The sequence below is a fragment of the Treponema sp. R80B11-R83G3 genome (assembly GCF_054786115.1).
Genome location: NZ_BDHF01000006.1, coordinates 1 through 44,463, shown reverse-complemented (window position 1 = coordinate 44,463; position 44,463 = coordinate 1). Strand labels below are relative to the sequence as shown.

Sequence of the window (44,463 nt, the reverse complement as noted above, 5' to 3'; positions counted from 1 at the left end):
ATGCGACATTTTGCGAGATACAGGCTTTAATGATTTGAAAAAAAAAGTAGTGGAGCGAAGCGGAACTACTTTTTTTGACCTTATTAAAGATACTGATAAATTACCCCCTCAATTTTTCGCATACGGGCGGGTGGGTCGCTTTTTATCAGGCTTTCATGAGCTATGATAGGTGGGTAGTATGCGAAAAATTGAGGGGGTATTAGCGAACTAATTTATTTAGTCGGGTGTTCTTACTTTCGTTTTATCTTAGGGCGCAGCCCTACCGCCGTAGGCGGTTCTATTTCTTGTGGGAAATTAGTTTAGCGTTATGCGACATTTATTAAATATAAGAGGTTTTAAGAGGGTAAAGGTTAAAAAAAAGTAAAAAATGGTTTGTAACGGCACTAATGGCTTAATTATGCTATATTTAGGGGTGTTTTTTGGCAGGGCGCAAATATTATAAAATGTCGATTTGATGAAAGCGTTAAGTGAAATCATTAAATATGTTATCAATTATGACATCAATTTTTAATAGTAACAGGGGGTAATAGGGAGTAATAGGGAGTAATAAGTATTGACATAATTTCTTATCTGGTATAGAATTAGAGCAATAGGGAGTACTACAGGGTAATAGGGAGTAATGGGGTACGAACTCTGGTAACGCTGTTTCCTATAGTTACGCTTGTAAGGTCAGTGCAGTTGTAAAAAGTGTATTGTCCAATGGCGATAACGCTGTTGGGTATGTTTATGCTGGTAAGATTGGTGTTGGCAAAAGCCCCAACCAAAATGCTAGTAATGCTGTTAGGCAGCGTAATCGACACAATCATATCCTTACCTGTCGCCACATTGACATCAGGATTAAACTCCGTCCCCGCCATCGTACAAGCTGAAAGGTCAAGATCAACATATCTGCTCGATAACGCTATGGCGTTTAATAACTGCCGCCAGCCGCTTCCGGTTTGGGTCATCGTTCCCAGATTTATCTGCACGGGCAAATAGACAGGTTCTTCAGGGGCAAAGCCGCCCTGCTGAGAGGCGAGGTAGGCGCTTATGTCGGCCATGCCTGTAAAGAAACTGTTCCACTTCGCAAACAGCGTAATTGTTCCAGTAACTGTATACTGGGAGCCGCCGTTGTAATTGCTTCCCGTTCCTGCGCCGTCGGTGTTCCAGCCGCCGAAAATAAAGCCGTCTTTGGACAGACCGCTTCCCGCAGGCAGCGTGATAACGGCATTGGCGCTTACAGTCTGCGCTGAAGGAACCGCGCCGCTTCCGCCGTTGAGGTTAAAGGTAACGGTGAAGGAATTGGTACTTTCGTACCACTGGGCGTACAAAATTAGGCTGCCGCTTACGGTATATAATGAATTCGCTCCCAACAATATTCCCGACCCGTCAGCTTCCGTATTCCAGCCGCCGAACATTTTGCCGGCGTAGACAAGTGATCCATGATCGGGGATGATGATATTAAGCCCGCCGTACACTGTTTTTGACGCAGGAGGAGCGCCGGCAGATCCATTTGCGTTAAATGAAATCGTATGCCGCTGCGTTGAGCTGGAAATCCACTGCGCGTAGAAAACCATATCCCGCGTAATGGTGATTGAGTCCCCTACAAAATAAGTAGTCCCTACTCCGATTGTGGCGCTTTCACTCCAGCCTACAAAAGTATTCCCAGTGCTGGCCATGCCACCGATATTTGGAAGGGTTATCGTCGTGCCTTCAATCACCGTTTGCTCGGACGGCGGCATTCCGGTCGCACCGTTTGCGTCATAAGCCACCGTGTAAGTAACCGGCGGCTCTTCCGGTTTCTCTCCGTGAAACAGCGTGGCGACCATTTCACAGGAAAAAAAAGAAACGCAAAAAATAATTAATAAAAAACTTGCAGTTTGTTTTTGCATGATATTACCTCATTAAAACTTTATTGTATAACTAAACCTGTAACTCGCGCGGTTTCCGGCATATCCCTCTGACGTTTGAACAATTTTGATTTGGGCGTTGTCCATTACTGTTGCAATACGCGGCGCGTGGTTGTATATGAAAGGGCGCGCGAAACCGTAAACCAGTGTTAATCCCGCAACGCCGAAGCCGACACTACCCGGGATACCAACCGCCGGGCTGTCCCAGTTGAGTACAAGAGCCTCTACTGTGAAAAGTCCCGCAGTAACCGCGTAACCTCCGGTAAGCGTAAGCCCGCCTGAAATGTCGCCTTCAATATACGAACCAAGGCCGAGCAAAAGATTTAACGCGCCCGTCCCAAACTTTTCACCGGCTGTGGGAGGCCGTTTTGAAAAAGCCTTTATCCTCCTGTCGTTCTTATTTACTGTAATTGAATCCGAGGCAAACGCTTCCCTGGTTTCAACGCCAATCGCTTTAATAAAAAAATTGTAGTCAAGGCGGGTATCTTCCAAAGAACCCGTTATAATCGCCTGAGCGCCGATTATTTTGGTAAGGCTCGCCAGACTGTCGTCGCTTATCATCCCTATTTTTTCCTGAAACTGAAATTTGAGTTCCGCGTCTATAACTTCGGGACTCGCCCTGTCAAGCACGGTAAATTTCTTGGTGTTCACCAAATAGTTGTACAATTTTTTCAGAACATAATTTGATATGTCGTTATTAGGCGATTGAAACTGATAGACGACAATTTTTGATCCAGCCCTAAGCTCGTCACGGATTTTATTGCCGGCGATTTGTATGGCCCTATCCAGCGAAACCGCCTTTTCAGCCTGCCCAAAAATTGATAATGCCACAAGAAAAAGCACAATGACCGCGATACATTTTTTCATTTTTCATACCTCATGTAATGACAGATAAATGACAAATTACGAAATAATGTCATAATAAAGTTATCCATCAGATTTCATTATTGTAATATTATATTTCTTTGAAATATCAATAACTATTACAATAATATGTCTGATATATCATATATTGTCAATAAATAATTAATGACATTTCATTATAATTTTCCATTAAATGAGCTATAACTTCAGGGAAAATTTGAGAAACGAACTCAATTATAAAGGGGTAACTGTAAAAGAATTAAGTGCCCGAACCGGCATTCCCATAGCATCGCTTGATTGTTATCTAGGGACACGGGCAACTATCCCCTCCGTAGAGAACGCCGTCAAAATTGCCCGTGAATTAAAAGTCTCAGTTGAATACCTTGTTATTGGCGAAGATGCCGCGTTAGGAAGCAAAAAATCAAATTATAGCCGTGAAGCGCAGGAAATAATCCGCTTGGTAGGAAATCTAAATCAAGAACAATGTAAAGCGATACTCAAACTAGCGCAAGCTTTCAAGAAAGAAGTGTTATAGGCCAGAAGAATTCACACAAAGATCACTAAGAAGTTCAATTCTCTTCTTTGTGATCTTTGTACCTTTGTGCTCTGCGCACTGACGGCTGCCTAAAGTCAGCCTTGCTTTTATTTTAAACAGCGGCGTTTATTGGTGCTACGTTGTGCGGCATTATTCATCCACACGGTTATACCGTGCGTTTAATTAACGTGTGTGAAATCTTAACGAATGTTTAAACAAGACCCTTCAGAACTGCCTTAAAAAGTTCGCCTTTAGTATCTTTTCCCATAACCGAATCCAGCGCTTTAAGCGCCGTTCCGCCGCCGCTTAATGAAACCCCAAACGCGCTGCTCAAAGTTTTTCCTAAATCGGAAGCCATGCCGGTTACTTCTTTTTCGTTTTTAGCGGATTTTGCAAGCCCTGAAGCCATAGTAGCAATTGAAGCAAGAGATCCCCCGCCTGAATTGCCGATAATCGCCGACGCTAAACCCGCGATGCCGCCTGTGGCTTTTTTTGCCGTGTCAGCTTTTCCAAAAGAAAACAAAGAACCGGCAAGTTCTGCCAAATTGCCCAATTTGGAATTGTTAAGCAGGCCCGTTTTTGCCACGGCAGCAAGAGCGCCTCCCGCAATTCCGGCAATCCCTCCCGATTTACCCAACATGGCAGGGATAATCGCCGCTAAATCCAACCCGGGAATAGCTCCGTCTTTAGATACTTTTTCCCCCGCCAACCCGGCCGTAGCCGCCGCAATACCCGATAAAACATTTAATGCCGATAATGCCATAGTTACCTCCTAAGTCAATATAATCAATATAAGTAAATTAGTAACATTTATCAATATAGACGTAATCAAGTAAAAGTGCTATTCTTAAATAATGTCAGATAAACCAGAAATTAACCAAAAATTAGCGACAATCCGTCACTCCGTAAGCCACGTCATGGCTCAGGCCGTAATTAAACTTTTTCCCGGAACAAAAACTGCCATTGGTCCCGCGATTGAGAACGGCTTTTATTATGATTTTCTCCTGCCTCGGCAAATAACAGCAGATGATCTTTCCGCCGTCGAAGCGGAGATGAAAAAAATCATCGACAGCCGACAGGATTTTGTTAAGGTTACCGTAAGCAGAAAAGACGCGCTTGAGCGTTTTGCAGACGAAGAATTTAAAACGGAAATAATTAATGACTTGCCGGAAGGCGAAGATATTTCGATTTACGAAAACCGCGATGCGGACGGCAAAGTCCAATGGAGCGATTTATGCCGGGGCCCCCATGTCGCCAATACAAGGGAGATAAATTCCGCAGCTTTCAAACTGCAAAGCATTGCGGGCGCTTACTGGCGCGGCGATGAAAATCGCACCATGCTTACCCGCATTTATGGAACAGCGTGGGAAAATCCTAAGGATTTAAAAGCGCATCTCGCGTTTCTTGAAGAAGTTGAAAAGAGGGATCACCGCCGCTTAGGAAAAGAGATGGATCTTTTTTCTATTCATGAAGAAGCCGGCGCCGGCCTTATCTATTGGCATCCGCACGGCGGCAGAATGAGAGTCGCACTTGAGGATTTTTGGCGGCGGAACATTACCGCAACGGTTATGAGATACTCTATACGCCCCACATCGGAAAAAGCTGGCTTTGGGAAACTTCGGGGCATCTTGGTTTTTACAAGGGAAATATGTACAGCCCCATGGAAATTGACAAACAGGATTATTTTATAAAACCGATGAACTGCCCGTTCCACATTTTAATTTACAACAACAAGGGACACTCCTACCGCGACCTGCCCCTGCGCTGGGCTGAGCTTGGAACAGTTTACCGTTATGAACGCTCAGGCGTTCTGCACGGGCTTCTTCGCGTGAGAGGTTTCACACAGGACGACGCACACATCATCTGTACGCCGCAGCAAATGGAAAGCGAGATACGCGAAGTACTGCGTTTCAGTTTGATGATTTGGAATGTTTTTGGCTTTAAAGAAATTAAGGCGTACCTTGCAACCAAGCCCGCAGAATCAGTCGGCGAACAGGACAAATGGGACGCGGCTTTGGAAAGTTTGCGTAACGCGATAAACGCAGAAGGCCTTCCCTACGAGATTGACGAAGGCGGCGGCGCGTTTTACGGCCCCAAGATCGACATTAAAATTAAAGACGCCCTTGGCCGCGAATGGCAGATGTCCACTATTCAATTTGATTTTAACGAACCGGAACGCTTTAACATGACCTTTGTTGATACTGACGGCCAGCACAAACGCCCGTACATGATACACCGCGCCCTATTTGGCAGCATAGAAAGATTTTTCGGCGTGCTTATTGAGCACTTTGGCGGAGCTTTCCCCGTTTGGATCGCGCCTGAGCAGGCCGCTGTTATTCCCGTATCGGAAGTGTTTAACGATTACGCTAAAATTACAGCCGCTTCCCTAAAATCGCGCGATTTGCGCATAACGGCAGAGTTAGGCGATGAGCGCATGAACGCGAAAATCCGCAGTTGTCAAACGCGAAAAATTCCTTATATGCTTGTCGTAGGACAGCGCGAAATGGACGAAGGTACGGTATCGATTCGTTTGCGTGACGGGAAACAGCTTGCGGCGATGGAGATTGAAGAATTTGCCAAATATGTTCATGTAAAGATAGAAAGCAAATCTTTGGAATTATAGTTATGGCAATCTCTAAAAATTTCAGTTTTTAGAAGTTCCAAAAAGGGATTAATAATGGACAGGACTGTTAAGATACTGGATTTTTTAGCAGCTAACAAGACTGTAAAGATTTCCCTGCTTGCCGAATTGCTTGACGTATCTAATGTAACTCTGCGTAAAGATTTGGATAACCTTGAAAAACGCGGCATTATTCGCAAGACCCACGGCTACGCCAGTCTGGAAGGCGCGGACGATACCAGCAAACGGATGGCGTTTAACCATTCAATCAAGCGAAGAATTGCCAAAGCCGCTGCGGAAATAGTAGATGAAAGCGAAACAATTTTGCTTGAATCAGGCTCTTGTTGCGCGTTATTTGCCGAAGAGCTTGCCCTTGCCAGAAAAAACGTTACAATCGTTACAAATTCTATTTTCATTGCCAACTATGTTTGTAAAATGCAAAATATTAAACTAATCCTTCTTGGCGGATATTTTCAACCGGAATCGCAAGTTTTAGTTGGAAAGCTAACAACAAACAGTTGCGAAACTTTTTTCATAGACAAATTTTTTTTGGGCGCCGACGGTTTTATTTCAGGTCAGGGATTCACGGGAAGGGATCATCTTCGCGTTGAAACGGCCCAAAAACTAGCCGAGCGCCCAAAGAATATTTATATGCTTACTGAATCTGCGAAATTTAACCGCCGCGGCGCGTATAACCTTATTACCCTTGATAAAGTAACAGGAGTTTTCACCGATGACGGCATCCCCAAAGAAGCCGAAGCCGATTTGCTTAAAAACAACGTAAAAATTTACAAAGTGCCGTCAGTAGAAGAAGTTATCAAATGGCGGCAATACCCGGGACAACCGCCAATTATGTACAAAGAGAAAGACCAATGAAGATTCTCACAAAGAGCACAAAGTAAGAGAAAATACAAGCCTATCTTAAAAATTGTGTAAATGGCCATAAAATAGTAGAAATACCAGAGGAGAAAGCGGACTAAAGTCCGAATGTATTTGGACGCCCTGCGGGTAAAAAGCCGCGAGGACGGGAAAAGCTGCAATAAGAGCGTTTATGTAACTTTAGGGGTCAATTTTGAAGGGAAAAAGGAAGTTTTAGGGCTTTGGATAGCGGAAAACGAAGGGCTACAGATTAAAAACCATGGAATGACAAATACCCGATGATTTACCAGTCATGGCTGCGGCACTGGAATGACCTGAGCGAGTTTTTCAAATACCCGCCTGATAATCCGTCGAACCTTCGATTCGCAGGCAATTTATACGACTAACGCGGTTGAGTCGCTAAATTTTTTTTTACGCAAAGTCATTAAAAACAAGTAGCCTTCCCCTGTCGATTCCTCTTCTTCAGGTTATATCATATTCCCCTTGTTTTCTTTTTATCATTCCTTGGTGTGAAATCTTTCGAATAAATGTCTTCAAAAACAAATGATTATATGTTATCATCTACAAAAGGAGAAATATATGATAGAAGCGAAAATATACGCCAAATACAATCAGGCTGCTAACAAGACTATTTTTGGACTTATGGACGAAATGGACAATGAAGAGCGTGAAAAAGACAGGGGAAGTTTTTATGGGAGCCTTTCTGGGCTATTACGCCATATTATTGGCGGAACGCAGTTTTTTCTGGGAATGTATAAAGCCTCTTTAACTGGCAACGCGGCTGCGTTAAAGGCAATTTCCGCGATAGAAGCGCTTCCAAAACCGCCGGAAGGGGCGTTAAGCGCCACGCAGTGGAAAGAACTGGGCTCCGTACTCAATACAATTGACTCTGCTTATGTTGGTATGACCGAAGCATTAAGCGAATCTGATCTTAACCTGCCCGTTAAAATTGAATGGTACGGGGGAAATCCCGCGTCAGTGCCGTTGTCATTCATGCTGAGCCAGCTTGTCGTTCACAACACCCATCATCGCGGGCAAATTTCTCAAGTTTTTGATTCTCTTACTATAGCTAACGACTATTCGGGAATAGATGTTTCGTTTCTATTATAGAAGAATATTACCACGAACCACACGAACAAGAAGCGGACTAAGAGAGCGATGAGATTTACTACAGAAATGCGCGTAGTAGATAGCTGAATGGATCAGGGGTTCTTGTACGAAAGATATGCGTGGACATTACGATAAGATACGGACAAAAACCCCTAAATTTTCTGCTCTCTTCTTACCCGCTTATCAGTGCTAAACTCAAATCCTTCTTGGTTCGTGGTAAAAAAAATTATTTGATCAATTCATAATTATCAAGCGCCTCATCAATTAGCTCTTCAAGTTCCAGCTTTTCGTATAACGCATTCGCCTCCGTAACATCGCCGTGCAGCACCGGGTGCGGGGGGCTGAATAGGGTACAGCAGTCCTGATAGGGCTGTATTGAAATTTCAAAGGTGCCGATTTGTCTTGCTTTTTTTATAATCTCTTCCTTGCTGAAACCAATCAAAGGGCGAATAACGGGAAGTTTTATCCTGCTTTGAGTGCATGTTAAATTTTCTATCGTCTGACTCGCGACCTGTGACAAACTTTCGCCCGTAATAAGGCATTTGCATTTTGTTTTTTGCGCGGCTTTTTGCGCGGCTTCCATCATCGCCATGCGTAACAAAATAGTAGTCCATTGAACGGGGGCGCGTTCTTTTATTCTCATCTGCGCTTTGGTAAAATTTAAAATATAGAGATTGATCCCCATGCAATACGCGCCTGTTATTTTTGCGAGATCGATAACTTTTTGTTTTGCTTCCAGAGAAGTGTAAGGGTATGAGTGAAAATGAATCGCGTCTATAGTCATTCCACGCGCAGACATCATAAAACCGGCGACAGGGGAATCAATTCCACCCGATAACAATAACATTCCCCTTCCTGCGGTTCCTACAGGCAGGCCGCCCAATCCTTTTTTGCCGCCTGAGTAAATTAACGCTTTTTCGCGGATTTCAATTTTTATAATGTCATCGGGCGCGTGAATATCAACTTTCATATCGTTAAACGCGTTTGTAACCGCAGCGCCCGCGTTACAGCATAACTCGTAAGAAGTAAAAGGAAAACTTTTATCCGTCCTTCGCGCGTCAATCTTAAAAGTTTTTACCCCTCTCTGAAAGAGTTTTTTTCCCTCTTCAACGCAGGCGGCAAGAACGGCGGCGGGAGTTTTTTCGCAAGTGGTAATTTTTGCCCAGCCTGAAATTCCAATTAAATGGGAAAGAACGTTTTCTATCTCCTGTGATTTTTCTTCCGGCGCTTGAATGTAATAACGGCCGGCAGTGAATCTTAATTTTATGCCGCCCGCTTCGGATAGCAGTTGTTTTATGTTGTGTTTTAACGCTCCTTCAAAACTTTTTTTGTTATCGCCTTTACGGGAACGTTCCGCCGGTTTTAAAAGCCAATTGCTTACAGAAATTTTAACACCTCCGCAACAGCTTCAAGAAAAAGATCGATCTCTTCGTCCGTAGTGGCGTACCCCTGTGAGACGCGTATTCCTTCGATCCTCAGATTTTCTTCAACGCCCATTGCGGCAAGGACGGGGCGTTCGGGAGATGATGACGAGCAGGCCGATCCTGTTGAAACCGCGAAACCTAAATCGTCAAGGGCGCGGGCCATAACTTCGCCGGGTATGTCTTTGAAAGCGGTTTGTAATATGTAGGGAGAAAATCTGTCGTCTTCAGGGGAGCGGCAGGAGGGGATGAAGGTACAGCGTTCCATTGCAGAAAGAGATGTCATCAGTTTTTTCCATCGGGCTTTTGCCCGCACATATTCAATCTGCATACTCTGCGCGTCCGCGTACCGCGCAAGGCAATCCGCCAGTTCAATCGCTCCCTGAGTATTTTCAGTTCCGCCTCTTATCCCTTTTTCCTGGCCGCCTCCCGTGTAAAACGCATCCAAAGGTTTTTTCAGATATAAAAGTCCAATCCCGCGTGGCCCTGAAATTTTATGGGCGCTTATTGAAGCGGAATCAATTTCCCAATTTGAAATGTCAACCGGTATTTTTCCAATCGCCTGCACAAGATCGCAGTGAAAATGTATGGGCGCGGATTCTTTTCTTTTTTGAAGCGCTTCCCTTAAAGAAGCAAAATCTGTTACTGTCCCCGTCTCATTGTTTACCGACATAATAGCCGCGAAACGAACGTCGCCGTATTTATCTAGCGCTTTTGTAAAAGTTTCCGCCGTCACCATTCCCGTAGAATCAACGCTAATAGAGCCTGTCATTTTTCCTATCCTGTCCAAAGTTTCCATTCCCTCCCTTACGGAAGAATGTTCCGCAAGGGATGAAATCACCCTTCCTTTTCCCTGACGAGTCAAATTGGAAAAAAGCGCGATGCTGTTGGACTCGGTTCCGCCGGACGTAAAGTACAGAGTTTCAGGCGGCACGTTTAAAACAGCCGCGCACCGCTTTCTTGCGTCTTCAAGAGCTTGCTTCGCGTATCGGCCTTCGCGGTGATGGGACGAAGGGTTTCCAAACGGAACGGAAATATCGCTCTTTGAATAAGGGGATGAGGCCGCCCAATCAAGATAAACTCTTTTTAAACCTGATTCAACTTTTGCCATGACTGCTATTGTAAAAATATAAAAAAATTTAGTATTATTCAATGGGAGTAAAATTATGTTGGTGTTAAAATTTGGAGGCTCGTCCGTTGGAAGCCCAAAGGGGATTGAGCAAATTATCGGAATCTTAAATGACAAAGAATACGCGGGAAACGTGAGCGCGGTGATAGTTTCCGCGTTTTCTGGCGTGACAGACGCGCTTATTAAAATGGCAAATGCAGCTGTTAGCGGAGAGTCGTGCAAGAAGCAGTTGGATGACCTCTGCGCTCGCCATAAAGACTGCGCCGCGCATTTTTTAAAGGCAGCGGAGCGCAAGAACGCGGTTAAAGTTATAGAAGATAATATAACCCTGCTGTCGCAGATTCTTGACGGAATTACGCTGTTGGGAGAGTTATCTTTGCGCAGTCAGGATTTAATTATGAGTTTTGGAGAGAGGCTCAGCGCGAATCTTATCGCGTCTATTTTTACGGCGAATAATATTAAAGCGTCGTTTTTAGACGCGCGTGACCTTGTAAAAACAAACTCTAATTACGGCAAAGCGGAAGTTTTAAAAAAGGAAACTGAAGAAAATATCAAGGCTTATTTTAAAGATGTAAAGAAAACGTTGCAGGTTGTAACCGGGTTCATCGGTTCTACGGCGGACGGATATACGACTACAGTCGGGCGTGACGGTTCCGATTTAAGCGCCGCCGTTTTTGCCGCCGCTCTAGGAGCAAAAAAATTAGAAATATGGACCGACGTTGACGGAATGTTAACAGCCGATCCTGAGCAAGTTAAGAACGCGTTCCTCATAGATGAAATTTCATATAACGAAGCGATAGAAATTTCCCACTTTGGCGCTAGGGTAATTTTTCCGCCGTCTGTCAAACCGGCGCTTGAAAAAAACATTCCCATTTATATTCGCAACACTTTTAATCCAAAGGGAAGCGGCACAAAAATAACCGCAAAAGCCGCCCCCGGAAAATACTCTATTCGCGGGATTAGCTCTATAAATCAAGTCGCGCTTATAAGAATTCAAGGCACCGGCATGGTTGGCGTTGCGGGTTTTTCCGCCCGCCTATTCGGCTCTCTCGCAAGAAAGGGAATCAACGTTATGCTGATCACGCAGAGTTCCAGCGAATACTCAATTTGTTTTGCGGTTTTGCCGGAAGACATACAGAAGGCAGACGCTGCGTTAAAAGAAGAGTTCGTTAATGAAATCCGTAGTTTTTCCATTGAAAACCCGATTATAGAAAAATACCTTTCAATAATCGCCGTTGTAGGTTCGGCAATGAAGAACACTTCGGGTATCTCTGGGAAATTCTTCCACGCGCTTGGCAGAAACGGAATTAATATTGTAGCAATAGCGCAAGGATCATCGGAGTTAAATATTTCTGCGGTCATATCAGCGGCTGACGAAGGCAAGGCGCTTAACGCCATTCACAACGCTTTCTTTTTCGCCCATCAGCGCTCGGTCAATTTGTTCCTGATTGGCACCGGCCTTATTGGCGGCACATTATTGGAGCAGATCGCCGACAACCGCGAAAAGTTAGCTGACAATATGCTCAAAATTAATTTAATTGGAGCCGCCGATTACGACAAAATGATCTTTTCCCTTGACGGGCTTGATCCAAAACAAACAAGGAAAATGCTCACTACCAAAGGCAAAGTGGAAGGCACTCAAACAATTGAGCCGAATATAAAGGGCGCGACTGAATTTATCGAAAAAATGGCGTCTTTCAATCTTCCCAATTCGTGCTTCTGCGATTGCACCGCAAGCGAAGACATCGCCTCTTTGTACGAAAAAATTCTTCACTATTCCATACCCATTGTTACGCCAAATAAAAAAGCCAACTCCGGTTCCCTGGACTATTACAAGCGGCTTACTTCGTATTCAAGGGAAAGGGGAATTCCCTACCTTTATGAATGTACGGTAGGGGCGGGACTCCCTGTTATTTCTCCATTACGCGATCTTTTCCTAGCCGGTGATAAGGTAATAAAAATTGAAGCGGTGTTATCGGGAACGTTAAGCTACATTTTCAATAATTTTGACGGTTCAAAGCCTTTTTCCGCCCTTGTGCGTGAGGCGAAAGAGAAAGGCTACACTGAGCCGGATCCAAGAGACGACCTTAACGCGATGGACGCGGCGCGAAAAGTTTTAATCCTCGCCAGGGAATGCGGCCTTAACATTGAGTTTAAGAACGTAAAAATTGATCCTATCCTGCCGCCCGCCTGCTTTAACGCGAAAGACATCGGCGCTTTTTTCACTGAACTGGAAAAAACGGACGCTGATTATGAAAAACGGCGCGCTCAGGCCGCCGCTGAGGGCAAACAACTGCGCTATATCGCCGTAATAGAAGAAGGAAAAGCGAAGATTTCTTTCCGCGCCGAAGGGGAGGGAAGCCCGTTCCGCTCGTTAGTTGACAGCGATAATATTGTCGTTATTACGACAAACCGTTATTCAAAACTCCCGATGGTTATTAAGGGGCCTGGAGCGGGCGCTCAAGTTACCGCAACGGGAGTATTCGCCGACATTTTACGTACGGCAAGAACGTTGGTTTAACAGATTAGTTTTTATTTATAAGGAGAATAAAATGGCTATTTCTGCAAATATTAAAGACGCGCTTGCCTCATCATCGATGATACGCAAAATGTTTGAAGAAGGCATACAGTTAAAAAAACAGCATGGGCAAGACAAGGTTTTCGATTTTTCACTTGGAAACCCCGATATTGACCCGCCTGCCGCTTTTCATGAAGCTCTTGTAAAAATGGCTCAGGAAGACGAGAAAGGCTCACATGGGTATATGCCAAATGCCGGTTACCCAAAAGTCAGGGAAGCGCTGGCGAAAAAAGTTTGCAAAGAGCAGAATGTTAAAATAGACGGTTCCCATATAATTATGGCGGTGGGAGCAGCAGGGGGGCTTAACGCGGTCTTCAAGACAATCTGTAACCCCGGCGATGAAATTATCGTATCGCGTCCTTATTTTATGGAGTACCGCGCCTATGCCAGTAACCACGGCGCGAAACTTGTAGAAGTTGACTCTCTTGACGATTTTAATTTGGACATTACCGCGATTGGCGCGGCGTTAAACGAAAAAGCCGCCGCTATCCTTATAAATTCACCTAACAATCCTAGTGGAAAGGTTTATTCCGCTTCCGTCCTTGCCGCGCTTTCCTCGCTTCTTACTGAACATGGAAAAAAGACCGGACGTTTTCCATACCTTGTTTCAGACGAACCCTACCGTGAAATTGCGTATAACGTAGAAGTTCCGCCTGTTTTAAGCTGTTATAGCGAGTCCATTGTGGTCAGCTCCTATTCAAAAAGCCTGTCTCTTCCCGGCGAGCGTATCGGTTTTATCGCGGTAAGTCCAAGCGCAAGCGGCAAGGACGATCTTTTAAACGGTTTAATTTACGCTACAAGGATACTGGGTTATGTAAACGCCCCCGCTTTAATGCAAAGATTAGTAGGCGCCCTTACGGAAGCGCGAATAGACGTTTCCATTTACGAGAAAAGGCGGGACGCTTTTGTAAAAGTTTTAAATAACGCCGGTATTGAGTACTCAATGCCTCAGGGGGCGTTCTATCTTTTCTGCAAAGTCCCCAAGAGCAAAACGGGAAGACTGGAAACAGATGATAAAGCGTTTGTCGAACACCTTAAAAAATACCTTATTCTTGGAGTGCCGGGAAGCAGTTTTGGCAAAAGCGGTTGGCTACGTTTTGCCTACTGTGTTGACGAAAAGATAATTAACGCTTCACAAAACGCTTTTAAATCTGCAATGGAGTGTTGGTAGCCAACAGGAGGAAATATGGAGCCGAATCTTAATCATCGCAAGGCTTGTGTTAATATGCGGATTGTTACAGAAGACGGACAGCCTGCGGCGAATAGGGATGTAAAAATAGAGCAAAAAAGCCACAAATTTTTATTCGGAGTCGGCGGTTTTGAAGCCGTGGAACTTGCAGGCGGCAACCCTGACGGCGGCGCGATAGATGAAAAACGCGCGGCGTTTTTAGAGGAAAAACTTAACAAACTTTTTACCATTAACAATTACGCGACAATGCCGTTCTACCTAGGACGTTATGAGCCGCAGGAAGGCAAGCCCGACGAGAGGCGCTTGAAAGCTGGAGCGCGTTGGTTCGCGCAGAGGAACATAACCGTGAAGGGGCATCCCCTGTGCTGGCATACTGTCTGCGCCCCGTGGCTTATGAATTATTCCAACGCGGAAATATTAATAAAAGTAATAGCGAGAATCGAGCGCGACGTATCGGCCTTTGCCGGATTGATCGATATATGGGACGTGATTAACGAGGTCGTCATTATGCCGATTTTTGACAAATACGACAACGCCATTACGCGAATATGCAAAGAATACGGACAGGTGAGGATAGTAAAGGAAGTTTTCGAGGCGGCAAAGAGAGCGAATCCCAACTCGGTATTGTTGTTAAACGATTTTGATACTTCCCTTGATTATGAAATTTTGATAGATAAGTGCCTGCAAGCGAGTATCCCGATTGACGTAATCGGCATACAGTCGCACCAGCACCAGGGCTATTGGGGCGCGGAGAAGATACACGATGTGCTTGAGCGTTTTTCCCGTTTCGGTCTGCCCCTGCATTTTACTGAAAACACTATAATTTCAGGTGAGATAATGCCCCCGCACATAGTTGATTTGAACGATTGGCAGGTGAAGGAATGGCCTACTACCCCCGAAGGAGAGGCGCGGCAAACGCGCGAAATTATCGAAATGTACGAGATACTTTTCTCTCATCCCAAAGTGCAGGCGATTACCACATGGTCAGGCTCAGATGACGCATGGCTCCACGCGCCCGCAGGCTTCCTTCGCACCGACAACAGCGAAAAACTGGCGTACAATGCGTTACGCGACAAAATAGAAAACGAATGGCGCACCGTAAAAGACGGGCGCACCGACGAAAACGGCAATGTAAAACTGGAAGGCTTTAAAGGCGCGTATGAAGTTTCCTGCATGGAAAAAACCGCCCTCTTTGAGCTAGACGGTAATGACGCTCTTGAACTTAAATTAGCAATTAACAATTAACAATTAGCAATTAACAATTAACAATTAACAAGCATAGCGGCTTGCCAAGAGGCAGCTCTCGCAAACAACGAAATTGCTCACTGCTCATTGCTCATTGCTCATTTTTCATTGCTCATTATTCATTGCTCATTGAAAAAAAAGCCGTCTTCCGGAATCGAACCGGAGACCTCATGATTACAAGTCAAGTGCTCTGCCAGCTGAGCTAAGACGGCAAAAAAATCGTTTTTATCAACAAAACAGAGTTTATTTGTTATTTTTTATCATGTCAAGGCTATTTTTAACGTATTATTAAAAATCATCTTGACATTTTTTTAAATTTTGTCTAAGCTCCTAACATGGTTGATTTAATATGTTCCCAATGTCAAGCCCCTATATCCGACCCTCTTGGGGTCTGCGATAAATGCGGTAATCATTCCAGACTGACTTGGCAGCAAAGGCTGAGCATTACCGCGGATAAGGGGAGTTTTAACGAGTTCGATTCGGGGATGAAATCGGGTAATCCGATTGAATTTCCCGACTACGAAGAGAAAATTAAAGAATTGCAGAAAAAATGCGAAACAGGCGAAGCCGTCGTTACAGGGCGTTGTACCATAAAAGGGTACCCTTGCGTCATCGGCATAATGGACAGCCGTTTTATGATGGCAAGCATGGGCAGCGTCGTGGGCGAAAAAATTACAAGGGCGGTTGAATACGCTTCGGCGAATAAACTGCCCGTGGTTATTTTTTCTGCGTCTGGCGGGGCGCGTATGCAGGAGGGGATTATCTCCCTTATGCAGATGGCAAAAACATCAGGCGCGGTTGCGAGGCACACGGAAGCGGGCGGGCTTTACATTTCCGTAATTACTGACCCGACCACGGGCGGCGTTACCGCATCCTTCGCTATGTTAGGTGACATTATTATCGCCGAGCCGGGAGTTACTCTGGGTTTCGCGGGAAAACGCGTCATACAGGATACCATAGGCGCGGTATTGCCCGACAGGTTCCAAACGTCGGAGTTTGTTTATGAGCACGGTTTCATAGACGCGGTTATCCACCGCAAAGATATGCCTGAAAAAATCGCTCATATTATCAGATTGCACGGCTATAAAGGAGGAAAGTAATGGCTTTAAATATGCAACAAAAACTGGATCTCCTTAAAAATCTTGGCCGCCCTACTATTCATGACTACATTCCGCTTGTTTTTAACGATTTTATCGAGTTCCACGGCGACCGCTATTTCAGCGACGACCCGGCAATTTTAAGCGGGATTTGTTTGTTAGGTGACACTCCCGTTACGGTAATTTCTCAAGTAAGGGCAAAAGATATTGAGACCTTGCAGAAGATTAACTTTTCCATGCCTCATCCCGAAGGATACAGAAAGGCTTTGCGCCTTGCGAAGCAGGCGGAAAAATTTAAACGCCCCGTGATTTGTTTTATTGACACTCCCGGGGCTTACTGCGGCGTAGGCGCGGAAGAGCGGGGGCAGGGGGAAGCCATTGCGCGTAACCTTCACGAGTTTATGACTCTTAAAACTCCTGTAATTTCCGTCGTTCTTGGAGAGGGAGGCTCAGGGGGGGCGCTTGCCCTTGGCGTTTGCGACGAACTTGCCATGCTTGAAAACGCCCTTTATTCAGTAATCTCGCCCAAAGGGTTCGCTTCTATTTTATGGAAAGACGGTTCAAGGGAAAGGGAGGCTGCGGAACTGATGAAAATTACCGCCGAAGACCTGAAACGTTTTGGAGTTTGTGATAGAATTATTGGGGAGCCGGAAGGGGGAGCCGCGAAAGACATTGCTTTGACGGCAAAAAACATCAAAGCGTTCCTTACGGAAACCGTCAGTAAGCTGATAAAGGAAGACTTTAAAAGCTTGCCTGAAAAACGGTATCAGAAATTCCGCAAAATTGGCGTGTTTACGGAGTAGTGTGGATAGTGAGCAGTTAGCAGTGAGCAGTGGGTAGTTTTTTATTGTTAGTAAGATAAGAGTATTGGCAACAAGATCAGTTTATTAACAATAATACTACCTACTAACCACTATCCATAAAAGTTTTTGGTTAGTTGCTGGAAAAGGAGCGGGGAATATGAATTTAGACGTTTTAAAAACTTTGCTTTTAATTATTGACGTGCAGAATGATTTCTGTCCGGGAGGGGCGTTGGCGGTGAATGACGGGGACAAAGTTGTCGCTCCGCTTAACGCGATCTCCCGCGCTCTTGCCGAAAAAGGCGGGCGCATTGCCGCCACCCAAGACTGGCACCCTGCGGGGCATATTTCTTTCGCGTCGTCACATAACGGCAAGAAACCGGGCGACGTTATTGACACGCCCCTTGTTAAAGGGCAAGTTCTCTGGCCGGATCACTGCGTTCAAAAAACTAAAGGCGCCGATTTTCACAAAGAGCTTGATTTAAAGCCGGTCTCTTTGATTGTACGCAAAGGTTTTCACAAAGACATTGATTCATATTCGGCGTTTTTTGAAAATGACAGAAAAACCAAAACAGAGCTTGAAAGTAATCTGCGCGATCTTGGCATAGAAACGGTTGTCATGGGCGGCATTGCCACCGATTACTGCGTGTTTTTCAGCGCGATGGATTGTAAAAACTTGGGATTTAACGTTATTGTCGCGCAGGACGCGGTGCGCGGAGTCGGCTTTCCTGAAGGCTCCGTAGAGAAGGCAGTAACGGAAATGAAGAACGCAGGGGTTAAATTCATCTCTTCCAAAGAAATCATTAATAGTTTAAAATAAAAGTACTATGACGGAATCTTCCGCCCTGTTCACTGATTTTTATTCCCTCACCATGGCTCAAGGTTACTGGAAAAATAACCGCGATGAAACAGTCGTGTTTGAGATGTTTTTCCGTCATCAGCCGTTTTCAGGCGGTTACTCTATTTTTGCCGGTCTTGGCACTCTGCTTGAAAAGCTGTCTAATTTTTCTTTTTCAGAAGATGACATTGCCTATCTAAAAAGTTTGGGCGTATTTGAAAACGGTTTTACCGATTATCTTAAAACTTTTCGTTTTAACGGCTCACTTTGGGCAATGGACGAGGGAACGGTCGTCTTTCCGCAAGAACCGTTAATCAGAACGGAAGGAAACCTTATTGAATGTCAGATAATTGAAGGCGTTATTTTAAATATTATCAATTTTCAAAGTTTAATCGCTACTAAAACTCGCCGAATCTGGCTCGCTTCGGGAAAAGGGCAGATAATGGAGTTCGGTCTTCGCAGGGCGCAAGGGCCGGACGGGGCAATCTCAGCTTCGCGCGCGGCGTACATCGGAGGCGCCCAGGGAACAAGCAATACTTTAGCGGGAAAAATTTACGGAATTCCCGTAATGGGGACTATGGCTCATTCATGGGTAATGTCATTTAACAACGAAGAAGACGCGTTTGACGCATACTCCGCGCTGTACCCCGACAGATCAATTTTTTTAATCGATACTTATGACACTTTAAAAAGCGGGATACCTAACGCGATAAAGTCAGGAAAAAAACTTGCCGCCAAAGGAAAAAATTTCGGAGTGCGCCTTGATTCGGGAGACATTCAGTATCTTTCAACCGAAGTAAGGCGGCAGCTTGACGGCGCGGGGCTTAAAAACGCTTTTATCACAGTCTCCAACGATCTTGACGAGAATATAATTGAAACGCTTGTGAAAGACGGCGCGCCGGTGAACAGTTGGGGAGTGGGAACCCGCCTTGTTACCGGCGATAACGCCGCCGCCTTTACCGGAGTTTACAAACTTGCCGCTCTAAGAGGGGAATCAGGCGTAACGCACGTTACGCACGTTACCCCGGTTATGAAATTTTCAGATAACCCCGAAAAGACGACAAACCCCGGCATAAAACAAGTTTGGCGGATTAAGGATAAAAACGGAGCCGCAATAGCGGACGTGTTAAGTGTAGACGACAATGATGACGTTTTAAAAACCGGACAACGCTATTCTTTCTGGCACCCTTCCGCAGATTACCGCCATTTTGTTTACACCATCGAAGGAAGCGCGATCGCGCTGTTAAAAAAACGTATAGAAAACGGCGTCTTGACTGCGGAACAGCCTCCACTTGCGGAGATTAAAGCTTATGCCGCGTCAGACCTTGAAAGTTTTGATTCAACATATAAAAGGCTTTTGAATCCCCATATTTACAAAGTGTCGATTACCGATAAATTACGTTCCCTAAAACTGGAATTGATACAGAAGCTGTTGGGAACTTGAGAAAGATTCCGAGGATTTCACACAAAGAACGCGAAGGAAGATAAGATCACAAAGAGGAAAGAAGTTTTGTTCGCTATACCATCGTGAAGCTCACGGTTTGATTTATAACGACAATCCATTGTTCTCTCTTCTTTGTGATCATTGCCTGTCTGTAATTAATAAACTAAAAGTCTCTTATTCCCAACCTCCCGGCGCTCCACTTTTATTTGAATCAAGGTTCACAGTCGGTCCTGCTGTATTTTCCCTGCGGTAGGAGACGCCAAGAGATATTGACCCACGCACCGCGTGACCTCTGTCGGTCTGTACAACGTTGGATGCGTTTTTAACTACATTGCCGTTTACCGTATCATCGGAATAGCCTGTAATGGTTCCACCTGTTTTAGTGAAGATTCCAGGAGTGCTCAAATACCCCACATACACTCCGCCACCGTAAACGAGAGAACCGGAAGCGGTATTGCCGGAGATTTTTCCGCCAGTCATGGTAAATGTTCCGCTACTGCCCACATACACTCCGCCACCGGAACCGGAAGCGGTGTTATTGCCGGAGATTTCTCCGTCAGTCATGGTAAATGTTCCGCCGTTACTGCCCACATACACTCCGCCGCCACCGGAACTGGAACCGGAAGCGGTATTTCTGGAGATTTCTCCGCCACTCATGGTAAATGTTCCGCTACTGCTCATAGCTACCCCGCCGCCAAATTGGGCAGTATTACTGGAGATTTTTCCACCTTCCATTATAAAGATTCCTTGACCATTAGACACCCCGCCGCCCATGGGAGAATCATTAGTAGTAATTTCTCCGCTAGTCATGGTGAAGGTTACGTTTGTGTTCATGTATACCCCACCGCCGCCGCCGCCGTTGGAATCGGGAGCGGAATTGCCTGAGATTTTTCCGCCATTCATGGTGAATGTCGCGTTATTGTTTAAAAACACCCCGCCGCCGGTGGCAGCGCTATTGGCGGAGATTTCTCCGCCTGACATTATGAATGTCGCATTACTGTTTATATACACCCCGCCGCCGTAGGACGACGCACTGCCGGCAATGGTATTACCGGTTATTTTTGCTCCATCTTTCATCTCTAGAATGCCGCCTGAATTTACTTTAACCAGAGGGAAGCTATTGGCAGTGCTGCCTTTTTGCAGAGTGATGTCCCTGTCCAGTATAAGCGTAACACCGCTTTCCACCAAAAAGAGCGAGCCCGCAAACGTTTTGAGGCTAATGGTCTTTATTCCTCCTGTTCCCGTAAGCCTTATGGTGATATTGTTCTTTCCGGTATAGGAAAGGCGATTATCTCTGGTGGTGCTGGAGTCGGTAGCTCCATCAAGGCTTTCATTCTTGTCCACTGTAACGAGGTATGAACGGTTGCTCTGCGTATTGGTTTTAAGCCATGACAGCTTTGCTGCGAGATCTGCGCCGATGGCAGTTATTTCGGCGGACGCGTCTATTACAGGACCTACCGCCGCGCTGGTTACGCTGCCTTGATTGCCGGAATTGGTTATAGTTACGGCGATGTACTTATCAATATCCGCCAATGTCAGCGTGTACGTTTCCTCGTTTGCATCGGTTATGGCCGTGTTCACGGCATCCGCAGTATCTCCACGTTTCCATTCGTAGGAATAGGTTCCGCTTCCGTTAAGTCCGGTGGTATTCGCCGTTAGAGTATCGCCGTCAAAAAGGGTTCCGGTAATAGTTGGCGTACCGATTAGTACGGAAACGGGAGGGACTGTAACGGCAACGGCGGCACTGGTCTTGCTGCTGTAGCCTTCCGCGCTCACTGTTACGGTGTAGCTTCCCGCCTGAGTCGGCGTAAACGTGTTAGGTTTTGTCGTTGAAGCTGTTCCGACATTGTTTCCGTCTTTTTTCCACTGGTAGCTTACCGTTTCTGTCCCGCTGTAGGTTGCTGATAGTTCCGTACCGGTGGTAACATCGGTAGATGGGCTTATCGTAACGTTGCCCGGTAATTCGGGAATAGACGCGCCGGTAACGTTAACGGCTGCGCTGGTCTTGCTTTTGTAACCAGTCGCGCTCACTGTTACTGTGTAGCTTCCCGCTTGAGTCGGCGTAAACGTGTTAGGTTTTGTCGTTGAAGCTGTTCCGACATTGCTTCCGTCTTTTTTCCACTGGTAACTTACCGTTTCTGTCCCGCTGTAGGTTGCGGATAGCTCAGTTCCGGTGGTAACATTTCCGGTTGGGCTGATAGTGACAGTTCCTGTCAGTTCAGAATCTCCGCCATTGTTTCCGTTATCGCAGGCGATAAAGCAGAATAATATTGCCGTAACAAGGGCAATAATCCATAACTTGTTCTTCATAGAAAACTCCTTTTTCTTTGATGTGTATAAAAAAGCCATCCATAAAAAATGGACGGCGTTTTTCCGAGGATAATGTTAATGTTGCGTGGAAAAAGCGATATTGTTTTATTTGTGTAGTTGTTGTGTTTAACGGGGGGGGGGGGGGATATTTATTGTTTTAGTTTTAAAGGACTTTTGCATAAGCAGATTATATGAGGATTGTTTGTTTAACAGGGCGAGTTTTTCACTCATTAAGAATATTTTATCATTTTTCGGAGAAAATTGCAATGGATAAATGCAAATAATTTAATAATAAATTGAATGTATTTATGGTTAAAACTGCCCATTTTATAGTAAAAATCCCCCTTATTAGCCTAAAAACTTATCCGCTATTAATATGTATTCTTTTATGATATAATGCTCCCATGAATAACGTACAAATTAGGTTTATCAATACCGGTAAAACGGTAACCTGCCCTTACGGCACAATCGCTTTAACCCTTATTGAGCATTTTGACATTCCGCCGGAGAAAATTGCGGCAGTCAAGGAAAATAACGAATTACGCCCTCTTGGAACTTCTTTACTTGTGAACGCGGCGGTTGAGCCTGTCCTTATGTACTCTTCCGAAGGAGTTATGGTTTATCGCCGCACTCTTTCTTTTGTTCTTGCTATTGCGGCGCGGAAAATATTTCCAAAGGCCGGCGTGTATGTCGGACATTCGCTTGGAAACAGTTATTACTATACGTTAAGCTCAGGCGAAAAACCAAATGAAAACGACGTTAAAGCCCTCGCCGATGAAATGCGCAATATTATAAAAGAAAATCTTCCGATAACGTTTAAATATCTTTCCTATGAAGAAGCCTTGCAGTTATTCAAAGAAAATAACCAAACCGATACGGTTCTTCTACTTGATCATAGAAGCTCCCCGCTTATTAAGGTAAACGAGTGTAAGGGTTATATGGATATTTATGTGCAGCCGCTTCTTTCGCATACTGGCCTTCTTAGCGCTTTTGAGCTTATGCCGTATCAGGACGGTTTTTTGTTGCGCTTCCCCGGCATCGGCAAGGGAGATACAATCGACCCATTTGTCGATGAGCCTCAGCTTTTTCAGGTTTACAGCGATTATAAAAAATGGGGCAAGATTATCGGAGTGCGCGTAGTAGGGGAACTGAACGCCCGCATCGCAAACAGGAATTTTCAGGAGTATATCAGAATAGCGGAAGCCCATCAGGAAAGAATGTTAGGTGATATTGCCCGCCTTATTTGCAAAGAACGGGAAAATATAAAAATGATTTTAATTGCCGGCCCTTCCAGTTCAGGAAAAACGACAAGCGCGAAGCGGCTGGAGATTGAGCTTATGGTCTCCGGTTTAAAGCCAATCGCCATCAGTCTTGACGATTATTATAGAGGGACTAAGGAAGCGCCAAAGGATGAAAAAGGCGAGCCTGATTACGAATGTTTGGAAGCCCTGGACGTTCCGTTTTTTAACGAGCAATTGCAGTCGCTCTACAGGGGAGAGGAAGTAACGCTTCCCGTTTACGATTTTAAAATTGGCAGCCGCAGGGAAGGCGGCGGCAGAAAAATAAGGCTTGGAAGTAATAATGTTTTAATTGTCGAAGGCATTCACGGTCTTAATGAAGCGCTCACCTATAGTATCGATAGAAAAACAAAGTATAAAGTTTACGTGTCAGCGCTAACGCAGTTAAATCTTGACGATCATAACCGCATTCCAACAAGCGACAACAGGCTTTTAAGGCGCATGGTGCGCGATTCCCAATTCAGGGGGATGCAGGCGGCAGGCACGATTAAGATGTGGCCAAAAGTCCAGGCGGGGGAACGCAAGCATATTTTCCCGTTCCAAGACACTTCTGACACCGCTTTTAATACCGCGCTTGATTACGAGCTTTCAGTTTTAAAATACTACGCTGACCCGCTGTTGCGCGTAATTAAACCGGGTATGACAGAATACGCCGAAGCGGTAAGACTGCTTGCCTTTCTTGAAAACTTTATCCCAATCCCGCCCCAGTATGTGCCGGGGACGAGTATTCTGCGCGAGTTTATCGGGGGGAGTGAGTTCAAGTATTAGTGAATAAACGCCATTAAAACGGCGTTTATTCACACGTTAAGCGACATTAAAACGTCGCTTAACGTAGCGGTTTACGGGCGTCTTTTGCGCCTGGCGGCGCAGACGCCCTACATTCTGCCTTCGGCAGAACGTCGTAAACCGCCATTGGGGGATAGGGAAAAAATTTTGTAAATTGCCATTGGATGGGGATTTTTTAAACAGCCATTGAATTGGTTGGGGAAAATATTTTAAAGACCCAATGCGATGCAAATTTTACTTTTAAATTCTTTTTCTGTTGTTTTATCTTTTAGGTAGTCTGTAATTATCTGCCGTACTACGGGGGGGAAGCTGTTCCAGTAACGCTCCGGCCATGCGCCCATTTCATCGCGGAGGCTTTTATCTACTGATTCTTTCATTTCGCCGTGAGAGAAAGAGACAAATTGTTCGATCATGGAAAGGATTACGTCTGGCGGTAGTGCGCTGGCAGGGCTGTTTTTTCCGACTCCGTCCGGCATCCATGCCTTACATAATTCGTTTCTCTGCTTGTCGTTAAGTTCGGGGGCGTGTTCTTTCAATATTTTTAAAATCATTTCCTGAACGGATTTATTCATAGTCTCAATGCCGCCGCCGATTCCGGCGTTAATTTTTTCAGTAATTTCCTTAGACATTCTTTGCGGATCGGGTATATCACCAACCGTGTTAAAAACCATTAAATCGCGGCGTCTGCGGACAACCGCTTCCGCCAGCACTTCAATAGAAACAGCGTCACTTTTATTGAGGATATAATCCAGCGTTTGTACCAGTTCGGGATCCGCCATGGGACAGGACTAGACTTTTTTAGTGATATAGTCGCTTTTTAGGCACCTTGTGCAGACTTTAAGTTTTGTCGTAGTGCCGCCTATTTCGGTCTTTACGTTTACAAGATTGGGTTTCCATGTCCTGCGGGTGCGGTTTTTGGCATGGCTCACTTTATTGCCGGTTACTGTATGTTTTCCGCAAATATCACAAGTCCGTGACATATTATCCTTCCTTAAAAAAGCCCTTGTGGGGCGTAAATAAACGGCTTTAAACGCCGCATTTTTTGGCATCCGCCGTTTTTGGCAGATACCAAGAATATACCAAAAACCGGAAATAATGTAAAGCCTAATATCGGACATTATTTTCTGATTTTTCTTTGTTTTATTCCAAAGTCTCTCCTGCAGGGAACCCACAGAAAATGTTTTTACCACACGCTGCCTGCCCTGACTGCACTCAAGTATTTATTCGGCATACATCTTCTAGCGCTATTAGTATTTCCCAAGAACGGCATTACCTTCATTTACAATGTGATTAGTGATTCTCTCTCTTTATTTAGTGGTTCACACCTTCGACATTTCAATTTTGAGATAACAGACACTTTGCTATGGCTTTTGGGGCGTTTTTGCTTTCTCCCGCCATATTTTTAGGACGCTTTCAGCGGAATAATCGAACCCTTTCCTGATTTTTTTGAGGGCTCTGGTTAATTCAAGAAATACCGTCTGGTTATTTACACTCTCATTGGGATCTTCTGCCATAAAAAAGCAAAAAATGTCTGTTTTCAAGGCAGTGGCGAGGTTGGTTATGGTGGTGTCGCTAATCCATGTACGGCAGGTTTCTATATCTCTGACCATTGTTGAGGAAATTCCCGCCATTTCCGCCAGTGCTTCTTGTGATAGGCCAAGTAATTTGCGCCTTTTCCTAATGTTCGAGGCAAGTGTTACCCGTATTTCCGTGGGCTTCTTCTGCATAAATATAAGTATATGATAGGGGAAATAAACTTCTTGCATAACAAGACAATATTTGCTATTTATTATTTGTTAAAATCGTTGACAATATCGCTGTTAATATAGTATAAAGAGAATAGTGGGCAATGTGAGGGCGCAATAGTATCTGCTACCGCTTTTGCCCCTTTCAGAAAAACAACCCGTATGGGCTTGTTAATAAATGTCGGTGGACATTAAACACGGAGGAGATTTTTTATGTCAAAGAAAATTGCTTTTGTACTTATCTTAGTTCTGCTCTCCAATATGGTTGTATGGGCAGAGGCAGAAGATGGTGGGCTAAGCGAAGAAACCGAAGGTATATTATGGGGAATAGTGGGAGGATTGCTTTTTATAGCTATAATTATCGCTATTGCATTTCCGTCATATGCTGAAGCTGATGCTCCAGATGATGGTATAAGATTGTCTTCAATGCAAAGTGAGTTAAATGACAGAATAACTTCTAGCCCTGTATTGAATTTATTGCAACACGTTAATTTTGGTTATTCGGCAAAGAATGACAAGGTCTTTGCAGGATTTCGTTTCCAATTTTAATACATAAGGAGTTTGTATGACAAAGAAAATCGCGTTTTTTCTTATCTTTATTATGCTATTCAATATGGTTGCATGGGCGGACGATGATGTTGAGGAAGAAGCAACTACATGGATCGTTATTGGAGTTGTTGGTCTTGTTGTCTGTACACTTAGTTTGATATTACTTATTGCTGATGTTGCTGAAACAGATACCCCCGATGATGGTATAAGATTGACCTCAATGCAGGGTGAGTTAAATGACAGAATAACTTCTAACCCTGTATTGAATTTATTGCAACATGTTAATTTTGGTTATTCGGCAAAGAATGACAAAGTTTTTGCAGGACTTCGCTTTCAATTTTAGAGCAAGTGTTGTACATGCCGAGTGCTTGTCACCAAAAAAGAAAACCATCCAAAGGGTGGCAAGTGTCGCTGATAAATAGTGTACGCAATGTATCTGTTACCGCTTTTTTGTAGTGTATCATGTCTTACATGGTACACTCTGGAGAGCGGTGTGCCTTCTTTTTCTTCTTTGTGATCTTTGTCCCTTCGTGTTCTTAGTGTGAAAATTTTTGCGATTAAAACCTTTTCAGATTGTTTACGGTGGTACTTTTTTGATGTGTTTTAGCGGTCAGGCGGCTGTGAAACAGGACACGCAAGGTGTCTGTCAATCGGTTTCTGCTATTAAACCAAGTATTATGATAATGCCTAAAAATAAAAATTTTCAGTTCTGTTAGCCACTTTTTATATTGTTGTCGAATTTCATATCAACCCCGAAATAGCGTTAATGATACTTTCTACGGAACTTTTATCCAACTTGGAAAAGGCAAACCATTTTTTGCCTAAATCTTTCAATGAAGCGCCCAGATGATACACTTCCTTACCGTCATCAATTATTAAAAAACGATCATGACTTTGAGTAAACTGTTTTAAGTCAAAACCGCCGTATTGTTCATTAGCTTTTTGAATGTCCAAATACAATTGTTTGCTTGTATTTTTTGTAAGCAGTAACACTTTTATATTTTTTTCTTTTTTGATAGATGAATAAGAGTTGTTTCATCAATATAATTGTCAATCAACACAATGCTTTTATTGGCGGAACGAATAATTTTTGAGGTAAGTTCGTATGCGTCAAATACTTGCCCAGCAAAGAACACGCCCTGATCGGGTATCGCACCTTTGTTTTCAAGAGCGTTAAAAACTCGTTCAAACTTTTGATCAGTTTCAAGCTGTTTTTGTTCAATTTTATCCAATCGTGAATAAATAAATTGATTGTTTTGTACTATTTTCCGTAATTGTACAAAAGCATTTATAATCTGAATGCTTACCTTAATTGCCATTTCGCTTCGCAAAACGGCAGAAAGCATAGCTACGCCCTGTTCGGTAAAAACATACGGCAGATATTTGATGTTTTGTCCCCGTTTGTTGTTCAAGGTCACAATTTGTGACCTTGAATCCATAGGCGTATTTTTTGACAACCCCATGTGGCCAAGCCGATTACAGACTATAATTAAATCTTCTGTTTCTTTCTCGGTTAATTGAAACCTATATTCCTCAGGAAACCGTTCTATATTTCTCTTTACAGCCTGATTTAATACTTTAGTTTCTACTTTATACATTTCCGCAAGATCACGGTCAATCATTACCTGTAATCCACGAATCGTAAAAATCCGTTTTTCAATTTGAGCTTGCGATATGATAAGTTCTTTGTTCATCTCAATCCCCGATACGAATCGAATTAAACCACGCCTCTGTATAAAGTTCCAAAGACTCCCCTAAATCCTCCACAAGTTGCGTAGAGAGCAGATCAGTCTCGGAATACAAGGAAACGCCCTTTTTTAAACTACGCGCCGGGACGTTTACCGTAGCGGGAAGGCCGAAAGTATCGGCAAACTCGGCGTAGATTTCCGGCCTGTGGATAAAGTCGATAAATTTATGGGCGAGGTTGATATTTCTAGCTCCCTTTAAAATGCACATATTGTCGATAAAAGACGGGCCGCCTTCTTTGGGAATAAAGAAAACAGTCGCTTCCATTAACTGTGGAAAGTCGGCGATTTCTTCATAGACGGCTTCAGGAAAGGCGTGGACTACCCAAAAATCCCCATTCGCGTAACCTTTGGCAAAGGATTCAGCGTCAAATTTTACAAGGTTCGGTTTCCATGAATTGTTTACAAGGTCTTTTGCCTCGTTCACTTGAGCCGGATTTATTGAATTGACGGAGTACCCAAGAAACGCGAGAGCGCCGCCCATCACTTCCCTCATGTCGTCTAACATCGTCATGCGGCCTTTTAGGTCTTCTCTGGCGAATATTGACCAGCTTTCTTCATAATCTGGAACTCTTGACGTGTTGACGACAATGCCGCCCGCGCCGTAAAAATAAGGTACTGAATATTCCATGTCCGGGTCGTAACTTGCCCTTTTAAGCGTTTCCGGATCTATATTTTTTAGGTTAAATAATTTTGAATGATCTAATTTTTCCAACATTCCCTGCCGGATCATTATCGGAACATAATCTTTAGAAGGAAATACCACGTCGTAACCGCCGCGTTTGCCCTTGTTCGCCCTTAACTTGGCGTACATATCTTCGTTAGACGCAAACTCATCGTAAATGATTCTGCAATTGTATTCGTTTTCAAATTTTTCTATTACTGACTCAGGCGTATAATATGTCCAGTTATAAATATACAATTTTTCTTTTGAATTACAGGATAAAATGGCAGGCAACAGCGCCGCCAAAACCGAAAGATGCAGGATACTTTTTTTCCCCATCATCACCTCCTAAAAAAGGCTGTCCAATATAATTTTACCACGAACCACACAAACTTTTTACACATATATTGTCGTTGTTCGTATTGGTTAGTGTGGTTCGTGGTAGAAATTTTTATTTTTGGACCCCTCCAGATTGTTATTCACCAGCTCTTATGGAGTTAAACCATGCGTCATTGTAGAGGTCTAAATTGTCACCAAGATCAAACTTGATTTCCACATTTAGCAGATCCTCCGCCTCGTACATCGGAGTTCCTTTTTTTAACTTGCGGGCAGGCACGTTTGCCGTCGCGGGAAAACCAAACTCATCCGCAAACTCGGCGTAAATTTCCGGCTTGTGAATAAAGTTGATAAATTGATGCGCAAGCTTTATGTTCTTTGATCCCTTTAATATGCACATGCTGTCGATATACGCGGGGCCTCCTTCCCTTGGAAAGAAAAATACGGTGTTTGCCAGCATCTTTTCATCTTCGGCAATTTCTTCAAATACTACTTCAGGATACCCTTGAACTACCCAGAACTCCCCGTTTGCAAAACCTTTACCGAACGCGTCCGCGTCAAATTTTACAAGATTCGGTTTCCATGAATTGTTGATAAGGTCCCTTGCTCTCGCTATCAGCGCCTTATCCGTAGTGTTCACCGAATAGCCGCAAAAGGCAAGGGCATCCCCCATTACTTCGCGCATGTCGTCTAACATTGTCATGCGGCCGCGCAGGTCTTCCCTTGCGAAGATTGACCAGCTTTTTTCATAATTGGGAACCTTTTCCGTATTTACGCATACGCCGGCCGCTCCAAAATAATAGGGAACGGAGTATTCCATATTTGAATCATACTTGGCGTTTATAAGAACAAACGGATCTATGTTAACAAGATTCGGAATTAACGATTTATCTATTTTTTCAAGCATATTTTGTTGTATCATTATTGACGTATAATCCGCCGACGGGAAAACAATATCATAACCGGTGCCTCCTGATTTAAGTTTCGCGTACATGTCTTCGTTAGATGCAAACTCGTCGTAAATAACCCTGACATTGAACTCTTTCTCAAACTTTTCAATCACGGAATCCGGCGTGTAGTAAGTCCAGTTGTAAATGTAAAGCTTTTGCTTTTTCTCACAGCTTCCCGCCAAAAAAACAATCAGACCCAATATGCATGCCGCAGCTAAGCTGCGTACAGTACGTTTCTCTTGTTTTGAACGTAAGCCTCCTTGAGTCTGACTAGAGACCGCGTCCGAATTGGGTAGTTCCATCTTTTCCTCCATAAAAATCCTCCATAAAAAAATATTTTTTAAGTCTCAACGAGACTTGCTTCAACGAAGCCATTACTCATTTGGCGGCAATGTACTTTAAAAATTTTCTAAGCATAACGCAAAGAAGTACGGTGCCTAATATCATCACGACGGAAAGCGCGCTTATTAATGGCGTAACGCCTCCTTTTCTTGTAATAGCCGAATATATAAAAATCGGCAGAGTGGAAGAGCCGGGGCCGGCGACAAAGAATGTGATTACAAAGTCTTCCAGCGATAATGTAATTGCCGTAAGAAGCCCGGAAATAATGCCCGGCATACATATTGGAAGAGTTACCTTAAACAGAGTTTGTTTTTCGCTTGCGCCAAGATCGGCTGCGGCTTCTATTATTGAAAAGTCAAATTCATCAAGCCGCGCCATTACCATTAAAAATACAAACGGAAGGTTAAAAGTTGTATGCGCGACAAAAATAGTGAAAAGCCCGAGCGGAATGCCGATGCCTGCGAAAAAAATAGAAAGCGAAACGCCGATGATAATTTCGGGCAGAATCATTGGAAGAAATGAAATTGTTTGAACATAGCCGCGCATTTTAAATCTGTACCAGTTAATTCCTATCGCGCCTATGGTTCCTATTACCGTCGCAGTAGCCGCCGAAGAGACTGCGATAATTAGGCTGTTTCTTAAAGCCCTCCACAATTCACGTGAGCCTAAAAGTTTTTCGTACCACCTCAGGGAAAACCCAGTCCAATTCATGCTTGTAGAAGCGTTAAATGAATAAACTACAAGGACGAAAAGCGGCAGAAACAGAAAAATAATGGTAACCAAAAATACGGTCTGTGACATTGAAAAACGCTGTCTATAAGCGCGTTTCGCGTGCCTTGCCGCCTCACCTTGATTTTTTGGCGATCTTAAAGAAGTGATAATTCTAGCCGCTATGCTTTGACCCAAATTACACCCCCTCCGCAGCCGTTTTATGCGCTTTAGCTTCGGCTGTTTTTGACGCGTCTTTTTTCTGTATATACATCATCCATACGACGCCGATAGTGGTTACTACCGTTAACACCATGGAAATCGCGGCGGCGCGGGGCCAGTTACGCGATTTTAAAAGCTGGTCGGCTATTATGTTTCCAAGCATGTATGAATCCATGCCGCCAACAAGGAGCGGTACCGCATAAGCGCCGAAAATCGGGATGAATGTAAAAAGCACCGCTGTAAACATTCCGCCCCTGATATTGGGAAGCAGTATTTTTATCATCGACGTAAGTTTGTTAGCGCCAAGATCACGCGCAGCTTCCAAAAGAGAGAAATCAAATTTATCTATTGTAGAAAACAAAGGCAGAATGGCGTAGGGCAGGTACATGTAAACTAACACAAGGATAACGGCTTTTTGGTTGTAAAGGAACGGTATATAATCTTTAACTATTTTAAACCGCGCCAGCATTTCATTAAGAAAACCGTTGTTTCCAAGAATAGTCATCCACGCGAATACCCTGATAAGAAAGTTTGTCCAGAATGGGATGATGATAAGGAGCAAAAGCAAGGTTTGATGTTTGCTTCTTGCCATGCAGTAGCCGCAGGGAAGCGCTATTAAAATTGTAATAACGGTTGCAATTAATGAAGTAATAATTGTACGCAAGGTAATGCTTAAAAATACCGGGTCTTTAAGATAGCGGTAAGCTTCAAGAGACAGATATTTTTCTACGCCGCCGTATAATCCTTTTTTTAAAAAACTGTAAAGAACGATGATGAGAATGGGCGCGAGGAAAAAGATAGTGAACCAAACCGCCATTGGGGCGGAGTAGAGCGGGCCGTAATTCTTGGCCTTGAGGTTCAACTTTTCACCTCGACTATGTAGCCGTCAACGGCGCTCCATGAGAGAAAGACTGAATCCTTCCAGCGGATATCTGGCCCTTCGTCTGAATAATTAGCGTGTTGTTTTATCACGCGGATAAGGGTTTTGTCCTGCACCTTAACATAGAACTTTGTCTGAAAACCGGAATAAATAGGTTCGTCAACTGTTCCTTGCAAATGGTTTATATAAGAACGTTTTGTAGTCGGCATTTCTTTTGTAATGACAATTTTTTCAGGCCTTATTGTAAAACTTACATGCTGCCCGATTTTTACTTCGTCTACGTCTGTCACTTTAATTTTGCCTAACTCGGGGATTTCCACTTCCGCCAAATATTCCGTTTCATCGCTACTATCGTTAATTTTTACTTTTTCCACGCTTGTAATAACGCCGTCAAAAAGATTGGTTTCCCCAATAAAATGGGCGACAAAATCAGTGGAGGGGCTTTCGTAAATTTCATGGGGCGTGCCGATTTGCAGAATATCGCCCTTGTTCATAACCGCAAGGCGGTCTGAGACCGAAAGCGCTTCCTGCTGATCGTGCGTTACATAGATGAACGTTATGCCGATTTCATCATGGATGCGGTCAAGCTCTATCAGCATGTGCTGGCGCAGTTTCGCGTCAAGGGCGGAAAGAGGCTCGTCAAGCAACAACACTCGCGGTTCATTTATTAGCGCGCGCGCGATAGCCACCCTTTGTTTTTGTCCGCCCGAAAGCTGGTTGGGTTTTTTATCGGCGTGTCCTTCAAGACGCACAAGATTTAAGTATTGTTCAACTTTAGATTTAATTTCCGATTCAGGAAGTTTTTTTAACCGGGGCGAGAACGCGACATTTTCAAAAACTGTAAGGTGGGGAAATAAAGCGTAATTTTGGAATACGGTATTTGTATGGCGCTTGTTTGGGGGCAGGGAAAGCACATTGTTTCCGTCCAAGGTTAGCGTCCCTTCATCGGGATGTTCAAAACCGGCAATGATGCGCAACAGCGTAGTCTTTCCGCATCCCGACGGTCCCAGCAGGGAAAAAAATTCTCCCTTTTTAATTTCAAGGCTCACATTATTGAGCACTACGAAATCATCAAAGGATTTGCAAATCCCGTTGATGACAACATTGCTACCTATCAATATATTCCTTCCAGCCTCCCTTCAGGAGCAATGCGCCGGGCTTCACGGCGCGGCATCATCCAGTGCCGTCCAGATTTTTCGTCTATGTGAACAATGGGGATTTTTTAAAAACTTGTCAATAGGTTTTTTAAATTTTTTTCTGAAGAGATCACACAAAGAACACAAAGAAGAGGGAGTGGGGAGTAGGGAATGAGGAGTGGGGTTTGTCGCGTGGGCTTCACGATAAGATAACGGACAAAAACCCCACTCCCTACTCCCTAGTCCCTACTCCCTATATTTTCTTCCTTTGTGTGAGGTCTTTAGAACTAATACTCCACTTGCCACAGGAATAGCCCCTGTGGAGGCAGGGTGGGGCCGGCTAGGGAACGGTCCCCGGCGGCGATGATTTCGCGCAGTTTTTCTGGCGGCGTGGAGGTTTCTTCGTAGTGAAGGAATGTGCCGGCTACGGAGCGGACCATGTTGCGAAGGAATGCGTTGGCGCAGATTTCAAAAATAAGGGAGTCTCTTTCCGCGTAAAAATACGCCCTGTAAACATAACGGTTTTTTGAGGCGCTTGCGTCTCCCGCGCCCGCGAAAATTGAGCAGTCTGTTTCTCCAAGGAGAAGCCTTCCGTATGCGTTAAGGAGTTCAAGGCGCGGGAAACGACGCAGTTGCAGGTTATACCTGCTTTCATGCGGCAGAAGAGGGCGGCAGATAAATTGGTAACGGTAAAGCCGCGCCTTTGCGCTGAAGCGGGCGTGAAATTCACCGTCTGTTTCGCAGGATTCAAGCACTCTTACGTCCTTCGGCAGTGAAGAGTTCAGCGCGGGAGTGAATCGATCGGCTGGAATGTTTTCGATATCCGTGTAAAAATTTGCCGCCTGCCCAAGAGCGTGAACGCCTGAATCAGTTCTGCCTGAGCCTGTCAGATTTACAGGATGGCCGTGCATTTTTTCAAGCGCGTCTTCTATGACTCCCTGCACAGTTCTGTATGTAGCTGTCCGATAAGTTTGAATTTTACCACGAACCACACGAACATCACGAACTTTTTGCACATATCTTGTCGTTGTTCGTGCATGTACCGAAGGTACTAGTTCGTGTGGTTCGTGGTAGAAATTTTCTTTTTGGACAGCCCCATTCTGCCGCTGCCAGCCGCAAAAATCAGTTCCGTCATAAGCGATGGTAAGCTTGATATTCCTTTCCATATCATTCGTTTACGGAAAGTTCCTGATTGATCGTGTCGTAGAGTTTTCTAGCCAGTTCAAGAAACGCGCCCGGTTTGTCTTTAGACGCTTTGCCCATGCCGAATAGTTTTGCGATTGTTCTGCGCGCGTCTTCAAGAGATGTTTTTCTCTCTTCATCGTTATGGGCGGGGCCGAATTTATAACGAAGGTAGGCGCACATATACAACATTCCTTCGTAAGAATAATTTTTATCCGTGTCAGGACCGAAAGCTTTCATTCCTGAAAGAGTTTCCCTGCCGCTCTGCTCGCGGGAAAGGGCCTCGTTGTAAAGGTACTGCGCCTTTTTTCTGAAAAGAGTGCCAAGCCAGTCATAATGCTGGTCGGGGAATTTGGCGTTAAGCTCGTCTAAAAGCCACGCGCATCGTATTGCCGCAAGCCCCTGTTTAATTGTAGGGGAAGTCGATTTGTTGTAATAGTCATAACAGCGTAATGTAAGATATAAGGAAGCCGCCCCGTCCATCAATGTTCTGTTTTCATGAAATTCAATATTTGGAAAAACAAGCTGGGTTTCTTTCATTCGCTTTTCCACGTCGTCTTTTACCTTTCTCGCGTTTTCTTTTGGCAGTGACAGAAAGTCCGCTTCCATGGATGAGAACCAGCATTCAGGGCAGACGATTGACTCGTATACAAGTGGGAAAATCACCCCGTATTTTTTTGAAGGTTCGTAAAGCCTGTGAAGCTCCTCCGTAAGTTTTCCCGCTATCAATCTTCCGCCGCCCGAGAAAAGCTCTTCTTTACGGAATATCGCGCCGCACGCGGGGCATGTATATTCTTTTTTTGACAGATAAGTCAGTTTTAATTCTTTATCTTCATCTTCGACTTTCTTTTTTCTTACCATTTTTACGCCCTCTCCAAAACGATCATGGCAACCGCATTCTCTCTTTCATGGGTAAGGGAAATATGCGTCCTGTCCGCGCCTGATTTTTCAAACGCTTTTTGCGCGGTGCCGGTTAATTTAATATCCGGCTTTCCCTTATCGTTATTAATTACAATAATATCTTTTAATTCAATTTCTGCAAGCCCGCTTCCAAGAGCCTTGCCAAACGCTTCTTTCGCCGCGAATCTCGCGGCTAATGATTGAGCCGCGCTGTTTTTTCTGGAAAGCGCGAGGGAAAGCTCCTCCTGATGAAAATACCTGTTAAGGAGCGCTGAGTTGCCAAGCCAGCGCTCCATGCGTTTAACTTCAACTATATCAACGCCGATTCCCGTAATCATTCTTCGCCGCCTGTTAAAGCGTCGCTTGTTAAAGCGCCGTTTGTTAAAACGCCGCTTGCGCTTTCCGCCTGATTTTCCGCCCTTCTTTCTCGCGCTATACGGCTGATTGCTCCCCTAAATTCCAGCAAATTGCTTCCGTAAATAGACAGCATAGGATTATCATTTTTTATGTTAACCATGACGGTAAAATCGTTATACCGCCCGTCAAGATTGATTGTTTCAGTGTTAAATTCGATATGGCCGTCAAGTATTGAACGTGGGCCCTCGACAATTACGCTTGACGGGATTAGCGATTGGTTGGCAAGCTCGTAACCTTCGGCGACTGTTCCGCTTAATACGGGAAATACGCTGACGTTACGTGTTACTTTTTGTTCAAGAAGGAGCGGGATTTCTATCGGAAGAACGGATATTTCCAAAGGTTCGACTCCGAGAGCGCCGCCTTTTTTGCGGATTTGAACCGGCACCCTGTAATTTCCTTCGTTAGAATATCTTGCAAGATCGATATAGGCTTCTATGTCTTCCGCAAGTATCGGCTGAATTCCTTCGGGTTCTCCACGAACGGATACTCTTACCGAGGTCGCGAAAGAATTTACCGGTATTAGGGCGTCATTTGATTCAACTAACAGCGGCACCGTGAAAAAACGGGTTTCCAGATTGTTCATTCTGTAAAAGATTGAAATAATAACCGCCGCCGCCAAAGAGAGAACTTTAACAGGCCATTTTTCCGTTATTTTTGCAAAAAGCCCGGCTCTATTCAACAAAAACCTCCATTTCCTCTTTAGGATTATCTTTCTGCGCCGCTTCTTTTCTGCTTCCCTTGTCGAGCAGTTCCATTAATTTGCGCGTAACCTCCGCGGAAGATAAATCGTAATAAAGTTTTGAATCGTAAGCGAGGGAAATAGCCCCCGTTTCTTCGGACACGATAAGCACTACCGCGTCTGATTGTTCCGCCATGCCGAGGCTCGCCCTGTGCCGCGTGCCGAAATTTTTGCGTATATCCTGCCTTTCAGAAAGCGGCAGAAAACATCCGGCGGAGATTATTTTTCCGCCGTAGACAACCAGCGCCCCGTCATGCAGGGGGCCGTCAAATTCAAAAATAGCCACGATTAAGCTTGATGAAATTTCCGCGTTGATTCTTGTTCCGGTATCAATAATGTTTTTTAAATTTATCTTTCGCGGAAAAACAACTAACATCCCCCTTCTTTTTTCAGAGAGAAGTTCCGCGGCGGTTACAACCGCGTCAAGTTTTCCGATATTCGCGATAGCGTTGGGTTTGAAAAATTCCGTCTGACCGAGGCGCAAAACTATTTTTCTAAGCTCAGGCTGGAATACGATTGCAATCGCGATAAAAAGGCCGGGGGCAATTATTGTAAGCGCCCAGCGCAAAGTTGTAAGGTTAAGAAACCATGCTATGCCGTAAACCAAAAATAGAAAACCTGTCCCCTTAACCAGAGGAAGTGCCTGAGTTTTTTCCAGCAATTCGTAACCCTTGTACAGAATGAAGGCGAGAAGCACTATATCCAGTACGGGGCGGATATGCTCATATATGGAAAGAAGCCATTGAAACCAATTCATTTGTTATCTTTATTTATACAACAATTTGCCAGAATCGACAATCGTTAATTTAGGCAAATATTCGAGAAAGTTCACACGAAGATCACTAAGGAACAAAGATCACGAAGGGGGAATAGGGTTGTTATTTCAATTAGCAATGAGCAATTTCGTTGTTTGGGGGCGCGGCATCTTGGCAAGACGCTATGCTTGCTAACTTCGCTCATTGCTCACTGCTAATTGCTCACTGCTCATTGCTCATTGCTCATTGCTCATTGCTCACTGCTCATTGCTCACTGTTCATTGGTTTTCAATATTGTTTCCGCTATTCCTTTACCGTCAAGCCCGTTTTCCGCAAGCAACTCTTCTCTGGTTCCCAACGCCCTGTCTTCCTCAAAAAAAGCGTTTTCTGCGGCAATAACCGCGATTTTTGCCGTACAAGAGAGCCTGAGCGCGAGGGACGCAGCATATTCGCCGAAACCGCCTTCCCTCATGCCCTCTTCGATAAACGTCACTAGTTTGTATTTGTTCATCAAATTCGCCAAATAGTCTTCGTCAACTGGTTTTAAAAAACGCAGATTGTACAAATCCGCAGAAATTCCCTTATCCTTCAATATATTGGCGGCTTCAAGCACTTCAACGTAAAGACTTCCCGTAAAAGCAAGGCAGACTTGAGCGTTCCCGCTCTTTAAAACCCAAGTCCCGCGCCCTTTTTCAAGCGGTTTTGAAAAAGCTTCGGTTTCCTGAGGGCATAACGCTTTTGGGTAGCGAATCATGACTGGGCCTGTTTCAAGGTTTATGCCGTAATCCAGCATAAGTTTCATTTCATTGTCGCTTGCGGGGCAGAGCAGAGTCATATTGGGAGCGCTGCGAAAAAGAGTGATGTCAAACAAGCCTTGATGGGTTTCGCCGTCCACGCTTACAAAACCCGATCTGTCAAGCGCGAAAATGACGGGCAGTTTTTGGAGAGCCGCGTCTTGAAACGCCTGATCTACGGCGCGTTGGATAAATGTTGAATAAACCGCCACTACAGGGCGCAATCCCTGCGCGGCAAGGGCGGCTGCAAAGGTTACCGCGTGTTCTTCGGCAATGCCCACGTCGTAAAAGCGGTTTGGGAAATCACGGGCGAAGGCGGATAGGCCGGTGCCTGTTTTCATGGCGGCGGTTACTGCTGCAATTCGTTTGTCTTTTGCCGCAGCTTCAAGGAGGCATCTTGAAAAACTTTCCGTGAAACTCTTTTTACTCTTATTGCCCTGCTCTATTCCGCCGTCAACCGAGAAAGAACCTACGCCGTGGTAACTGTCAGGGTCGTCTTCCGCGTAACCATACCCTTTGCCTTTGCGCGTAATTAAGTGAATTACAACAGGGCGGTTTAATTTGCGCACGTCTTCTAAAATGCCGATAAGCGTTTGAATGTTGTGTCCGCCTATCGGCCCCACATACTCAAAACCCAAGTCTACAAAAAAATTGTCGATATAAAAAACCGCTTTAACGGCGCGTTTAAGCCTGACTACCAGATTAAAAAACGCGTTGCCGATAAACGGGATTTTTTTTGCCATCGCGTCAAAATTTCTGCGGAAGGTTTGATATTTTTCCTTCATGGAAAGTCTGCTTAAATATTTTGAAAGCCCTCCGACATTTCTGCTAATGGACATTTTATTGTCATTTAAAATTACAATTAACGGAAGCCCGAGATGTCCGCAGTGTGACAGGGCTTCGTAGGCCATTCCTCCCGTGAGAGCGCCGTCTCCAATTACCGCTATTGCCCGCGAATTGCCGCCCTGTATTCTGTCAGCGGCCAAAAGCCCCAAAGCTGCTGAAATTGACGTTGAGGCGTGGCCCGTATTAAAAGCGTCGTGAATATTTTCACTGCGCTTTGGGAAACCGGCGATTCCCCCTTTTTTACGAAGGGACGAGAACGAGTTAAAACGGCCTGTTATTAATTTATGCGCGTAACACTGATGTCCCACGTCCCAGACAATTTTATCGGATGGGGAGTCAAATACGCGGTGAAGGGCTATTGTCAGCTCCACTATTCCAAGATTCGCCGATAAATGCCCACCGTTACTCGAAACCGTAGAAACAATCTTATCCCTTATTTCCTGCGCCAGCGCGTTTAGTTCGCGGATGGTTAATTTTTTTATATCTTGCGGAGAATGTATCTGAGGCAATAACACGGACGATTTTATCATTTGTAATTAATATCTTCCAGATATTTACGTTTTATTTTTACAAGGTCTGTAAGCTCTGTAAGCATATTACCATTGACCTGAGCGGCAAGAGGGAAAAGATATTTTTCCGTCTCGTTTATATAGCGTTCCACAAAGGCAAGATTGTTTACAAATCCGAGGGAAATCATATTGGATATGCGATCCGCTACTTTTAAAGTTTTAGCGTCAAAAGAAGCTGTTTCGATTATACGCGTAAGAAAATCAGGTTTTGTTTCGCCGTGTTTGCGCGTAACTTCAAGAACAAGGTTATAAACGGCGGGGCTGTCACAATCTATGGAAAGTAAAGTATTGTGATTAAAGTTAGGGATATCCTCAAGCACGTCGTGGACAAGGGAGGCTTTAAGCAATACCGAATTAACATAACCGTAGTCGATAAGGATTCCCAAGGTGTCAATCTGATGACGGAACATATTACCGCCGCCTTCGCGTGATTTTCCGATTAAATGCGTGGCTACTTGAATATACGGCGCAAGGTGCATTCCGCTGATCTGCCACATTTGTTCTGTTGTCATTTATAAATCCCTTAAATATCCCGCAAGTTTTTCCGTGCGCCTGACTGCCTCTTCCAGTTTTTTTCTCTGTTCTTCTACAAGTTCCCCCGGCGCGTTTTTAACAAATTGTTCATTGGCGAGTTTTGCGCGGATGCTTTCTATATATTTGCGGTCTCGCTCAAGGTCTCCCGATAATTTTTTCTTTAACGCGGCAGTATCCACAGCCTCGGCAACAAATACAAAAATTTCAAAGCTTGTTCCCGCAAGGCCGATAGAACCTGCCGGTCTTCCGCTTGACGCGCCGCTTGCCGCTTCAATCTGTAATTCGCCAGCCCCGGCTAAAAGTTTTATCAGAGCTTCGTTCTCCCTGAATACCGTTTCCAATTCAGCGCCCGATCTTATTAACAGGCGCAGTTTTTTTTCCGGCGTTATGCCGCATTCGCTCCGTAAAGTACGCGCCATTCCAACAACCGATTGAAGCGCGGCAAAATTTTTCTCTTGCAGAGAATCACTGTACTTTTCATCATATATGGGATATTGTGCGTTAATTAGCAATGTTTTCGCGCCCGAAGGCTTGGAATTTGCCGGTAATTTTTGGTAGATTTCCTCTGTAACAAACGGGAGCAAGGGGTGAAGCAGGCGCAGGGATTTGGACAGCACGTCCAATAATACCGTCGTGGAGCGGTCTTTTTCAGCGTCATCGCCGCCCTTCATGGAAAGTTTAGTCGCTTCAACATACCAGTCGCAAAAATCATTCCAGAAAAATTCATAAGCGGTTTGGGCGGCGTCGTTGTAACGGTAGGAAAGAAACGCTTCCCTCATAGACTTTGCAGCGTCGTTTAACCGCGAATAGATCCATTTATCAGCGGGGATTAAGGCGGGATTTTCTTGCAAATTACGGCCTTCAAGATTCATCAATATATAACGGCTCGCGTTCCACACCTTATTCGCGAATTTTGTCCCCATCTTAAATGACTCTTTGTCAACAAGAACGTCCTGTCCCTGGGCGCACATAAAGGCAAGAGTGAACTTCATAGCGTCAGCGCCAAACTCGTCCACAAGCTCCAACGGATCAAGCCCGTTGCCCAGAGACTTGCTCATCTTGCGTCCCTGTTTGTCGCGCACAAGCCCGTGAATGTAAATGTCGCGGAACGGCGCTTTGCCGGTAAACTCAAGGCCAGCCATGATCATTCTTGATACCCAAAAAAAGATGATGTCGTAAGCTGTGATAAGGGCGCTTGTCGGGTAATACTTTTTAAAATCATCGGTATTGCAATCCGCGTTCTCCCAGCCCAAAGTGCTGAACGGCCACAGCCAGCTTGAAAACCACGTGTCAAGCACGTCTGGGTCTTGCTCGATGTTTTTGCTCTTGCAGTGGGGGCAAGTATCAATGTCGTTACGTGAAACTGTAATCTTGCCGCAGTTGGCGCAAGTCCATGCCGGGATTCTATGCCCCCACCACAGTTGTCTGCTGACGCACCAGTCCCTTATGTTTTCCATCCAGTGTTTATAGGTGTTTTCCCATTTTTTTGGATAAAAAATAATTTCGCCTTTCTGCCAGGAAGCGAGCGCTTTTTCAGCTAACGGCTTCATGCGGACAAACCACTGCTCGGAGAGGAACGGCTCTATTACCGTATGGCAGCGGTAACAATGCCCGACCGAGTGGTTGAGCGGCTCGTCCTTCACATACCAGCCGCCTGATTTGAGGTCTTCTATTACGGCTGCCCTTGCCTTTGCCACCGAAAGCCCTCTGTATTTTTTGGGAACTTCGCCGTTAAGCGTTCCGTCCGGGTTGAGAATATTGATAATTGCAAGGTTGTGCCGCTTCGCCAGTTCCCAGTCATTTGGATCATGCGCGGGCGTTACCTTTAACGCTCCAGTTCCAAAGCCGCGCTCCACATAAGAATCAAAAATAAGCGGAATATCCCGCTCAGTCAGCGGAAGGCGAAGGGTTTTGCCTTTAAGGGCGGAATAGCGCTCATCTTCGGGGTGGACTGCTACTGCGGTGTCACCTAACAGCGTTTCAGGGCGCGTTGTGGCAATCTCAATGTAGTTCTCCTTATCGCCGGAAAAATAATAGCGGATATGGTACATTTTCCCCTTTGTGTCCTCATGATCAACTTCGTCGTCCGCGAGGGCGGTTCCGCAGGAAGTGCACCAGTTTACAAGGTAGTTTCCTTTATATAAAAGATTGCGCTCGTAAAGGGTGACAAAAACTTCGCGCACGGCGCGGGAAAGCCCGTCGTCCATAGTAAAACGTTCGCGCTTCCAGTCAAGGCTTGCCCCTATTTTTTCAAGCTGTTTTGTAATAATCGCGTGGTGATCTTTTTTTACCTTCCATGTCTCTTCAAGAAACTTTTCGCGCCCGATTTCGCGGCGGCTTTTTCCCTTTTCTTTTAACTTGCGTTCCACTACGTTTTGAGTCGCGATACCGGCGTGGTCTGTTCCCGGAACCCAAAGGGCGGGAACGCCCGTCATGCGGTAAAAACGGACAATAATATCCTGCAAACTGTTATTCAGCCCGTGCCCCGCGTGAAGAACGCCCGTGACATTCGGAGGCGGAATTACCACGACAAACGGTTTTCCGTTAATGTCAGAGGCGGCCTCCGGGGCAAAAGCGCCTGAGTTTTTCCATAGGGCATAGATGCGGTCCTCAAAGGATTTAGGATCATAGGCTTTCGCGAGTTCAATTGAATTCATAATTTGAAATATACTTTTTTAATTAAAACAATTCAACACTTGCAAAAATCAGGATTTCCTGATATTTTATAAGTATGAGGTATTTATTTCCTGACGACTATATGGCAGACCCTGCCGTCCATCTTTTTAACGGCAAGCTGTTTATCTACCCTTCCCACGACCGTGAAAGTGGCATTGGCGAAAATGACAATGGCGATCACTTCGATATGAAAGATTACCATGTCTTTTCCTTGGAAGACGCTGATAATGGAAAGGTGACGGATCATGGAGTAATTTTAGACATAAAGGATATTCCCTGGGCAGGCCGCCAATTATGGGACAACGATGTTGCCCATAAGAACGGCAAGTATTACCTGTATTTCTCGTTAAAGGATAAAAATGACGTTTTCCGCCTCGGCGTCGCCGTCTCAGACCGTCCAGAAGGGCCGTTTAAGGCGCAGGGTGATCCGATTCGAGGCAGTTACAGTATCGACCCTTGCGTATTTGAAGAAAAAGGCGAATATTACATATATTTTGGCGGACTTTGGGGCGGCCAGCTTCAACGCTATAAGGACAATAAGGCTTTGGAAACAGGCGGGACATTCCCTGCTAATAACGAGCCGGCGATTTGCTCAAGGGTTGCAAAATTAAGCGCGGATATGCTCCAGTTTGCCGAAGAGCCGCATCCCGTTGTCATTCTCGGCAAAGACGGAAAGCAGATTACAGCCGGCGAAAAAGAAAAGCGTTTTTTTGAAGCTTCATGGATGCACAAGTGCAACGGCAAATATTATTTCTCTTATTCAACTGGCGACACCCACCTTTTATGCTATGCCACAGGCGACAATCCCTACGGGCCGTTTACATATCAGGGAGTAATATTAACGCCAGTAGTCGGTTGGACAACCCATCACTCAATTACTGAATACAAGGGCAAGTGGTACCTTTTCCACCACGACAGCGGTCCTTCAGGCGGCGTAACATGGCTTCGCAGTTTGAAAGTAACGGAATTAAAATACAATCCTGACGGTACAATACAGACAATAAGTGGCGGTGGAGGTTGAGATGCCGTTTGATAAGGAAAAAGCAAAACGGAATCTTGAAGGAATTCTTGAAAAATTCAATACCGATACCGATATTGCCCTTCTGCATGAATACCATAAACTCTATAAAAAAGAAGTTTCGCTTTTTAAGCGCTCGTGGGCGGCAGCATGGCTTTTTATGTACTATGACAAAAGAGAAACGCCAAGCCCGCGTCCAGTGGGCAGCCCGCGTCCAGTGGGCAGCCAGCGTCCCAATGACCGTCTGCGTCCCAAAGATAACCCACGCCCTGTGGACAGCCCGCAAAAAGATGAAAAGCAACAAAAAACAAAGGAGAATAATTCCGAAGTAAATAAAACATCCGCGCCGGTTGAGACGCTCTTGTCAGAAGAAGAATCAAAAATACTTTTTATCAGCATCGGCAAAAACCGCCGCCTGTATCCTCGGGAAGTTATCACTCTTATAATGTCGAAAAGTTCAGCCGCAAGGGAAGATATTGGCGTTATCCGCATTTTAGATAATTATTCTTTTGTGCAGGTAAAAGATACAAAAGCCGATGAAATTATCGCCGTTCTTACAGGGCTTAAATTTCGCGGCAGAACTTTGACCGTCAACTACGCCAAACCCAAGAGCGCGGATGGCGACGGCTCAAAATGAAATAAATCGGAAAAGATACAGAACTAAAAAAATAAAAACAAGATTGACGCAAATTCCCGCCAGTATTAAAACCCATGCCAGAAATTC

General features: G+C 44.7%; 39 protein-coding genes, 1 tRNA gene and 2 pseudogenes. 17 read left to right on the top strand and 25 right to left on the bottom strand.

Annotation, left to right across the window (positions count from 1 at the left end):
* Positions 1-599: 599 nt before the first annotated feature.
* Both ACYVRH_RS01870 and ACYVRH_RS01865 read right to left on the bottom strand, forming a co-directional pair.
* Positions 600-1,871 carry an InlB B-repeat-containing protein gene (locus ACYVRH_RS01870; RefSeq protein WP_461255228.1) on the bottom strand — a complete coding sequence of 424 codons (1,272 nt, stop codon included), beginning with the start codon at positions 1,869-1,871 and terminating at the stop codon, positions 600-602.
* A 12-nt stretch (positions 1,872-1,883) separates the two neighbouring features.
* Positions 1,884-2,756 (bottom strand): CsgG/HfaB family protein, encoded by an 873-nt coding sequence (locus ACYVRH_RS01865; protein WP_461255227.1) that lies wholly within the window; start codon positions 2,754-2,756, stop codon positions 1,884-1,886.
* A gap of 214 nt (positions 2,757-2,970) precedes the next feature.
* Between ACYVRH_RS01865 and ACYVRH_RS01860 the strand changes: the two genes are divergently transcribed.
* Entirely contained in the window at positions 2,971-3,288 is a 318-nt protein-coding gene (locus tag ACYVRH_RS01860) for a helix-turn-helix domain-containing protein (RefSeq protein WP_461255226.1), read from the top strand.
* Positions 3,289-3,499: 211 nt separating this feature from the next.
* Here the strand turns inward: ACYVRH_RS01860 and ACYVRH_RS01855 are convergent, their stop codons facing one another.
* Entirely contained in the window at positions 3,500-4,051 is a 552-nt protein-coding gene (locus tag ACYVRH_RS01855) for a hypothetical protein (RefSeq protein WP_461255225.1), read from the bottom strand.
* A 91-nt stretch (positions 4,052-4,142) separates the two neighbouring features.
* On the opposite strand from ACYVRH_RS01855, the pseudogene thrS reads away from it, so the two are divergent.
* The 4 genes and pseudogenes from thrS to ACYVRH_RS01835 all read left to right on the top strand — a co-directional run bounded on the left by thrS (position 4,143) and on the right by ACYVRH_RS01835 (position 7,897).
* Positions 4,143-5,911: pseudogene (thrS, locus tag ACYVRH_RS01850) on the top strand (threonine--tRNA ligase).
* Positions 5,912-5,965: 54 nt separating this feature from the next.
* Entirely contained in the window at positions 5,966-6,784 is an 819-nt protein-coding gene (locus tag ACYVRH_RS01845; RefSeq protein WP_461255224.1) for a DeoR/GlpR family DNA-binding transcription regulator, read from the top strand.
* A 111-nt stretch (positions 6,785-6,895) separates the two neighbouring features.
* Positions 6,896-7,222: pseudogene (locus ACYVRH_RS01840) on the top strand (transposase); the annotation flags it as partial.
* A gap of 144 nt (positions 7,223-7,366) precedes the next feature.
* Positions 7,367-7,897 (top strand): DinB family protein, encoded by a 531-nt coding sequence (locus ACYVRH_RS01835; protein WP_461255223.1) that lies wholly within the window; start codon positions 7,367-7,369, stop codon positions 7,895-7,897.
* A gap of 226 nt (positions 7,898-8,123) precedes the next feature.
* On the opposite strand, the gene thiI is transcribed toward ACYVRH_RS01835, so the two are convergent.
* Both thiI and ACYVRH_RS01825 read right to left on the bottom strand, forming a co-directional pair.
* Positions 8,124-9,284 carry a tRNA uracil 4-sulfurtransferase ThiI gene (gene thiI / locus ACYVRH_RS01830; protein WP_461255232.1) on the bottom strand — a complete coding sequence of 387 codons (1,161 nt, stop codon included), beginning with the start codon at positions 9,282-9,284 and terminating at the stop codon, positions 8,124-8,126.
* Positions 9,275-10,429: a cysteine desulfurase family protein gene (locus ACYVRH_RS01825; RefSeq protein WP_461255222.1), complete on the bottom strand. Its 1,155-nt coding sequence runs from the start codon at positions 10,427-10,429 to the stop codon at positions 9,275-9,277. The genes thiI and ACYVRH_RS01825 overlap by 10 nt, the downstream gene beginning before the upstream one ends.
* 55 nt (positions 10,430-10,484) lie before the next feature.
* On the opposite strand from ACYVRH_RS01825, the gene thrA reads away from it, so the two are divergent.
* From thrA to ACYVRH_RS01810, 3 genes are read left to right on the top strand one after another with little or no spacing between them, the layout of a single operon-like run.
* Positions 10,485-12,968, top strand: coding sequence for a bifunctional aspartate kinase/homoserine dehydrogenase I (thrA, locus tag ACYVRH_RS01820; RefSeq protein WP_461255221.1), 2,484 nt, complete (start codon positions 10,485-10,487; stop codon positions 12,966-12,968).
* 31 nt (positions 12,969-12,999) lie between these two features.
* On the top strand, positions 13,000-14,196 hold the full coding sequence (locus ACYVRH_RS01815) for a pyridoxal phosphate-dependent aminotransferase (RefSeq protein ID WP_461255220.1): 1,197 nt from the start codon (positions 13,000-13,002) through the stop codon (positions 14,194-14,196).
* Positions 14,197-14,211: 15 nt separating this feature from the next.
* The gene (locus ACYVRH_RS01810; protein WP_461255219.1) at positions 14,212-15,459 is read left to right on the top strand and encodes an endo-1,4-beta-xylanase; all 1,248 of its coding nucleotides are present in this window, start codon (positions 14,212-14,214) and stop codon (positions 15,457-15,459) included.
* Positions 15,460-15,598: 139 nt separating this feature from the next.
* Here the strand turns inward: ACYVRH_RS01810 and ACYVRH_RS01805 are convergent.
* Positions 15,599-15,671: transfer RNA gene (locus ACYVRH_RS01805), tRNA-Thr, on the bottom strand.
* Between the two features lie 123 nt (positions 15,672-15,794).
* On the opposite strand from ACYVRH_RS01805, the gene accD reads away from it, so the two are divergent.
* The 4 genes from accD to ACYVRH_RS01785 all read left to right on the top strand — a co-directional run bounded on the left by accD (position 15,795) and on the right by ACYVRH_RS01785 (position 19,638).
* Positions 15,795-16,559, top strand: a complete 765-nt coding sequence (accD, locus tag ACYVRH_RS01800; RefSeq protein ID WP_461255218.1) for an acetyl-CoA carboxylase, carboxyltransferase subunit beta — start codon at positions 15,795-15,797, stop codon at positions 16,557-16,559.
* Positions 16,559-17,359 (top strand): acetyl-CoA carboxylase carboxyltransferase subunit alpha, encoded by an 801-nt coding sequence (locus ACYVRH_RS01795; protein ID WP_461255217.1) that lies wholly within the window; start codon positions 16,559-16,561, stop codon positions 17,357-17,359. The genes accD and ACYVRH_RS01795 overlap by 1 nt, the downstream gene beginning before the upstream one ends.
* A 157-nt stretch (positions 17,360-17,516) precedes the next feature.
* Complete coding sequence (pncA, locus tag ACYVRH_RS01790) at positions 17,517-18,176, top strand: bifunctional nicotinamidase/pyrazinamidase (RefSeq protein ID WP_461255216.1); 660 nt, start codon at positions 17,517-17,519, stop codon at positions 18,174-18,176.
* 7 nt (positions 18,177-18,183) lie between these two features.
* Positions 18,184-19,638, top strand: coding sequence for a nicotinate phosphoribosyltransferase (locus ACYVRH_RS01785; protein ID WP_461255215.1), 1,455 nt, complete (start codon positions 18,184-18,186; stop codon positions 19,636-19,638).
* 174 nt (positions 19,639-19,812) lie between these two features.
* On the opposite strand, the gene ACYVRH_RS01780 is transcribed toward ACYVRH_RS01785, so the two are convergent.
* Complete coding sequence (locus ACYVRH_RS01780) at positions 19,813-21,948, bottom strand: beta strand repeat-containing protein (RefSeq protein ID WP_461255214.1); 2,136 nt, start codon at positions 21,946-21,948, stop codon at positions 19,813-19,815.
* Positions 21,949-22,352: 404 nt separating this feature from the next.
* Here ACYVRH_RS01780 and ACYVRH_RS01775 point away from each other — a divergent pair, with 404 nt between their 5' ends.
* Positions 22,353-24,014, top strand: a complete 1,662-nt coding sequence (locus ACYVRH_RS01775) for a nucleoside kinase (protein ID WP_461255213.1) — start codon at positions 22,353-22,355, stop codon at positions 24,012-24,014.
* A 227-nt stretch (positions 24,015-24,241) separates the two neighbouring features.
* Here the strand turns inward: ACYVRH_RS01775 and ACYVRH_RS01770 are convergent, their stop codons facing one another.
* From ACYVRH_RS01770 to ACYVRH_RS01760, 3 genes are all read right to left on the bottom strand, one after another.
* A complete protein-coding gene (locus ACYVRH_RS01770; RefSeq protein WP_461255212.1) occupies positions 24,242-24,811 on the bottom strand; it encodes a hypothetical protein in 570 nt (189 codons plus the stop codon).
* 9 nt (positions 24,812-24,820) lie between these two features.
* Entirely contained in the window at positions 24,821-25,012 is a 192-nt protein-coding gene (gene rpmB / locus ACYVRH_RS01765; protein WP_461255231.1) for a 50S ribosomal protein L28, read from the bottom strand.
* A 381-nt stretch (positions 25,013-25,393) separates the two neighbouring features.
* The gene (locus ACYVRH_RS01760; protein WP_461255211.1) at positions 25,394-25,759 is read right to left on the bottom strand and encodes a helix-turn-helix domain-containing protein; all 366 of its coding nucleotides are present in this window, start codon (positions 25,757-25,759) and stop codon (positions 25,394-25,396) included.
* Positions 25,760-25,990: 231 nt separating this feature from the next.
* Between ACYVRH_RS01760 and ACYVRH_RS01755 the strand changes: the two genes are divergently transcribed.
* Together ACYVRH_RS01755 and ACYVRH_RS01750 are read left to right on the top strand one after the other, a co-directional pair.
* On the top strand, positions 25,991-26,326 hold the full coding sequence (locus ACYVRH_RS01755; protein ID WP_461255210.1) for a hypothetical protein: 336 nt from the start codon (positions 25,991-25,993) through the stop codon (positions 26,324-26,326).
* Positions 26,327-26,342: 16 nt separating this feature from the next.
* The gene (locus ACYVRH_RS01750) at positions 26,343-26,669 is read left to right on the top strand and encodes a hypothetical protein (protein ID WP_461255209.1); all 327 of its coding nucleotides are present in this window, start codon (positions 26,343-26,345) and stop codon (positions 26,667-26,669) included.
* A 398-nt stretch (positions 26,670-27,067) separates the two neighbouring features.
* Here ACYVRH_RS01750 and ACYVRH_RS01745 read toward each other — a convergent pair whose 3' ends face one another.
* The 15 genes from ACYVRH_RS01745 to ACYVRH_RS01675 all read right to left on the bottom strand — a co-directional run bounded on the left by ACYVRH_RS01745 (position 27,068) and on the right by ACYVRH_RS01675 (position 42,702).
* Positions 27,068-27,319, bottom strand: coding sequence for a hypothetical protein (locus ACYVRH_RS01745; RefSeq protein ID WP_461255208.1), 252 nt, complete (start codon positions 27,317-27,319; stop codon positions 27,068-27,070).
* A gap of 2 nt (positions 27,320-27,321) precedes the next feature.
* Complete coding sequence (locus ACYVRH_RS01740) at positions 27,322-28,020, bottom strand: ORF6N domain-containing protein (protein ID WP_461255207.1); 699 nt, start codon at positions 28,018-28,020, stop codon at positions 27,322-27,324.
* 1 nt (position 28,021) lies between these two features.
* A complete protein-coding gene (locus ACYVRH_RS01735) occupies positions 28,022-29,074 on the bottom strand; it encodes an extracellular solute-binding protein (RefSeq protein WP_461255206.1) in 1,053 nt (350 codons plus the stop codon).
* 136 nt (positions 29,075-29,210) lie between these two features.
* On the bottom strand, positions 29,211-30,335 hold the full coding sequence (locus tag ACYVRH_RS01730; RefSeq protein WP_461255205.1) for an extracellular solute-binding protein: 1,125 nt from the start codon (positions 30,333-30,335) through the stop codon (positions 29,211-29,213).
* A 64-nt stretch (positions 30,336-30,399) separates the two neighbouring features.
* Entirely contained in the window at positions 30,400-31,164 is a 765-nt protein-coding gene (locus tag ACYVRH_RS01725; RefSeq protein WP_461255230.1) for an ABC transporter permease, read from the bottom strand.
* A gap of 106 nt (positions 31,165-31,270) precedes the next feature.
* Complete coding sequence (locus ACYVRH_RS01720) at positions 31,271-32,110, bottom strand: ABC transporter permease (RefSeq protein ID WP_461255229.1); 840 nt, start codon at positions 32,108-32,110, stop codon at positions 31,271-31,273.
* A gap of 41 nt (positions 32,111-32,151) precedes the next feature.
* Positions 32,152-33,291 (bottom strand): ABC transporter ATP-binding protein, encoded by a 1,140-nt coding sequence (locus tag ACYVRH_RS01715; RefSeq protein WP_461255204.1) that lies wholly within the window; start codon positions 33,289-33,291, stop codon positions 32,152-32,154.
* 305 nt (positions 33,292-33,596) lie between these two features.
* Positions 33,597-34,475: a tRNA pseudouridine synthase A gene (locus ACYVRH_RS01710; protein WP_461255203.1), complete on the bottom strand. Its 879-nt coding sequence runs from the start codon at positions 34,473-34,475 to the stop codon at positions 33,597-33,599.
* Position 34,476: 1 nt separating this feature from the next.
* Positions 34,477-35,352: a DUF2225 domain-containing protein gene (locus tag ACYVRH_RS01705; RefSeq protein ID WP_461255202.1), complete on the bottom strand. Its 876-nt coding sequence runs from the start codon at positions 35,350-35,352 to the stop codon at positions 34,477-34,479.
* Positions 35,353-35,354: 2 nt separating this feature from the next.
* Positions 35,355-35,729 carry a holo-ACP synthase gene (locus ACYVRH_RS01700; protein ID WP_461255201.1) on the bottom strand — a complete coding sequence of 125 codons (375 nt, stop codon included), beginning with the start codon at positions 35,727-35,729 and terminating at the stop codon, positions 35,355-35,357.
* A complete protein-coding gene (locus ACYVRH_RS01695; RefSeq protein ID WP_461255200.1) occupies positions 35,726-36,487 on the bottom strand; it encodes a CdaR family protein in 762 nt (253 codons plus the stop codon). Before ACYVRH_RS01695 ends, ACYVRH_RS01700 begins: the two co-directional genes overlap by 4 nt.
* Entirely contained in the window at positions 36,480-37,304 is an 825-nt protein-coding gene (gene cdaA / locus ACYVRH_RS01690) for a diadenylate cyclase CdaA (protein WP_461255199.1), read from the bottom strand. The genes ACYVRH_RS01695 and cdaA overlap by 8 nt, the downstream gene beginning before the upstream one ends.
* A 269-nt stretch (positions 37,305-37,573) precedes the next feature.
* Complete coding sequence (dxs, locus tag ACYVRH_RS01685) at positions 37,574-39,472, bottom strand: 1-deoxy-D-xylulose-5-phosphate synthase (RefSeq protein WP_461255198.1); 1,899 nt, start codon at positions 39,470-39,472, stop codon at positions 37,574-37,576.
* Entirely contained in the window at positions 39,469-40,023 is a 555-nt protein-coding gene (locus ACYVRH_RS01680) for a hypothetical protein (RefSeq protein WP_461255197.1), read from the bottom strand. Before ACYVRH_RS01680 ends, dxs begins: the two co-directional genes overlap by 4 nt.
* A complete protein-coding gene (locus ACYVRH_RS01675; protein WP_461255196.1) occupies positions 40,024-42,702 on the bottom strand; it encodes a valine--tRNA ligase in 2,679 nt (892 codons plus the stop codon).
* 74 nt (positions 42,703-42,776) lie between these two features.
* Between ACYVRH_RS01675 and ACYVRH_RS01670 the strand changes: the two genes are divergently transcribed.
* Together ACYVRH_RS01670 and ACYVRH_RS01665 are read left to right on the top strand one after the other, a co-directional pair.
* The gene (locus ACYVRH_RS01670) at positions 42,777-43,742 is read left to right on the top strand and encodes a glycoside hydrolase family 43 protein (RefSeq protein WP_461255195.1); all 966 of its coding nucleotides are present in this window, start codon (positions 42,777-42,779) and stop codon (positions 43,740-43,742) included.
* A gap of 1 nt (position 43,743) precedes the next feature.
* A complete protein-coding gene (locus ACYVRH_RS01665; protein ID WP_461255194.1) occupies positions 43,744-44,376 on the top strand; it encodes a DbpA RNA binding domain-containing protein in 633 nt (210 codons plus the stop codon).
* Positions 44,377-44,463: the final 87 nt, after the last annotated feature.

What these genes read in the sequence shown, in the direction of transcription:
- ACYVRH_RS01870 (WP_461255228.1), bottom strand. Translation starts at nt 1,871, where the DNA reads ATGCAAAAACAAACTGCAAGTTTTTTATTAATTATTTTTTGCGTTTCT.
- ACYVRH_RS01865 (WP_461255227.1), bottom strand. Translation starts at nt 2,756, where the DNA reads ATGAAAAAATGTATCGCGGTCATTGTGCTTTTTCTTGTGGCATTATCA.
- ACYVRH_RS01855 (WP_461255225.1), bottom strand. Translation starts at nt 4,051, where the DNA reads ATGGCATTATCGGCATTAAATGTTTTATCGGGTATTGCGGCGGCTACG.
- ACYVRH_RS01845 (WP_461255224.1), top strand. Translation starts at nt 5,966, where the DNA reads ATGGACAGGACTGTTAAGATACTGGATTTTTTAGCAGCTAACAAGACT.
- ACYVRH_RS01835 (WP_461255223.1), top strand. Translation starts at nt 7,367, where the DNA reads ATGATAGAAGCGAAAATATACGCCAAATACAATCAGGCTGCTAACAAG.
- ACYVRH_RS01825 (WP_461255222.1), bottom strand. Translation starts at nt 10,429, where the DNA reads ATGGCAAAAGTTGAATCAGGTTTAAAAAGAGTTTATCTTGATTGGGCG.
- thrA (WP_461255221.1), top strand. Translation starts at nt 10,485, where the DNA reads ATGTTGGTGTTAAAATTTGGAGGCTCGTCCGTTGGAAGCCCAAAGGGG.
- ACYVRH_RS01815 (WP_461255220.1), top strand. Translation starts at nt 13,000, where the DNA reads ATGGCTATTTCTGCAAATATTAAAGACGCGCTTGCCTCATCATCGATG.
- ACYVRH_RS01810 (WP_461255219.1), top strand. Translation starts at nt 14,212, where the DNA reads ATGGAGCCGAATCTTAATCATCGCAAGGCTTGTGTTAATATGCGGATT.
- accD (WP_461255218.1), top strand. Translation starts at nt 15,795, where the DNA reads ATGGTTGATTTAATATGTTCCCAATGTCAAGCCCCTATATCCGACCCT.
- ACYVRH_RS01795 (WP_461255217.1), top strand. Translation starts at nt 16,559, where the DNA reads ATGGCTTTAAATATGCAACAAAAACTGGATCTCCTTAAAAATCTTGGC.
- pncA (WP_461255216.1), top strand. Translation starts at nt 17,517, where the DNA reads ATGAATTTAGACGTTTTAAAAACTTTGCTTTTAATTATTGACGTGCAG.
- ACYVRH_RS01785 (WP_461255215.1), top strand. Translation starts at nt 18,184, where the DNA reads ATGACGGAATCTTCCGCCCTGTTCACTGATTTTTATTCCCTCACCATG.
- ACYVRH_RS01780 (WP_461255214.1), bottom strand. Translation starts at nt 21,948, where the DNA reads ATGAAGAACAAGTTATGGATTATTGCCCTTGTTACGGCAATATTATTC.
- ACYVRH_RS01775 (WP_461255213.1), top strand. Translation starts at nt 22,353, where the DNA reads ATGAATAACGTACAAATTAGGTTTATCAATACCGGTAAAACGGTAACC.
- ACYVRH_RS01770 (WP_461255212.1), bottom strand. Translation starts at nt 24,811, where the DNA reads ATGGCGGATCCCGAACTGGTACAAACGCTGGATTATATCCTCAATAAA.
- rpmB (WP_461255231.1), bottom strand. Translation starts at nt 25,012, where the DNA reads ATGTCACGGACTTGTGATATTTGCGGAAAACATACAGTAACCGGCAAT.
- ACYVRH_RS01760 (WP_461255211.1), bottom strand. Translation starts at nt 25,759, where the DNA reads ATGCAGAAGAAGCCCACGGAAATACGGGTAACACTTGCCTCGAACATT.
- ACYVRH_RS01755 (WP_461255210.1), top strand. Translation starts at nt 25,991, where the DNA reads ATGTCAAAGAAAATTGCTTTTGTACTTATCTTAGTTCTGCTCTCCAAT.
- ACYVRH_RS01750 (WP_461255209.1), top strand. Translation starts at nt 26,343, where the DNA reads ATGACAAAGAAAATCGCGTTTTTTCTTATCTTTATTATGCTATTCAAT.
- ACYVRH_RS01740 (WP_461255207.1), bottom strand. Translation starts at nt 28,020, where the DNA reads ATGAACAAAGAACTTATCATATCGCAAGCTCAAATTGAAAAACGGATT.
- ACYVRH_RS01735 (WP_461255206.1), bottom strand. Translation starts at nt 29,074, where the DNA reads ATGGGGAAAAAAAGTATCCTGCATCTTTCGGTTTTGGCGGCGCTGTTG.
- ACYVRH_RS01730 (WP_461255205.1), bottom strand. Translation starts at nt 30,335, where the DNA reads ATGGAGGAAAAGATGGAACTACCCAATTCGGACGCGGTCTCTAGTCAG.
- ACYVRH_RS01725 (WP_461255230.1), bottom strand. Translation starts at nt 31,164, where the DNA reads ATGTCACAGACCGTATTTTTGGTTACCATTATTTTTCTGTTTCTGCCG.
- ACYVRH_RS01720 (WP_461255229.1), bottom strand. Translation starts at nt 32,110, where the DNA reads ATGGCGGTTTGGTTCACTATCTTTTTCCTCGCGCCCATTCTCATCATC.
- ACYVRH_RS01710 (WP_461255203.1), bottom strand. Translation starts at nt 34,475, where the DNA reads ATGGAAAGGAATATCAAGCTTACCATCGCTTATGACGGAACTGATTTT.
- ACYVRH_RS01705 (WP_461255202.1), bottom strand. Translation starts at nt 35,352, where the DNA reads ATGGTAAGAAAAAAGAAAGTCGAAGATGAAGATAAAGAATTAAAACTG.
- ACYVRH_RS01700 (WP_461255201.1), bottom strand. Translation starts at nt 35,729, where the DNA reads ATGATTACGGGAATCGGCGTTGATATAGTTGAAGTTAAACGCATGGAG.
- cdaA (WP_461255199.1), bottom strand. Translation starts at nt 37,304, where the DNA reads ATGAATTGGTTTCAATGGCTTCTTTCCATATATGAGCATATCCGCCCC.
- dxs (WP_461255198.1), bottom strand. Translation starts at nt 39,472, where the DNA reads ATGATAAAATCGTCCGTGTTATTGCCTCAGATACATTCTCCGCAAGAT.
- ACYVRH_RS01680 (WP_461255197.1), bottom strand. Translation starts at nt 40,023, where the DNA reads ATGACAACAGAACAAATGTGGCAGATCAGCGGAATGCACCTTGCGCCG.
- ACYVRH_RS01675 (WP_461255196.1), bottom strand. Translation starts at nt 42,702, where the DNA reads ATGAATTCAATTGAACTCGCGAAAGCCTATGATCCTAAATCCTTTGAG.
- ACYVRH_RS01670 (WP_461255195.1), top strand. Translation starts at nt 42,777, where the DNA reads ATGAGGTATTTATTTCCTGACGACTATATGGCAGACCCTGCCGTCCAT.
- ACYVRH_RS01665 (WP_461255194.1), top strand. Translation starts at nt 43,744, where the DNA reads ATGCCGTTTGATAAGGAAAAAGCAAAACGGAATCTTGAAGGAATTCTT.